This is a genomic window from Agrobacterium sp. ST15.13.015, from assembly GCF_027871645.1.
Classification (GTDB): domain Bacteria; phylum Pseudomonadota; class Alphaproteobacteria; order Rhizobiales; family Rhizobiaceae; genus Agrobacterium; species Agrobacterium leguminum.
Window position 1 is genome coordinate 107,878 of sequence record NZ_JAQAHF010000012.1, and the last position, 51,096, is coordinate 158,973.

General features: G+C 57.3%; 77 protein-coding genes and 2 tRNA genes (1 of these 79 only partly in view). 31 read left to right on the top strand and 48 right to left on the bottom strand.

Going from position 1 to position 51,096, the window contains the following annotated elements; all coding sequences use genetic code 11:
* On the bottom strand, window positions 1–54 hold the beginning of the coding sequence (locus tag PIB16_RS19050; RefSeq protein ID WP_271046182.1) for a hypothetical protein. It extends 933 nt beyond the left edge of the window; the window shows 54 of its 987 coding nt (coding positions 1–54); its start codon is at window positions 52–54; its stop codon lies off the left edge, out of view.
* Window positions 55–84: 30 nt separating this feature from the next.
* Here PIB16_RS19050 and PIB16_RS19055 point away from each other — a divergent pair, with 30 nt between their 5' ends.
* Entirely contained in the window at window positions 85–273 is a 189-nt protein-coding gene (locus PIB16_RS19055) for a hypothetical protein (protein ID WP_271046183.1), read from the top strand.
* Here the strand turns inward: PIB16_RS19055 and PIB16_RS19060 are convergent.
* The 30 genes from PIB16_RS19060 to PIB16_RS19205 all read right to left on the bottom strand — a co-directional run bounded on the left by PIB16_RS19060 (window position 270) and on the right by PIB16_RS19205 (window position 21,714).
* A complete protein-coding gene (locus tag PIB16_RS19060; RefSeq protein WP_271046184.1) occupies window positions 270–2,207 on the bottom strand; it encodes a hypothetical protein in 1,938 nt (645 codons plus the stop codon). The two genes, PIB16_RS19055 and PIB16_RS19060, sit on opposite strands and share 4 nt — an antisense overlap.
* Window positions 2,195–4,216, bottom strand: coding sequence for a hypothetical protein (locus tag PIB16_RS19065; RefSeq protein WP_271046185.1), 2,022 nt, complete (start codon window positions 4,214–4,216; stop codon window positions 2,195–2,197). The genes PIB16_RS19060 and PIB16_RS19065 overlap by 13 nt, the downstream gene beginning before the upstream one ends.
* Window position 4,217: 1 nt before the next feature.
* Window positions 4,218–5,234 (bottom strand): hypothetical protein, encoded by a 1,017-nt coding sequence (locus tag PIB16_RS19070; RefSeq protein WP_271046186.1) that lies wholly within the window; start codon window positions 5,232–5,234, stop codon window positions 4,218–4,220.
* A gap of 3 nt (window positions 5,235–5,237) precedes the next feature.
* Entirely contained in the window at window positions 5,238–5,702 is a 465-nt protein-coding gene (locus PIB16_RS19075; RefSeq protein ID WP_271046187.1) for a GNAT family protein, read from the bottom strand.
* A complete protein-coding gene (locus PIB16_RS19080) occupies window positions 5,699–7,186 on the bottom strand; it encodes a hypothetical protein (protein ID WP_271046188.1) in 1,488 nt (495 codons plus the stop codon). Before PIB16_RS19080 ends, PIB16_RS19075 begins: the two co-directional genes overlap by 4 nt.
* 122 nt (window positions 7,187–7,308) lie before the next feature.
* Window positions 7,309–7,920 (bottom strand): phage adaptor protein, encoded by a 612-nt coding sequence (locus PIB16_RS19085; protein ID WP_271046189.1) that lies wholly within the window; start codon window positions 7,918–7,920, stop codon window positions 7,309–7,311.
* Window positions 7,917–8,507 (bottom strand): phage adaptor protein, encoded by a 591-nt coding sequence (locus PIB16_RS19090; protein WP_271046190.1) that lies wholly within the window; start codon window positions 8,505–8,507, stop codon window positions 7,917–7,919. The genes PIB16_RS19085 and PIB16_RS19090 overlap by 4 nt, the downstream gene beginning before the upstream one ends.
* The gene (locus PIB16_RS19095; protein ID WP_271046191.1) at window positions 8,507–8,836 is read right to left on the bottom strand and encodes a hypothetical protein; all 330 of its coding nucleotides are present in this window, start codon (window positions 8,834–8,836) and stop codon (window positions 8,507–8,509) included. The genes PIB16_RS19090 and PIB16_RS19095 overlap by 1 nt, the downstream gene beginning before the upstream one ends.
* Window positions 8,833–9,276, bottom strand: a complete 444-nt coding sequence (locus tag PIB16_RS19100) for a hypothetical protein (protein WP_271046192.1) — start codon at window positions 9,274–9,276, stop codon at window positions 8,833–8,835. The genes PIB16_RS19095 and PIB16_RS19100 overlap by 4 nt, the downstream gene beginning before the upstream one ends.
* Window positions 9,277–9,355: 79 nt before the next feature.
* A complete protein-coding gene (locus tag PIB16_RS19105) occupies window positions 9,356–9,781 on the bottom strand; it encodes a hypothetical protein (RefSeq protein WP_271046193.1) in 426 nt (141 codons plus the stop codon).
* Between the two features lie 12 nt (window positions 9,782–9,793).
* Window positions 9,794–10,783, bottom strand: coding sequence for a DUF5309 domain-containing protein (locus tag PIB16_RS19110; RefSeq protein ID WP_271046194.1), 990 nt, complete (start codon window positions 10,781–10,783; stop codon window positions 9,794–9,796).
* Between the two features lie 24 nt (window positions 10,784–10,807).
* A complete protein-coding gene (locus PIB16_RS19115; RefSeq protein WP_271046195.1) occupies window positions 10,808–11,794 on the bottom strand; it encodes a hypothetical protein in 987 nt (328 codons plus the stop codon).
* A 99-nt stretch (window positions 11,795–11,893) separates the two neighbouring features.
* Window positions 11,894–12,124: a hypothetical protein gene (locus tag PIB16_RS19120; RefSeq protein ID WP_271046196.1), complete on the bottom strand. Its 231-nt coding sequence runs from the start codon at window positions 12,122–12,124 to the stop codon at window positions 11,894–11,896.
* The gene (locus PIB16_RS19125) at window positions 12,121–14,271 is read right to left on the bottom strand and encodes a portal protein (RefSeq protein ID WP_271046197.1); all 2,151 of its coding nucleotides are present in this window, start codon (window positions 14,269–14,271) and stop codon (window positions 12,121–12,123) included. Before PIB16_RS19125 ends, PIB16_RS19120 begins: the two co-directional genes overlap by 4 nt.
* A complete protein-coding gene (locus PIB16_RS19130; protein WP_442866790.1) occupies window positions 14,271–15,704 on the bottom strand; it encodes a terminase large subunit domain-containing protein in 1,434 nt (477 codons plus the stop codon). Before PIB16_RS19130 ends, PIB16_RS19125 begins: the two co-directional genes overlap by 1 nt.
* On the bottom strand, window positions 15,625–16,005 hold the full coding sequence (locus PIB16_RS19135; protein ID WP_271046199.1) for a DUF5681 domain-containing protein: 381 nt from the start codon (window positions 16,003–16,005) through the stop codon (window positions 15,625–15,627). The genes PIB16_RS19130 and PIB16_RS19135 overlap by 80 nt, the downstream gene beginning before the upstream one ends.
* Window positions 16,006–16,011: 6 nt before the next feature.
* Window positions 16,012–16,278: a spike base protein, RCAP_Rcc01079 family gene (locus PIB16_RS19140; protein WP_271046200.1), complete on the bottom strand. Its 267-nt coding sequence runs from the start codon at window positions 16,276–16,278 to the stop codon at window positions 16,012–16,014.
* Window positions 16,279–16,600: 322 nt separating this feature from the next.
* A complete protein-coding gene (locus tag PIB16_RS19145) occupies window positions 16,601–16,777 on the bottom strand; it encodes a hypothetical protein (protein ID WP_271046201.1) in 177 nt (58 codons plus the stop codon).
* A 30-nt stretch (window positions 16,778–16,807) separates the two neighbouring features.
* Window positions 16,808–16,984, bottom strand: coding sequence for a hypothetical protein (locus PIB16_RS19150; protein ID WP_271046202.1), 177 nt, complete (start codon window positions 16,982–16,984; stop codon window positions 16,808–16,810).
* Window positions 16,985–17,422: 438 nt separating this feature from the next.
* Window positions 17,423–17,500: transfer RNA gene (locus tag PIB16_RS19155), tRNA-Met, on the bottom strand.
* A gap of 121 nt (window positions 17,501–17,621) precedes the next feature.
* A complete protein-coding gene (locus tag PIB16_RS19160) occupies window positions 17,622–18,245 on the bottom strand; it encodes a transcription termination/antitermination NusG family protein (RefSeq protein WP_271046203.1) in 624 nt (207 codons plus the stop codon).
* Between the two features lie 17 nt (window positions 18,246–18,262).
* Window positions 18,263–18,421 carry a hypothetical protein gene (locus tag PIB16_RS19165; RefSeq protein ID WP_271046204.1) on the bottom strand — a complete coding sequence of 53 codons (159 nt, stop codon included), beginning with the start codon at window positions 18,419–18,421 and terminating at the stop codon, window positions 18,263–18,265.
* A complete protein-coding gene (locus PIB16_RS19170) occupies window positions 18,405–19,025 on the bottom strand; it encodes an HNH endonuclease (RefSeq protein WP_271046205.1) in 621 nt (206 codons plus the stop codon). The genes PIB16_RS19165 and PIB16_RS19170 overlap by 17 nt, the downstream gene beginning before the upstream one ends.
* Before the next feature lie 17 nt (window positions 19,026–19,042).
* Entirely contained in the window at window positions 19,043–19,666 is a 624-nt protein-coding gene (locus tag PIB16_RS19175; RefSeq protein ID WP_271046206.1) for a helix-turn-helix domain-containing protein, read from the bottom strand.
* Complete coding sequence (locus PIB16_RS19180; RefSeq protein WP_271046207.1) at window positions 19,663–20,025, bottom strand: hypothetical protein; 363 nt, start codon at window positions 20,023–20,025, stop codon at window positions 19,663–19,665. The genes PIB16_RS19175 and PIB16_RS19180 overlap by 4 nt, the downstream gene beginning before the upstream one ends.
* On the bottom strand, window positions 20,025–20,225 hold the full coding sequence (locus tag PIB16_RS19185) for a hypothetical protein (protein WP_271046208.1): 201 nt from the start codon (window positions 20,223–20,225) through the stop codon (window positions 20,025–20,027). Before PIB16_RS19185 ends, PIB16_RS19180 begins: the two co-directional genes overlap by 1 nt.
* Window positions 20,222–21,010: a DNA cytosine methyltransferase gene (locus PIB16_RS19190; RefSeq protein ID WP_271046209.1), complete on the bottom strand. Its 789-nt coding sequence runs from the start codon at window positions 21,008–21,010 to the stop codon at window positions 20,222–20,224. Before PIB16_RS19190 ends, PIB16_RS19185 begins: the two co-directional genes overlap by 4 nt.
* A complete protein-coding gene (locus tag PIB16_RS19195) occupies window positions 21,007–21,219 on the bottom strand; it encodes a hypothetical protein (RefSeq protein ID WP_271046210.1) in 213 nt (70 codons plus the stop codon). Before PIB16_RS19195 ends, PIB16_RS19190 begins: the two co-directional genes overlap by 4 nt.
* The gene (locus PIB16_RS19200; RefSeq protein WP_271046211.1) at window positions 21,216–21,479 is read right to left on the bottom strand and encodes a hypothetical protein; all 264 of its coding nucleotides are present in this window, start codon (window positions 21,477–21,479) and stop codon (window positions 21,216–21,218) included. The genes PIB16_RS19195 and PIB16_RS19200 overlap by 4 nt, the downstream gene beginning before the upstream one ends.
* A gap of 19 nt (window positions 21,480–21,498) precedes the next feature.
* Window positions 21,499–21,714: a hypothetical protein gene (locus PIB16_RS19205; protein WP_271046212.1), complete on the bottom strand. Its 216-nt coding sequence runs from the start codon at window positions 21,712–21,714 to the stop codon at window positions 21,499–21,501.
* 93 nt (window positions 21,715–21,807) lie between these two features.
* Between PIB16_RS19205 and PIB16_RS19210 the strand changes: the two genes are divergently transcribed.
* The gene (locus PIB16_RS19210; protein ID WP_271046213.1) at window positions 21,808–22,086 is read left to right on the top strand and encodes a hypothetical protein; all 279 of its coding nucleotides are present in this window, start codon (window positions 21,808–21,810) and stop codon (window positions 22,084–22,086) included.
* Between the two features lie 3 nt (window positions 22,087–22,089).
* Here the strand turns inward: PIB16_RS19210 and PIB16_RS19215 are convergent, their stop codons facing one another.
* From PIB16_RS19215 to PIB16_RS19240, 6 genes are all read right to left on the bottom strand, one after another.
* Entirely contained in the window at window positions 22,090–22,359 is a 270-nt protein-coding gene (locus tag PIB16_RS19215) for a hypothetical protein (protein WP_271046214.1), read from the bottom strand.
* Window positions 22,360–22,456: 97 nt separating this feature from the next.
* A complete protein-coding gene (locus PIB16_RS19220; protein ID WP_271046215.1) occupies window positions 22,457–22,792 on the bottom strand; it encodes a hypothetical protein in 336 nt (111 codons plus the stop codon).
* Complete coding sequence (locus PIB16_RS19225) at window positions 22,792–22,920, bottom strand: hypothetical protein (RefSeq protein WP_271046216.1); 129 nt, start codon at window positions 22,918–22,920, stop codon at window positions 22,792–22,794. The genes PIB16_RS19220 and PIB16_RS19225 overlap by 1 nt, the downstream gene beginning before the upstream one ends.
* Window positions 22,917–23,135: a hypothetical protein gene (locus PIB16_RS19230; RefSeq protein WP_271046217.1), complete on the bottom strand. Its 219-nt coding sequence runs from the start codon at window positions 23,133–23,135 to the stop codon at window positions 22,917–22,919. The genes PIB16_RS19225 and PIB16_RS19230 overlap by 4 nt, the downstream gene beginning before the upstream one ends.
* Window positions 23,136–23,138: 3 nt before the next feature.
* The gene (locus PIB16_RS19235) at window positions 23,139–23,459 is read right to left on the bottom strand and encodes a hypothetical protein (RefSeq protein ID WP_271046218.1); all 321 of its coding nucleotides are present in this window, start codon (window positions 23,457–23,459) and stop codon (window positions 23,139–23,141) included.
* The gene (locus PIB16_RS19240; RefSeq protein ID WP_107341756.1) at window positions 23,456–23,668 is read right to left on the bottom strand and encodes a helix-turn-helix transcriptional regulator; all 213 of its coding nucleotides are present in this window, start codon (window positions 23,666–23,668) and stop codon (window positions 23,456–23,458) included. Before PIB16_RS19240 ends, PIB16_RS19235 begins: the two co-directional genes overlap by 4 nt.
* A 104-nt stretch (window positions 23,669–23,772) precedes the next feature.
* Here PIB16_RS19240 and PIB16_RS19245 point away from each other — a divergent pair, with 104 nt between their 5' ends.
* Together PIB16_RS19245 and PIB16_RS19250 are read left to right on the top strand one after the other, a co-directional pair.
* Complete coding sequence (locus tag PIB16_RS19245; protein WP_107341755.1) at window positions 23,773–24,111, top strand: helix-turn-helix domain-containing protein; 339 nt, start codon at window positions 23,773–23,775, stop codon at window positions 24,109–24,111.
* Window positions 24,111–24,566: a hypothetical protein gene (locus PIB16_RS19250; RefSeq protein ID WP_271046219.1), complete on the top strand. Its 456-nt coding sequence runs from the start codon at window positions 24,111–24,113 to the stop codon at window positions 24,564–24,566. The genes PIB16_RS19245 and PIB16_RS19250 overlap by 1 nt, the downstream gene beginning before the upstream one ends.
* 513 nt (window positions 24,567–25,079) lie before the next feature.
* On the opposite strand, the gene PIB16_RS19255 is transcribed toward PIB16_RS19250, so the two are convergent.
* Complete coding sequence (locus PIB16_RS19255) at window positions 25,080–25,268, bottom strand: hypothetical protein (RefSeq protein ID WP_271046220.1); 189 nt, start codon at window positions 25,266–25,268, stop codon at window positions 25,080–25,082.
* Here PIB16_RS19255 and PIB16_RS19260 point away from each other — a divergent pair.
* The 14 genes from PIB16_RS19260 (at window position 25,261) to PIB16_RS19325 (ending at window position 31,074) form a co-directional block, all read left to right on the top strand.
* Complete coding sequence (locus PIB16_RS19260) at window positions 25,261–25,413, top strand: hypothetical protein (RefSeq protein ID WP_271046221.1); 153 nt, start codon at window positions 25,261–25,263, stop codon at window positions 25,411–25,413. The genes PIB16_RS19255 and PIB16_RS19260 overlap by 8 nt on opposite strands.
* A 35-nt stretch (window positions 25,414–25,448) precedes the next feature.
* The gene (locus PIB16_RS19265; RefSeq protein WP_271046222.1) at window positions 25,449–25,661 is read left to right on the top strand and encodes a hypothetical protein; all 213 of its coding nucleotides are present in this window, start codon (window positions 25,449–25,451) and stop codon (window positions 25,659–25,661) included.
* A 38-nt stretch (window positions 25,662–25,699) separates the two neighbouring features.
* Window positions 25,700–26,041, top strand: coding sequence for a hypothetical protein (locus tag PIB16_RS19270; RefSeq protein WP_271046223.1), 342 nt, complete (start codon window positions 25,700–25,702; stop codon window positions 26,039–26,041).
* A gap of 5 nt (window positions 26,042–26,046) precedes the next feature.
* Complete coding sequence (locus tag PIB16_RS19275) at window positions 26,047–26,316, top strand: hypothetical protein (RefSeq protein WP_271046224.1); 270 nt, start codon at window positions 26,047–26,049, stop codon at window positions 26,314–26,316.
* 38 nt (window positions 26,317–26,354) lie between these two features.
* The gene (locus tag PIB16_RS19280) at window positions 26,355–26,591 is read left to right on the top strand and encodes a hypothetical protein (RefSeq protein WP_271046225.1); all 237 of its coding nucleotides are present in this window, start codon (window positions 26,355–26,357) and stop codon (window positions 26,589–26,591) included.
* A 48-nt stretch (window positions 26,592–26,639) separates the two neighbouring features.
* Window positions 26,640–27,131, top strand: a complete 492-nt coding sequence (locus PIB16_RS19285) for a hypothetical protein (RefSeq protein ID WP_271046226.1) — start codon at window positions 26,640–26,642, stop codon at window positions 27,129–27,131.
* Complete coding sequence (locus tag PIB16_RS19290) at window positions 27,131–27,379, top strand: hypothetical protein (protein WP_271046227.1); 249 nt, start codon at window positions 27,131–27,133, stop codon at window positions 27,377–27,379. The genes PIB16_RS19285 and PIB16_RS19290 overlap by 1 nt, the downstream gene beginning before the upstream one ends.
* Window positions 27,363–27,869 (top strand): siphovirus Gp157 family protein, encoded by a 507-nt coding sequence (locus PIB16_RS19295; RefSeq protein WP_271046228.1) that lies wholly within the window; start codon window positions 27,363–27,365, stop codon window positions 27,867–27,869. The genes PIB16_RS19290 and PIB16_RS19295 overlap by 17 nt, the downstream gene beginning before the upstream one ends.
* 206 nt (window positions 27,870–28,075) lie before the next feature.
* The gene (locus tag PIB16_RS26785; protein WP_442866791.1) at window positions 28,076–28,366 is read left to right on the top strand and encodes an AP2 domain-containing protein; all 291 of its coding nucleotides are present in this window, start codon (window positions 28,076–28,078) and stop codon (window positions 28,364–28,366) included.
* A complete protein-coding gene (bet, locus tag PIB16_RS19305; protein WP_271046230.1) occupies window positions 28,354–29,274 on the top strand; it encodes a phage recombination protein Bet in 921 nt (306 codons plus the stop codon). Before PIB16_RS26785 ends, bet begins: the two co-directional genes overlap by 13 nt.
* Complete coding sequence (ssb, locus tag PIB16_RS19310; protein ID WP_271046231.1) at window positions 29,274–29,738, top strand: single-stranded DNA-binding protein; 465 nt, start codon at window positions 29,274–29,276, stop codon at window positions 29,736–29,738. Before bet ends, ssb begins: the two co-directional genes overlap by 1 nt.
* Before the next feature lie 8 nt (window positions 29,739–29,746).
* A complete protein-coding gene (locus PIB16_RS19315) occupies window positions 29,747–30,145 on the top strand; it encodes a recombination protein NinB (RefSeq protein ID WP_271046232.1) in 399 nt (132 codons plus the stop codon).
* Window positions 30,142–30,282, top strand: a complete 141-nt coding sequence (locus PIB16_RS19320; protein WP_174039446.1) for a hypothetical protein — start codon at window positions 30,142–30,144, stop codon at window positions 30,280–30,282. Before PIB16_RS19315 ends, PIB16_RS19320 begins: the two co-directional genes overlap by 4 nt.
* A gap of 159 nt (window positions 30,283–30,441) precedes the next feature.
* Window positions 30,442–31,074, top strand: coding sequence for an HNH endonuclease signature motif containing protein (locus PIB16_RS19325; RefSeq protein WP_271046233.1), 633 nt, complete (start codon window positions 30,442–30,444; stop codon window positions 31,072–31,074).
* A gap of 118 nt (window positions 31,075–31,192) precedes the next feature.
* On the opposite strand, the gene PIB16_RS19330 is transcribed toward PIB16_RS19325, so the two are convergent.
* Window positions 31,193–31,714, bottom strand: coding sequence for a DNA cytosine methyltransferase (locus PIB16_RS19330; protein ID WP_271046254.1), 522 nt, complete (start codon window positions 31,712–31,714; stop codon window positions 31,193–31,195).
* Window positions 31,715–32,027: 313 nt separating this feature from the next.
* Here PIB16_RS19330 and PIB16_RS19335 point away from each other — a divergent pair, with 313 nt between their 5' ends.
* From PIB16_RS19335 to PIB16_RS19380, 10 genes are all read left to right on the top strand, one after another.
* Window positions 32,028–32,201 (top strand): YlcI/YnfO family protein, encoded by a 174-nt coding sequence (locus tag PIB16_RS19335; protein WP_271046234.1) that lies wholly within the window; start codon window positions 32,028–32,030, stop codon window positions 32,199–32,201.
* Entirely contained in the window at window positions 32,170–33,507 is a 1,338-nt protein-coding gene (locus PIB16_RS19340; RefSeq protein WP_271046235.1) for an ISL3 family transposase, read from the top strand. The genes PIB16_RS19335 and PIB16_RS19340 overlap by 32 nt, the downstream gene beginning before the upstream one ends.
* 65 nt (window positions 33,508–33,572) lie before the next feature.
* Window positions 33,573–33,968, top strand: a complete 396-nt coding sequence (locus tag PIB16_RS19345; protein ID WP_271046236.1) for an HNH endonuclease — start codon at window positions 33,573–33,575, stop codon at window positions 33,966–33,968.
* The gene (locus tag PIB16_RS19350; RefSeq protein WP_271046237.1) at window positions 33,965–34,450 is read left to right on the top strand and encodes a hypothetical protein; all 486 of its coding nucleotides are present in this window, start codon (window positions 33,965–33,967) and stop codon (window positions 34,448–34,450) included. Before PIB16_RS19345 ends, PIB16_RS19350 begins: the two co-directional genes overlap by 4 nt.
* Complete coding sequence (locus PIB16_RS19355; protein ID WP_271046238.1) at window positions 34,447–34,662, top strand: hypothetical protein; 216 nt, start codon at window positions 34,447–34,449, stop codon at window positions 34,660–34,662. The genes PIB16_RS19350 and PIB16_RS19355 overlap by 4 nt, the downstream gene beginning before the upstream one ends.
* Window positions 34,652–35,176, top strand: coding sequence for a hypothetical protein (locus PIB16_RS19360; RefSeq protein WP_271046239.1), 525 nt, complete (start codon window positions 34,652–34,654; stop codon window positions 35,174–35,176). The genes PIB16_RS19355 and PIB16_RS19360 overlap by 11 nt, the downstream gene beginning before the upstream one ends.
* Window positions 35,177–35,179: 3 nt before the next feature.
* Window positions 35,180–35,380 (top strand): hypothetical protein, encoded by a 201-nt coding sequence (locus PIB16_RS19365; RefSeq protein ID WP_271046240.1) that lies wholly within the window; start codon window positions 35,180–35,182, stop codon window positions 35,378–35,380.
* Complete coding sequence (locus PIB16_RS19370) at window positions 35,373–35,789, top strand: hypothetical protein (protein WP_271046241.1); 417 nt, start codon at window positions 35,373–35,375, stop codon at window positions 35,787–35,789. The genes PIB16_RS19365 and PIB16_RS19370 overlap by 8 nt, the downstream gene beginning before the upstream one ends.
* A 217-nt stretch (window positions 35,790–36,006) precedes the next feature.
* Window positions 36,007–36,213, top strand: a complete 207-nt coding sequence (locus PIB16_RS19375) for a hypothetical protein (RefSeq protein WP_111808029.1) — start codon at window positions 36,007–36,009, stop codon at window positions 36,211–36,213.
* A complete protein-coding gene (locus PIB16_RS19380) occupies window positions 36,185–37,216 on the top strand; it encodes a tyrosine-type recombinase/integrase (protein WP_271046242.1) in 1,032 nt (343 codons plus the stop codon). The genes PIB16_RS19375 and PIB16_RS19380 overlap by 29 nt, the downstream gene beginning before the upstream one ends.
* A gap of 83 nt (window positions 37,217–37,299) precedes the next feature.
* On the opposite strand, the gene PIB16_RS19385 is transcribed toward PIB16_RS19380, so the two are convergent.
* Window positions 37,300–37,375 (bottom strand) — tRNA-Thr (locus tag PIB16_RS19385).
* A gap of 213 nt (window positions 37,376–37,588) precedes the next feature.
* Between PIB16_RS19385 and PIB16_RS19390 the strand changes: the two genes are divergently transcribed.
* Window positions 37,589–39,328 carry a GGDEF domain-containing protein gene (locus tag PIB16_RS19390; RefSeq protein ID WP_271046243.1) on the top strand — a complete coding sequence of 580 codons (1,740 nt, stop codon included), beginning with the start codon at window positions 37,589–37,591 and terminating at the stop codon, window positions 39,326–39,328.
* Window positions 39,329–39,358: 30 nt separating this feature from the next.
* Here PIB16_RS19390 and PIB16_RS19395 read toward each other — a convergent pair whose 3' ends face one another.
* From PIB16_RS19395 to PIB16_RS19415, 5 genes are all read right to left on the bottom strand, one after another.
* Window positions 39,359–40,468, bottom strand: coding sequence for an endonuclease/exonuclease/phosphatase family protein (locus tag PIB16_RS19395; protein ID WP_271046244.1), 1,110 nt, complete (start codon window positions 40,466–40,468; stop codon window positions 39,359–39,361).
* 215 nt (window positions 40,469–40,683) lie between these two features.
* Entirely contained in the window at window positions 40,684–41,712 is a 1,029-nt protein-coding gene (locus PIB16_RS19400) for an ABC transporter ATP-binding protein (RefSeq protein WP_271046245.1), read from the bottom strand.
* Window positions 41,700–43,394 (bottom strand): ABC transporter permease, encoded by a 1,695-nt coding sequence (locus tag PIB16_RS19405; protein WP_271046246.1) that lies wholly within the window; start codon window positions 43,392–43,394, stop codon window positions 41,700–41,702. The genes PIB16_RS19400 and PIB16_RS19405 overlap by 13 nt, the downstream gene beginning before the upstream one ends.
* A 9-nt stretch (window positions 43,395–43,403) precedes the next feature.
* Window positions 43,404–44,387, bottom strand: a complete 984-nt coding sequence (locus tag PIB16_RS19410) for an ABC transporter substrate-binding protein (RefSeq protein WP_271046247.1) — start codon at window positions 44,385–44,387, stop codon at window positions 43,404–43,406.
* Window positions 44,388–44,725: 338 nt separating this feature from the next.
* A complete protein-coding gene (locus tag PIB16_RS19415) occupies window positions 44,726–45,970 on the bottom strand; it encodes an aminotransferase-like domain-containing protein (protein ID WP_003522401.1) in 1,245 nt (414 codons plus the stop codon).
* 273 nt (window positions 45,971–46,243) lie between these two features.
* On the opposite strand from PIB16_RS19415, the gene PIB16_RS19420 reads away from it, so the two are divergent.
* Together PIB16_RS19420 and PIB16_RS19425 are read left to right on the top strand one after the other, a co-directional pair.
* Window positions 46,244–46,696 carry an RbsD/FucU family protein gene (locus tag PIB16_RS19420; protein WP_125145620.1) on the top strand — a complete coding sequence of 151 codons (453 nt, stop codon included), beginning with the start codon at window positions 46,244–46,246 and terminating at the stop codon, window positions 46,694–46,696.
* Between the two features lie 108 nt (window positions 46,697–46,804).
* On the top strand, window positions 46,805–47,836 hold the full coding sequence (locus tag PIB16_RS19425) for an endonuclease/exonuclease/phosphatase family protein (protein ID WP_271046248.1): 1,032 nt from the start codon (window positions 46,805–46,807) through the stop codon (window positions 47,834–47,836).
* Window positions 47,837–47,904: 68 nt separating this feature from the next.
* On the opposite strand, the gene ilvC is transcribed toward PIB16_RS19425, so the two are convergent.
* The 3 genes from ilvC to PIB16_RS19440 all read right to left on the bottom strand — a co-directional run bounded on the left by ilvC (window position 47,905) and on the right by PIB16_RS19440 (window position 50,938).
* Window positions 47,905–48,924, bottom strand: coding sequence for a ketol-acid reductoisomerase (gene ilvC / locus PIB16_RS19430; protein WP_046798127.1), 1,020 nt, complete (start codon window positions 48,922–48,924; stop codon window positions 47,905–47,907).
* 49 nt (window positions 48,925–48,973) lie between these two features.
* Window positions 48,974–49,627, bottom strand: a complete 654-nt coding sequence (locus tag PIB16_RS19435) for a TetR/AcrR family transcriptional regulator (protein WP_003507581.1) — start codon at window positions 49,625–49,627, stop codon at window positions 48,974–48,976.
* 402 nt (window positions 49,628–50,029) lie between these two features.
* On the bottom strand, window positions 50,030–50,938 hold the full coding sequence (locus tag PIB16_RS19440) for an AraC family transcriptional regulator (protein ID WP_065655857.1): 909 nt from the start codon (window positions 50,936–50,938) through the stop codon (window positions 50,030–50,032).
* Window positions 50,939–51,096 lie beyond the last annotated feature (158 nt).

Genomic DNA, 51,096 nt, shown 5'->3' on the forward strand with positions numbered 1-51,096 from the left:
AACGGCTGTTGTTCCGGGGGGCTTTGAGGCTACCCCTGATCCATTGCGTGGCATTTTTGCAACACCCCTATGCTGGAGATATGATTGAAAGAAATCGACCACGACAAACAGGAATTCACCCGCCCGCGCTGGGAGGCGTGGGAGAAGGAAAAGGCCAACTTTGAGAAAGATTATGGACGTGAATTAACCCCCGGCGATCTGATCCGGTGGCTTGCTCCATTTGTCGTGATTTCTGTTGTCTTGTTTCTCTATCGCGAGGGCTGGCCGTTCTAATTGGCCATAGCCGCAGATGCGTTTGTGGTGCCGATGAGTGCACGAACGACCGCATTACGCACTTCGGAACTGATCTGCCCTTGCTTAACGGCGCCATCCAGAACAGTTTTGGCGGACTGCGGTGAGGACGTCATAAGCGCCTTTGCAATGAGATCTCGCGTCTGACTGTTTCTACCCTGAACGCCTTGGATGGACCGAGTAAGCGCCTGCAACGCTGCACCCTTGAAATTGCCGGTAGCGAGAGCGCCGAGCATCGAAGGGTCGAAGCTCTGAACATCCATGATGTCCGCGAAATTATCAGCTGTTCTTGACCCTCCAAGAGCCTGAGCCGAAGTTTCGAACATCCGCTGTTCGCGTTTGATCCGGTCCATAAGCTGTGGCGCTTTCCCCGGCTGTGCGAAGGCAGGGAATTCGGCCATCGTGGCATCGGTGACCAGCGGGCGAGCACGGTTCGTCATCGGACCAGCGGCGTTCTGGATTTGCGCGATCTGAGGATCTACATAGCCGGCGCGGAATGATGCCTGCTGTTCCGGTCGCGTGAGCTTGGCGAAGGTATCGAGATTGTCCTCAACTCGACCAGCCTTTGCTGCCTGCCGACCGATATTTGCAGCTTCGATATCCTGACTCTGCTGACGGAACGTGTTGCGGGCCTGAGCATAAGGCTGGGAAGCAGTCTCCAGCGCTTTGTCAAGCTCATTCCGGATGGGTATCAACTGACGCTGGACGGTCGGGTTTGCCCGCTCGATCATGCTGTCAAGTTCAACCTTTGTTCGGAACGCAGTGTCGAAGTCGCTGACGATGTTCTGTCCGTCCGTAAGCATCCCGCGGGCGCGGCGTACCGTGCTTTCTACGCTGTCGTCAGGCAGCGGAGACGTGGGAATGCCCGCGCCGCCGGGAGAGAGAAAATCATCAGCCTTGGCAATCGCCGCAGTCGGGTCAACCGTTCCGGCCGCCTGACGTGCTGCGCCATAGTTCACATCAGCATCCGCCGATCGCAGCGCAGTCAAGGCCGCTTCCGTCTGTGCCTGCGTCTGTGGATTACCGAAACCTTCCTCAAGAGCCATTTGCAGCCTACGGCCCTGCCCAGCCTGACGACGCTGGAGAGCTTCGACAACTGCCGCCCGCTCATCACCCGGAGAACGCACGACGCCAGACAGCATCCGCTGGCCGGGATTACCAAGGCTGTCAGCGACGGTGTAAACGTCCTGCCCATCCGCGGCGGCGCGGGTTAGATCATCAACCACATCGTCAGCAGACTTTCCGGATCGGGCCAAGGCTTCAGCTACAGCAGTGCGCGCGCGCCCCTGATTGCCAAGTCCGACCATGCCGCCGATGCTGTTGAGGGCCGAACCGCCCAAAGCCATGACAGGACGGGCAATAGCGCCAGCCGCGCCACCAACCAATGTGCTTGTGCCAATATCCTCATCATGCCCGTAAGCCGTAGCGGCACCCTGTCCAGCCCCGAGAGCTGCGTCACCTGCCATCTTGCCGGCGAACGTTGAGCCAATGCGATTGACGAGGCTGGGTGCAATAGCCTCAGCGCCCTTGAGCGCAAGATTTCCGGTGGTTGCCCCGCCATAAACTGCGCCGCCGATTGTCGCAGCCGTATTCGCAACCGGGTTTTCCTCTGCGTACTTGTCCCGAGCAGCATCATAACCGCCACGGTTCATATCGTAGAGTTCGCCAACTGTCTTGCCTTCGAACGGGCTTTCACCCGGGAGCATGGCAATGCCGCGCTGTGCAAGAGCATTGAGGCCGGCGGCCGCTTTGCCGGGAAGCCCGAACCCCATCTCATCGGCAAAGACCGTAGAAGCATCTACAGGCTGCGGTCCCGGCTGAGGGGCTTCCTGAGCAGCAGGGGCGGATTCCTGACGACGACGGCGCGCCTTTGCCAGTGCAAGCGCCTTTTGCTGTTCAATGGTCAATTCTGCCATAGCTTGCGCTCTTCCGGGGTGAGAAGTTTCCAGTCTTCGGCGTCAACGCCTTCGGGCGGGGTGTCAGCACTCGTTTCAGCCTTGAAGCCCGCCAGCGGGTTAGGAAGCTCGCGAAGCATCTTTGTAGCGTCCTGACGGGTGATTTCGCCAGTCATGACGCGCTGCGCGATATCGCCCTGCGCCTGCTTGTACTGCGCAAGCCCACGCATGGTGTTCAGGATGCGCTCATTGCCTCCAGGCTGGTTCCACAGAGACGGAAGCGAACGAGTGAACAGTTCAACGTCACGGTCAGACATGGAACCGGAACCGGGCTGGCGCTGTGTCGGAACGAGCCGGTTGATGAGTGCCTGAGCGGCCTGAATATCACCCATTCCCTCACCACCGATGCCATACTTCGCAAGTGCGCCGGAAACGCCATCGAGCGTGCCACCACGGCCCGCCATAAGCGTTCCAAGTTCGTTGATGACGCCAAGATCCGCGCGGGCGTTCATACCTTCGGTAGCCATCACGTCGAGGCTTTCAGCCTGTTTCTCGGCAAGCTTCTTGTCGAACGCACCTTCTGCCTTCTGGTCGATGTTGACCGTTGTGCCACCGCCGTCAATTTGCTGTATCTTGTTGTCTGCACCGATCTGATAAGCCTTGCTGGGATCAAGCCCCAACTGTTGTTCTTCTGCGTCAGTGAGCGTGCGGAAAGTATCAGGCTTTCCACCATAGACCTGCTCGACCGTTCCCTTCTTTTTGTCGGCCCTGAAGATTGATCCGTCCTTACCGGAGATGATGTCATACTCAGGCTGAGGATTACGCATCTGCTCAAGTTCAAGCTGACCCTTCTGAAGTTGAAGCTGACGCAAGGGGTCCTGCTCTTGCATCCTTTGCTCAAGCATCGTCGTCGCAACGGCCCGCTGTTGTTCCGTTAGCCAAGGGTTGTTCACGGCCGCAATAAGCTGCTGCACTGATGGCCCAGATCGAGAAGGAGCCTGCGGAGCGGTTGGGAACCCTGCTTGCTGTGCGGCTTGTGGCTGTGTTGCTACCGCAGCAGATGGAGCGGCTGGGAAAGCGCCTGTGGCGCCCTCTTCCGGTCCGGCCTGACCCGTCAATGCACGAATGATTCCGCGCCTGGTGTCTGCCCGAGCGAGTTGCGGAGATCCGCTCACAAGATCGAATGGCAGTCCGTTGCCTGTCGGCCCTTGTAGGGCAGCCATTTCCTGCGGCCTGCTGTTCGGAGCCGAAACCATCGGGTCAACGTATCCAGACGGGGGTGCGGCCGTTTCTATTGCCTGAGGCGCTGACATACCTGCGGACGGATCGAGACTGGCTACCTGCGTAGGCCCAAGTGCGCTCATAAACCGCTGGCCATACTCTCCGACGCTTGTGCCGAGGGAGTCTTTTCTGCCAGTTTTACCAACTCCACCGGGACCACCAAACCATGCCTGTGCAGCACCTTCCGGGCCAAATTTGTCAACATATCCCTTGAACTGATGGTCGAAGATTGCATCTTGCAGTTCTGGATTCGCCATGAACTCTTCGGGCGTTACCTCCCGGCCAAGCGCAGCTTTCGACCAAGGTCCAATATTTGACTCCATCACCTGATAACGGCCAAGCGCTCTCCCCATCTTCGGATGAGTAGGCCCAACGGCGCTATAGTCGCCGCTACCCTTGCTCTCGATAGATGCTATCGCATCGCGATATTCGTTCGTCCCGCCAGGCGCAGGGGATGTAGTCGCCACCTCTTTTGCAAGACCGGAAGATGACGCGGATTCACCAAATCCAGATAGCAGGGGCGCGAATGCGGCATTGGCCGATTCCTGACCCGCCGCTTCGGCCTTGTCTGCTCGCCGCCCAAGCACGTTAGCGACAATCCCATCGCCAAGCGCGTTCAATCCTTCACCGATCGTTGTCGGCGCGCGCCCATTTGCCATTATCTGGGCAATAAGGGCGCGTTTCCTTGCCAGAGACTGCGGCGTTTCGTTCGTATCGCCGCCGATGAGAAAGCCAGCTTTCAGAGCCATGTTATTTGTACCCCATCAGACCGAGTGCGGTTCCGTAATCGACGCGGCGCTTTCCGTCCTTGCCGCGCACGACAGCCTGAGGCTTCTCTTTTTCGACTTCCGACGCCATGAGGCCAAGTTGCTTAGGCGTTCCCTTCGGGTCGTCCTTATAGCGGAACTCCCAAAGGCCCATTTCGCCCTCGATATCGCCAAGGCGTTTCTTATCTTCCTTGGCTTCATCTTCCGACAAGCCAATAAGCTTTCCGCCGAGTCCCATCACTCCACCCAGGATACCGCCCATTGTCGCCTGCTGCTGCTTCCATGCGTCAAGGCGCTGCTGGTCGTAGTTTGAGATAATGCCGGCGTTATCGGTTGTGGGGATCGTTGGCATATTTGTGCCCATGAAATTGGGCTGCGAAACCTGCCCACCGTTCAGAAGCGCCGAGATTTGGTTGATGCGCTGGTTATCTTCGGTGAGAATTTCCTGATTGGCCTGATTGCGCCCCTGAAGCATAAGCTGCGTATAGGCGTCATTGGCCTTCTGCCCCTGCGTTGCCATCTCGCGGTCATAGGCCAGAGAACCCGCTTTGATACCCTGATTGGCAAGGCGGGTGCGCAGGGCCTCGTCCTGCTGGGCCAGGGCCGGATCAAGCCTTGCTCGACCAAGCTCCATAAGCCGGGCTTCGGTTGCTTCATTGCCAAGCTTGAAATTGTCTGTGAGCTGGTTTCCGAGCTTGCCTGACAGCGTGTTGCCGAGGCTCGCCAAGTTCAGACTTGCCGCGTCGTTCTGCTGTTTGATTGCCTGCTGACCGGCCGAAAGCGTCGTGTTGCGCGTAAACGTCGGGATGTCGTACGTCTTTCCGGTGTACGGATCGTAGATACTCCGCATTCCAGACTGCGTGACGGTCGTGGAACCGTCTGGCGTGTTTTCATTCACATTGCCGAGATAAGCATTGGCAATTGCGGTTGCCACAGACGTACCAGTCTGGGCCGCGCTTGTCTCTTTCGGATCGGTCGGAGCCGGTGCCTTCTTGCCCATGGATTACCCCTTATGGAAACCGTTAGCTCGCCAATCGTCGTCGGTGAGCGTGTAGATGATCTCGTCCTCATCCCGGCCTCTGAGGCGTGGGATTCGATAGTCTTTGAAGCCATAAGCCTTGAGGAAACGATGGATGCCTCGACCGTTCCACATTCCGTTTCGTTCAGAGACGCGCATGACGACAAGCTGGCAGCCAAGCTGCTCAAACGGGAATGAAAACATAGCCTTGAGCGTTATACGGTTAAGCCATCTCTTGTCTGTGGCCGCGCCGTGGATCTCGATTACACCCTCTTGAGGATGGTAGTTGTTGAACAGCATGACGGCGATCAGTCCATCGCCATCAAGCACGCCCATAGTGCTGTATGGACCGGTTAACTGTCCCGGTTGCCCGAAGATTTGCGCCGAGCACCAATCCCCCAGAGGTTCATTGACCTCCGGGCTTGATGAACCTCCCCAAAGGATGTTCAAACTAGGACTCCACCCATTTCATAGGTAAGGTCGTACGCGACCAGTTCGGTGCGCGGGAAAGGCGTTACGCCGCAGGTAATCTGTATTTGCGGGGAAAGACTAAATCCTGTCTTGTCAATCGCCACCCATCGGCTACTGACGCTCGTCGTTGTGCCTGCGTCCCACTGTGCAACGTCCCACAATCCGCTGTCCCACTCGTCCGTGGTGAAGTCTGCGACGGATGAAGGCGCAGTTGGAAGGCTTATCGAATAATCGACAGACGCAGAAATCTTCGGGTTGAAAGGCACGGACGAAAGAAATATCGCGCGGGCCATCTTAACCGTCTTGGTCGCTCCTGGCGCTCCGAGATGCTCCGGGAGGCCTACGTAAGTGCAGGTGTATGGCGCCCCATCATCGGTTCCGCCACGCTCCATCTCGTATATCTTGCCGTCATTCGTGCCAAAATACCCCCGATCGGAGTATACTGCGAGGCTGCGCGTGTTCCACTCGGTAAAGCGGCACCATGCGCCGGTTTCAAGATTGGCGACGAAGCAATAAGGGTCTATCCCATCGTCAGGGACTGGAAGGCTGACAACCATCATATTGTTTGCCGACCATTTGATAATTTCCCATGGCAGCGTGCGGCGGGCCGTTACTTCCCTCTTCCATTCCGGCTCGATATTGCGCGTCACAGCGGACAGAGACAGTGCTGCCACATCCTTCTTGACGGCCTCTGATAACGGGACAATCCCGTCTTCAGTCGCGATTGCCAGATCGCCGCCGGCCTGCATGGTGCCATTAAAACCGAGCGGCGGCGTGATCTTGTAAACGCCAACCTTGCGCCAGTCAGTGCCGCTGGTCGGGTCTGTACCCTCGTAAACAGCCACCTCACCCCGGTTGGAAACAAAGACACACTTGTCATCGAGGCCGTCGCCGCTATCAAGCGACCACTTGCCGCCAAAAAGAAGAGCACCACCTTCCTGAAAAATGCCTGCAAGACTGAACGACTGAGCAGCGCCCCCGATGCTATCGACGGGAAGAAACCACGCGTTCATTGTGTCCTTCTCCACAAAGAAGGCTCTGGATGCAAAAGACCACCCAAATGATAGCGCAGCCGTTGCAACGCCAGTGATGGCGGGGGTCGACAGCGTGTTGATCGCCGTCCACGTCGAACCATCGTAAAGCTGTGCGTCATCCGTACCGTTCAGGGCGTAGAGGTAGTTCCCGCCTGCCGTCCCGATCTGGAATGTGGAATAATATCCGCTCGTCTGCCCTGTAACATCGGCAGTTGGTGCAACGTCAGGGTCGGCAATCGTCGTGATCGGAAAGATATTCTCTTCGTCGGAGGCGAAAAACTGTTCCGTGTCGCCGTCTTTGAAGGTCCACATGCGCAAGACAGGGCCGCTGCTGACCGTGGCGTATTTGGTCGATCCACCACGCACGCGGGCGCTTGTTGAGGTAGGAAACCAGTTGTCAAGAACCTGAGCACCTGCCGGCTGCGCCATAGCGAGGTTCTCATTCGCAATCCAGCCTCGTGTCGGAGCCGGGAGCGTCTGCGCGCGCATAGGCTGAGCATCCGGATTCGGCTGTGCCGTCTGCCGTGCCGCTACTCGTCCAGATCTCAGCATCAGGGGGTACGCTCCCGCATGTCGAAGTTTGATCTGTCAACGAGGGCAGCTTCAAACTCAGCAAGATAATCGCTGAAGTCCTGCCCCATCTTGCGTTTCCAGCGCCAGATTGTGCCCTTTACGACCAGATCAGCCGGAACCATCGGCTCGTCACTATCAGATGACCATGCTTCTGTGCCGTTGCTGCACCAGTTCTTTGATTGATAGGATACCGAGACAGTCGCGGCGGCGGCCGGGTACGGATAGAAGTTGATGCTATCGCGCCCGTTGATGCGGAAATATCTCGGGGTTCCCTGTACGCCGGCCAATGCGTTCCACTCATCGGAGGTCAGCCCACCGCGCACGAAATCGCCGCTTGCAGTGACGGCTCCGCCCATTGTCAGCCGGTCGAAGGCTGCGGGGAGTGCAAAATCATCGTCTGAGCCTGTGCCGGTGATCGTGGCAGCAGTACGCAGCGCTGCCCAATCGGCACGGCGCGCAATCTCTTCGGCTGCCTCTGCCGCAAACTGCACAAGGTTCACATATTCCTTGCCCGTGTTTGATGCAGCCGTGTCCGGAACGTCAACGCCGACATTTTTTGCCACTGCCTGGATGATTTCGAGGAGGTTCATGGCGTGATCCCCACGACGCGGACAGTAGCATTCGACCAGCGGGCTTTTTCATCGTCTGCCATGACGGAATTCAGAGATTGTGCAAGGAGAGGCTGCGTTGCATTGACGAGGTCGGCGTCACGCAGGAATTTTGCGGCCTCAAGGCCGGCGGCGTAAAGATAGACGTCGGGATACTGCTGGAGCAGCCAGTTTGAACCGGATACGGAGCTGGTGATCGTCGGAAGGGCTGCGAAATATTCGATGTCACGGTCTCCGGAAAGCGCCTCGATGAGAACCTGAGAACCGTTGATAGCATATCGCCAATAATTCGCCCCGTATGCCTTGTTGCCCGACAGCGTGCCGGCGCGCATGGGCTGGCCATTACCGTCATAGACGTTGATCATCTCCAGAAAGTCGGTCGGCAGGGTTGCCGCGCCATCCGTGAATGTGAGCGTGTCGGTCGTGATCTGCTTGCGGGTGCGAAGTTGCCGGTTCAGGCTGCTTTCGGCCTGCTGCACGAGGCGCTTCATCACGTCGGAGATGTTGCGATTGCCCACATGTTCCGAGACGGCAACGCGAAGGTCGAGATAGTCGGCGAATACGGCCATCAGACTGTCCCTTCCTTAGTACGCCACGCGCGGTTATCGGCATCGTTGAGCCAGCGCGAGACATACTTGTCGTCACCCTCGCTGTGGGCCTTCATCAGGCCCGCATTCTCGTCATGCAGGATGTTCAGCGGGATTGAGGCAATCAGGTGATAGTCACCCTTCCATGCCTTCTGAGCCACGTTTCGGATCGCCGTGTTCTCAGAAATGGTGGCTTCGACGGGATAATCGGTCCTGATTGTCGTCTTTTCCCCGTCGAAGTAAGACCAGACAGAACGCCCGGTCGCATAATCGTAGCTGATCAGCGTCCAGTCGCCGTCTTTGATGGTCATTTGTCGGCCTTCACTCGCGAAATGGCACCGCTTTCAATCCCGGCGAGGGCATCTTCGGCCGTCATTTCAACGATACTTCCGGCGCGGTGACGATCGCCGTTCTCGTCCCAGAAATCGCGTTCTATTTTGAACGACATAGTCTTTGGCTTGCGAGAGGTGGCAGCGACAGGAGCGGGATCCTGGGGCTGAGGATTGCCAGCCAAGGCCGCGTCGATCCGCTTCTGAAGTTCTTCAGCGTCCCATCCGTTGAAAGCATTTTTGCCGACGAGTTCCTTGTAGTCGGCGCGAAGCTTGGCCACGCTTGCGGCTGCGGCTGCGTCTTCTGCAAGAGCTGCGTCGATTGCTTCCTTAACCGCTTCGGCTGTGGCAGTGTCCGTCACTTCAATGTTGAGTTCTTCCGCCTGCTTGAGCAGATCGGGGTCGATGTCACTCTTGGCCATGGTTTGGTCCTTTGAGGAGAGGGAATATAAAAGGGGCCAGCGCGGGCCAGCCCCTCAGTTTCAGTTTTGGCTATCCCGGTTACGAGACGGTGGCGGAGAAAGGTGTTGCTTCCGTACCGGTCGAAACCAGAGCGCCAGAAACCTCCCATACACCGCTTGCAACGTCCTTCAGGACAACATAGCTGCCCTTGACGCCGCCCGTGGTCGAACCGCTCATGGTGATCGTGTCCGATGTCGCGGTCGTCGGGCAGGTGACACCTGCGATGTCGGTTGCCACGCTCAGAACGCCCTGCATGATGTCGGTAGCGTTCGCCACCTTGATGATCAGGTTGTTAGAGGTGATCGTGGTGCCGACAAACACGGTGTATTCGTCGCCCTTCCCGGTGGACGCCGGGAGGGTAATCGTTGCGCCGGCCGCAGCGTTGACGACGACGGTGGCGCCGGCGTGAACGCTGCGGGAGAGCGTGGTGGAAGCCGTTACGGCGATGGGTGCAAGTGTGGTCATTGCCGTTTCTCCTTACGAGCTTGCAGTGAGGCCGAAGAGGTCAGCGGCAACGCCAAGGCCCTTTTCGTTCTTCACCTTCAGGGTGCCTTCACCGATGATCACGCCCTTGTCGGCGTCACCGGTCTTAGCGACATCCTTGTCCTCCTGAATCTTGCGGAGCCAGAGGAATTCAAGGAATTCGGTGTCGAGGAAGAAGGCGTTGCGCGACGTGCCGGCCGTGGACATGACCCGGTTCGGGTGAACCATGATCTTGCCATAAGGGCCTTCGTACACGTCGGCATTCGCGACGATCGTATTGTTCTGGCCATCCGAGACCGCATAGCGGAACGGTGCGACGTTGCTGTCCGACATGAACGTGACAAACACGCTCTTGACGTAAGGCGATACGACGCAGTGGCGCAGATTGGCGCCTTCTTCGTAACCCTGCTTCATCACGTCGTCCATGATGGACTTCGTGAAGGCGCGCTGGGTTCCGTCCGTTGCTGCGACGGTCAGACCAGTGCCGGAGTTGAAGCCACCATTGGAGCCGCCAGAGCCGCGGCTGACGTTCGATGTCAGCCAGGTCGGAAGGCCGCCGATTTCGCGGGTTGCTCCGCCGACAGAGGCATTGTTGGTGACGAGCGCAAGCTCGACATCCTTCTTGATCTCGACGCCCTTCTTGAGCTTCTGGTACTTGCGCTTCTGAACGCGGCCAGCTTCGTCAACCACTTCCTGCGTGCCGGAAATGATCCAGGTCTTGCGCATGATCTGGGTGTAAGAACCCAGACGAGACGGCGGGGTGATGGCGTCGAAGTTGTATTCGTTGCCTTCCGGCTGGATGTTTTCAGCCGGCGCGGCGAGTTCGTCCGTTTCCCATTCCGGGTGTACGCTGACGCACTTTCCCTTCGGGATCATGGAATAGATGGGGGTGTCTTCGGGCGTGATACGCGATACCACGTCCGAAAGCTCTTCGCGGTTGCCGACCGCAGAGGTCGTCACGAAGGTATTTGCAAGAACAGCCATTTGAGGCTCCTATGGTGAAGATGGTCAATCAAAATCGATCGACATTGCGTCGTGGATCGATCCGGTTCTTGACAGCTTCTTCATCGCATCCTGATTGGCGCGGGCCTTGGCTGCTGGCGTGCCAGCTTGGCGTTTGCCCGTTGCTACCGGGGGCACATTTTCGACCTTCTTGTTGGCGGTGGCTCTCGCCTTTTCCGCCTTCAGACCAAGCGCGGCATAGTGCGCAAGCCTGAACATGCGATGGTCGACGGACTGCTGGATCTCCTCATCGGAATAGCCAAGCTCCTTCGCTGCCGATGCGGCGTTGTCGAAGAATGCTTTGCGGCCTTCCGGCTTGGCAACCTGTGGGAAGAACTGCGCGAGCTGACGGAACTCGGTTTCAACCGCTTCCCGCTTCTGCTCTTCGCTGAGCTTCGTCACAACGTCCTTGGGTGCGTTGGCCTGCTCGATGATGGCGTTGACCTGGGCCATTGCCGCCTCGTGCATTGCCCGCTGCCTGACGTATTCGCCGGGATTTGTCATCGCCAGCGACGGATCAGGTGCGTCCGGTATCTGTTTCGCCAGGAAATCAGCGATGGCGTCCACCGATTTGGTGACGCGGGCTGTCATCTCGTCAAGCTCTCGGCGCTTGGTTCCAAGCTCTCCGGTCTTGTGGCGGTAATCGCGCTCCATCATGTAACCGGCCTTAAGGTCCTTGAGGGACACCTTTTCGCCAGTCTGGAGCGTGACGATAACGGCTTCCGGGTCTGCGTCTCCGTCCTCAGGGGTGCCCCCATCGGTTTCGTCCGCTTCGCCTTCTGCGTTCTCGTCTACGGTTTCGGCCTCTTGATCGCCATCTTCGGGCGTCTCATCCGTCTCATCCGCTGATACCTGTTCAGCAGCAACGGGCGGGTTGGCTTCAGGCTCTTCGCCCGGCTCCAGCCAGTTGTAGTTTGCAGGGTCATCGAGACTGGTTGAGGGTGCGGCACTTTCGCTCCCGGTCGGGTTGGCGGTTGCCTGGGTATCTGCCATTTGTCTGTCCTTTGGCTCAAGGTTCATCGTCCTGCGACATGCAGGCGATCTACGCAGCGGGTTGGCCGTGGCTCCCGCGTTTGCGAAGCAGTGAAGGGGTTAGGCTACCGGCTTGACCGGCGGCTTCGGCAGATCCTCTTTCGATATCCGCTCAAGATCGTCGCGCAACTCACGAATGGCGCGCACCTGTGTGGCGGCCGCCAGTCTGGCACCGTCGTCGGTGGCGGCTGCATAAACGCAGGCGTCGGTGTAGGTCTTTTCCATCTCGGCCAACAGTTCGGCAAAGAGTGGAATGGCGAGAATGTCACGGGCGGCGGCGGCGCGGGTCAATTCATGCCCTCAATCGTACGGACGAATTCACTAGCCTGCGCTCTTTTGATGTCGCTTTCCCGCTGATCTCGCGCTCTTGCGTCCTCCCGATCCATCCGTTCCCGCTCAATGGCTTCGGTGCGGGCCTGCTTTTCGCGCTCCCACTCGATCTCCATCGCCTTGATCGTTATTTCGTTTTCGAGTTCTTTTTCCTTGACGATAAGATCGGCGTCTCGCTGCTCACGCTCCTTGGAAGCGTCCGCAACAAGTTTAGCCTCAGTCTCCGCGAGCCGCTGCTGGCCTTTCTTCTCTTCAAGCGCAATATCGGTCTGGGCCTTGATTTGCTCTGGAGAAGGTTGGTTCTGCGAGGCGGCAATCTTCTGCTTGACTTCTTCAGCGTCCGGCTTGGTGAAATACAGATCCGGAGATTTCAGCCCCGCTGCTTCAGCCTGCTTGGCAATGCCGTTGTAGAGATTATCAGGCGACACATACGGATTGTCAGGCCCAAACGCATCTAGAAGTTTTTCCTGAAGGCTGATGATCAGGCCCATCATCATCATGTCACGCTCGCGGGTGCCGGCACCAAGTCCGGTATTGACCGTGGCGTCCATGTCGGCGTTCCACGTCTTCGGATCGACCGTTACCCACTCATTGCGAAGGCGAATCGTGCGCGGCTTGTCCTGATGCTGTATTGTGAGCTTGAGAAGGCCCTTGAATACTCGCTTCAGCCCCTCAGCAATCGTGCGCACCATCATTTCGGTTTGACCGATGCCAGCCTGTTCAATCATTGCCGACGCCTTGGCCGTCATGTTTTGCAACGCATCTGGCGCCATACCGCTCGATGCATCAGAAATGCCGGTGCGGTCAGTCACTTCGCCGTCGAGATATTCCAGCATGGCGAATGACTTGTCAGCCACCATAGGCACAACGTTGTAGTTGACGGCGGTGCGAACATCGGTCCCGGTCTTGACGCGGATTGGAAGACCGAACTGTGGAGCCGTCACGCTCTCGGGGTTGGTTATCGCACCTTCCTGCACGACTGGCTGAAGGTTGTTCTGCCAATACAGGTTGTCGATTGTCTGACGAAGCAAGACCGTCTTGATCTTCTGGATCTCGGCCACGTCATCCGTGACGCTCGTGCCTTCCCACTGATGCGGCCGGCGCTCTGCCACGATGTCGGCATAGTTCGGCTCGTCCCACGGCTCGTTTTCAAGCAGGCTCTTCGATGTCAGACCACCAGCGAACACGATGCGGCGAAGCTCGGCAATTCCGTCATTGTCGTAATCCACGCGAACGAGAAGATCATAATATTCGATCTCCTGCATGGCCGTGGCCTGGATCTCGTCGCGCTGAAAGACATCGCGGCGGCGCGTATCCTCTTCTTCGTCCTGCTCCAGATCGCCGTTGCCAACCAGCGGCAGCGCATCAACAATCTCGCGGTCGTACCCCATGGCCACTAAGTCAGATCGGCGCAGGCGCGTATTCTCCCCGCAGAGAGGCGCATCCTCAATGCCTATCGCGTCGGGATGGATTAGCCAGTTCTCAAGCGGGATTGCCCCAAGCTTGTTGCGGCGCTCCTCAGACATGCGCTTGATGCGGCAGTCGTGAACAGTGATCGGGACCTGCCCTTCCGGCGTGTCAACTATCTCCTCACGAGCGGTGTGCTCAAGAACCTCAACTTCATCGCTCTCGACAAGCTGGGCGAACGACATGTCGTCAAGGCCGCTGTGCGTCGAGTAGCAGACATGAATGCGCTTGTCGCACCACCATTTGATAATGCCGTTGCGAAGCTTGAGGGCATCACTGATGGCGTCCTCTACGGCAGCGCGGCCGCCGCTCTCGGGGAACACCACGTAATTGACGAAATCCGTTGCCTGGTTGGCCCCAGCCTCATCGCCTTCCTTCATCGGCTCGTATTCGACAATCTTGTCATTGCCAAGAATGGTGCGAACAACCGAAGGGACAACCTTCTTGATCGCAGCGCGCACATCACGGCTGACAACCTTCGACCGGCCATCTTCTGCCGGCACGTCTTTCATGATTCCGTCGAAATACTCCATCGCACGGATACGCTCCTTGGAGCGCTCGTCGCGGTAGGCTTCGGCGTCTTTCACGAGATTGTAGACGATCCCGCAAAGCTGGTCGTCAGTCATGGATTTTTCGACCATTAAACTACTTTCCGAGCTTTGAATTTCCAGTCAGTGTCGTTTGGCTTGATACAGGCAAATCTCTTCATCATGATCGCGTATCGGGACGCACTGATTACGTCGTCTCGCTCTTTGACGACCTTGCCATCCTTACGGTGATAGATGCGCCGCTCTTCCAGCCATGCGCCGCATGTTTTGAACACCTTCAGGCGTCCGGTTAGCAGCCGATCGAGCATTTCCATCAGACCAGCCTCAACGCTGTTTGAGCCATCCTCGAACGTTGCCCGCTCCGGAAGCATAGCAAGCCCCTGGTCGCCATACTGCTTCGATAGGTTCTCACCTGCTGCAGTGTCGTTATTGCCGTCATGCGGCCAAGCCCATGGCAGCCACCCGCCCCACGGCTTGATGGCCGCCGCATGAATGACCGGCGTAGCCTGACGCTGGCGATAATCCTTCGTGATGTAGATCACATCAGCGTCGCGATCCCACGCAATGCACGCTGCAGCCGTTGGGTGATCCCATCCAAAGTCAAGGCCGCCGATTTGCACCCAATGCTTGGGAATATCGAACGGCTCTACAACGATGTCCTCTTCAATCACCGGGAAGATGAGGCCAGAACCCATGGACGGTATGCCCTTGGTTCTCGCTTCCCTTTCGTGCGCCGGGTACGACGCGATGATCTTTGCCCTCTCTTCAGGCGAATAGTGGTCGGCGTCCTCGATCGTCATCGTTATGACTTCACGATCCATGGCGCCCTCGTCTTGCTCCATCAGGAAGCGGGCCACGACCGAAGACATGCCCTTGAGAGGTGTGAACGTGACCGCGATCAATCCCATCGTCGCGTTCGTTCTGGTGATGGCCTCGAAATAAACGTCTTCCGGCGGCTCTTCATCGGGCCAGACGTAATCGACCGTGTTGGCCTGCCATTTCCCCCGCCCCTGCTCATATGCCTTGAAGAACAGGGTTGAGATGCCACCGCTCACATGCTTGACCGTGATCGAGTCCAGCGCGCCAGAGACGCCAGAGCGCCGCGTCGTGTCGACAATCGCGTCTTTGGGAATATACCCGGTTCCCCAGTCCTCTTCATTCATCGGCGGCCCGACGAGAAGGCGCTGCACACCGTCACGCGTCAGTTCATACGATTCCGAACCGGCAAGCATTGTGATCGGCTTGCTGAACCTATGCCCCGGCCAAGCCTCGCCATTTGGCCCCTTGTAGAGATCATACCGTCCAGTCAGATGCAGAGCGGCTTCAGCAGCGCCGGCAAGCGTCTTGCCCAACTGGTTACCCGCCATGAACAACCGCTCACGCTTCGAAGCACCAGATGCATGAAACTGATGCTGCTTGCTGTACGGCTTGTAGAACTTCAGGCGGTTAGTGCGCTGTCTCCTTTGGAGTTCCGCCAGAAGCGCTGCCTGCTCCCTGAGCATCGAGGAAAGGGCGGATTGCGGCATCAAGGGATCTGACGCGCTCGATAAGCTGGTCATCAGTGATGTCGTCCATTGGGTTGATGTTCACATTCAGGTCGCGGGGCAGAAGCGATGCAACGACCTTCAAATACTGCTCCGGCTTTTCAGCAATGACCTTTTCTATGACGTCTTTGCCCTTCTCAGCCCATGAGGAGTAAAGGTCCTCGATGAAAGCCTCACCGAGCTTGCTTCTTGCGCCTTTTGGACGCCCAGCCGGGTTCCCTGATTGGCCTGGTACCCAAGCGGCGGATAGGCCCTGTTTCTTCGGTGTATATTCACCGCTCACGGCTGCTCACCACATCGCCACGATGTTGGTCGCCGTCGTGTTGGTCGCGTTAACCCGAGACACGCGGATCGGCAGCACCGTACCAGCAACAACACCGACGAACGAAACAGCCGTGCCATTCGCATCGACTGCGACGACAGTGCCATCGCCACCTACATAAAGCGCGCGGGTCAGATATGTCAGGTCAACGCTGTCACTCGGCGTCACTGCGGCGAACCTGCCGGCAGGAGCGGTAATGCTGTTGCTTGCGTTTGCGAGATCGGTTGCTGCCATTGTTCTCTTCCCTATCTGGGGTTATTCCGGTCGGGGCGCAAAACTATTCCAGAAATGCTTTATCCAGCCGGTGGGCAGGTGGCATTTCGTTGGCATTTCGCGATAATGGTTTTCTACGCAGGCAGGTAATACTGCCACCAGAAGTCAGACCCGCCGTGCAGATACTGATGCTTCTGGATGCACCGACGCCGTACCCAGCGAAGCCAGACAAGGCGCTGATCGTATGTGCGGACCGGGAACCATGCAAAATGGTCGTGCCAGCCGCTTACAGGATCGCCAAACATCATCTGCGGGTTTGGCTCCCGCTCTTGCTCGGTGGTGGTCATGGGGTGGGGACTTTGAGCAAGGCAACAGCCTGCGCTATGCCAACTGCCGTTTGAGCCAGATGAGAAGCCTTTTCAGCATGGCCGTTATCGGCGGCGCGCTTTGCCCAATGCAATATGAGAAACGCGTCATGCTCAGCAGCGTCAATTTTCTTGGCGCGCTCTTCCGGCGTCATCGCTCTCTCCATGTGGGCGGGGGAATGGGGTTACTCAGCCAGCTTTTCGATAACCTTGCCGGCTCCTTTGCCGATGCGCTTGGCTTTGGATACGGTGTAAGGCTCGTCGCGATCGACAAGCGCGCCACCGAGAGTGACGGCATCCACGGCGACAGACACAGGGAGCGTGGCAACGTCAACCACGGTGCTGATAAGCTTTCCGAACATATTCATCTCCTGAAACGAATGCAGCCCCACCTTGTTACGGGCGGGGCTGGTGGAATGGGTTCGGAACCGCACCTTGCTGGCGACTTGTTCGGATCGCTTGGGTGCGCGGTCGCGGCGCTCTATGGTCCCTGTCGCCGTCCTTTACCCGTAGGCAGGAAGGAACGACCCCGAGTAAATCGCGACCTTCACGAGCTATGCCCGCCTTCCTGATTTGCTGCGAGGGCCACACGCTACCGTGGCTCCGGTTTGTAAGCTGCTGCTTTTCGCCATAGACCGGACTCGCCGCCGTAGCGGTTTCCCACCTCTAAGTGCGCTTCTGCGTTTCAGCGCCGCCTCGCATTCCGTTGCCCTGTTGGGCGATTTGGTCCCTCATGCTCCCTAGCCGAACCGTGGCCCGGCTACTGGTAGAACCCAGAGCTTCGGGATGCATGAGGTGTTTGGTTGCGGTGGTGAGATTTGAACTCACGTCCTTTAGGTTATGAGCCTGACGAGCTACCGGGCTGCTCTACACCGACATAAACTGAATTTTGGGTGCGCTTTTCTAACCCTCGGTCGCGCGAAGGTTAAGCTAGGCCGTCGAGTATTCCCTTTGGTAATAACGAAAGGTCCGACCGAACACCCAAATCACGCCGAAACATTAGCTTGCCATCGCGAGATTTGCAAGAGGGCCATCGCCTTCAAGCCCCTCCAATTCCTTGAGAATCAACAGAACTCTTTCGCGGGTGGCTGGCGACAGTTCATTCATGGCCTGCTCTGCTGCATATCGCATGGAGACCTTCTTGCGTCGGCCTTTTGGTAATATCAATCCAAGCTGGCGGTTGAGAGCATTGCGCCGCTGTTGATCGGCAAGCCTCTGCCGTTCCTCGCGCTCTCTGGTGTAGACAGCCTTGCGCTCCATGTCGGCCAGCATCAAGAGGCCGATGTCTTCAGCATCACGGAATACGGCCGGCGCTCCGTCGCGTGATGCCTTGAGGAAACACATCACGCCGTCTGTCTTCCGAACCTTTTCGTAATCGCCATCGGTGATGTTGACGAAGACATAACCGACGAGAAGCGGAAATCGCTTGGCGATCACCTTGTTCGTGCGCTGGTGTCGAACGTCTTGCCAGAATGACGGCATATAGACGTCGATGCCCTCATTACGCAGATTGCGCTCTATGATGCTTTCGCCTTCTCGGCCTGCCGGTAGATTTGCAGCCAGAGACGCCATTCGCTGTGTGCCCGGCATTGGCCGTATTGCGCACCATTTCGTTTTCTTCATGCCCGCCGCCCCTTCTGTTACTTTCTGCCGAGAATGCGCTTGATTTCATCCATGCAGGCCGATGCGCCGCGCCCTTGCTGGTATTGATCTATGATGCGGTGAATGGCTGTCTCTCGCTTTTTGCGATCTGAGCCGGCCGCCTTTGCGGTGAGGATTGGCTTAGAAATGGTGTTCATTCATCCTCCCCTCTTTGGCTGCCTTGCGCCGATGGGCAAAATCGCTCGGGGCCTCGTCTGTTCTGGTGAAGCCTAAAACACGTTCAGCCGCTTTTCTGGCTATATTTGCTTCATGCAGCGTCCGGAACGATCCAAGGTAAACGTGCCGTGGGCCGTTCCATATTCTTGCAACCCACCGCCCATCTCCGGGGGTGTTGTTGTATTTTGGCTTCCAGTTGACGCCATGAACGCCAGAGGTGTTGTTTATCCTCTGGCGAGCATTCCTTTGGTTCTCGCTTTTGGTGACCTTGCGAAGGTTCTCCCAGCGGTTATCGTCTGGATTGCCGTTGATGTGGTCTATTTCGAAGTCAGGGTATTGAACATGTTCGCCGGTCATTATGAGCCAAGCGATACGATGGGCAGGATGGTATTTGCCATCAACGCAGACTTTTCTATACCCCTCCAGCTTCATAATGCCGCCTGCACGCCTCCCCACCTTCTTCAGATGCTTTGCGTACGTTGCGGGGGTAAATTCGTGTTTCGGTCGCTCCCTAAAAAAAAGAGCGCCTGTCAATGGGTCATAGTTGAAATATTCCTTTGCTCGTGCTTGTGTAAGCGCAGCCATTTATAGCTCCTACCGGACTACTCTTGGTTAGAACCAAGATCGGGTTGCAGCCCTTTCTTGGTTCGATTTTTATACCACATCGAGACCATATTTTCACTACTAAGGCCCTGATTTTTATTAACTTCCTCCTGAATTTTTGAAACAGCCCACAGGCAACTGGTATGATCACGTGAGCCAAACTGCCGCCCAAGTTCGGGATAGCTGATCTCTGGCTTCACAAAGTTTTTGATCTCCCACATGATGATGTGGCGCGCCCGAGCAACAGGCCTTGTTTTGATCGGCCCAATCATCGTCTCATAATCATACCCGAGTTCGACGCTGCGTTTCCGGATGAAGTCCTTGCAGCTTACAAACACCTGCTGACCGGTTTCTATCCTCCACTGCCGAATATGGGCGTCAAAACAGACTGCTTTTCGTTTCCATTCAGGCGTTGCCTGTTCGGACAAATGTTTCGCCAATGGCGCCATCAGCATCTTGCTATGCTCTTTAATTGGAATAGGGTTGATGTACACCAGTTGAGGTTTGGGGTTCCTGTCGCTTTCGCGTTTTAAAGCCGCCGCCGCAAAGCGCCTCTGCCGCTCCTTATGCGCAAGGTGCTGGCGCTGTAGCTCCGTCATTGGCTGGGGCTGGTGCACGTTCATCTGAAACTCCTCGCTTCACGCTCTTTCTCGCGGCGAATGTATTCTTCCCGGCTTTCCGCAGTGCGGGCGACGGGTGAAACGCTGTATGTGCCGAATGGCGGCGGTCGATCTGTCCCGGCGTGCGGAAGCTTGGCGCGGGCGTTGGTGAACCAGTCGGAGCGGAAACCTTGCCAGCCGTGCAGTATCTGCATCTCGGCCGCTTCCTGTGGGTGCCCGGTCTTCTCGTATTCCTTGACGAGAAGCTTTGCTGCATAGGCGGTCAGAGGCTTCTTTACCGTCTTCTTGCGATGTTCGATGAGGGCGTCTGCAAGGTCTTCACCAACGCAGGCGGCCAGAATTGTCTTGATGTCTTCGGTCATCAGTATTCCCTCCCTGCATACGGGATCTTGCCGCGAGATTCTTCTTTCGTGCAGAAGGTGAAGGCCTTGTATCTGGCCTTGCGCTCTACCTCGCGAAGCCTGGTTATCTCGTTGTAGGCCTTGGCTTCGGTGGTCTTGAGGATTTCGGCTATCTCGGCTGTGTCGTAGCCGGCGCGCAGGAGAGTAAGTGCGTTCGTCATGCCGCGATCCTTTCCAAAATTCTCCTGCCGATGAATTCTGGTATTTGAGGCACTACGGCGTTCCCGCAGGCTCCAAGTTTAGCCACCAGGTCGGGAACCCCATCATTTGTAGGGAAACACAATGGTTCGCTGTCCAAGACCCTTCTAGCCCTTGCGTCAAGATCGCTCGATGCAGCCAGTGCAATTGACGCTTGACCTTGCCCGAACTCCTCAGCTTCGCGCTTTGATAGGAAATTCGGTAGAACCCCCTCCCATCGTTCTTGCTCGGGGTAGGCCACAATCCAGACGCGCTCGCGTTCATGAGGGCGTCCCATGACCCATGCTGGAATATTTCTCCATTCCGCATTGTACCGGCGCTCGGCCAGATCCCCGAGAACTCTGCCAAACCATCCGCCTGGCTTTGTGCTTGGGCCAGCAAGCAGGTTTGCAACGTTCTCCACGATGAGGAATTTCGGTCGTAGCTCGCCAACCAGTCTATCGATCTCAGACCAGAGCCCTGAACGCTCTCCGGCCAAGCCAAGCTTTTTCCCAGCGACGCTGAGGTCTTGGCACGGGAAGCCGCCGCAGATGACGTCAACGGCAATCCCATCGTTTCGAAGGACATCTGCTGTGAGGGTTCTGACATCATGGTAGCAAGGCACCTTCGGCCAGTGTTTTGCCAGTACGCGGCGTGGGAACTCTTCGATTTCGCAGAAGGCGACCGTCTCAAAGCCACCAGTCCGCTCAAGACCGAGGCTGAAACCACCAATTCCGCTGAACAGATCGAGGACGCGCAGTTTGCTCATGCCGCACCCCGCTTCTGCGCAGCGCGCCGGCAAAGCTCTCCAATCTTCTGGACCCATGCCAGACGACGCCGTTTGCTCGCAATGTTGATGTCAGGCCACTTCTTCGGGCCGCTGCTGAACTTGGATAGCCAGTCCTGAAGCTCGACCTCATACTTGTCGGCTTCGTCTGCCATCTCTTCGTAGGAGTTGAAGGTGGGTTCGGAGGTCATTTACCGCTCCTCGGCTTGAAGGCTAGCGGATAATGATCTTCCCAGCCGGGCCACTTCTCGGCTTTCGACCGGCGCAAAGTGCTAACAGCGTCCTGATGCCATTTAGCCAGCAGAGATTGTTCTGATTGCCCTTTGTATTGAGCCATGGCTTCAACAAGAATTTTTTCAAGAAGCATCACTTGTTGTGGAGACTTAGCCCAGCAGTTTCCTGCTATGACGGCTCCTTGCTTATGAACTGAAGGCTCTCCGTAGACAGTCATTAAAATTCGCCTCCATCTCTTAGTTCTGGACAGATCCAATCCGCAAGATCAGCCTTGTGATGCGCCTGACGACGCCACCGGTCTGCCAGCTTGAGCCGCAACGTACAGTGAAATCTTTAGTGGTGCGACGGTTGACGTATTTGTGGGCTTCGAAAAGCATGGCCTTGACCGAGCCAAACCGACTTTTCGGGAAAGCCTCAGAAAACATGTTTTGCGCGTACGCTACATCACTCATTGCCTTGTCCTTGATAGACGTATGCTTGTCACGGTTCGACAACACCTTGTCCGACTCCTGTGGTTATCTGCTCCTCGTACTAAGGAGACGCAGATGGGCCACAGGCATGAAAATGATGGGATAGCAGGCAAAGCTTGCAACGATGTCCGCGATCCCGGCCCGCCGCATCAGACGAACCTAATTCCGTTTCCAAAGAGCAATCTGCCGCCGCCCCGCTCTTTGGATGCTGATGGCGAGCCGCACTTGCCATCAGCTTTCATTCAAGTCGGAGAAGCGATCGCGCCAGTTTTGCTTAGGCTGCGTGGTGGCTTCCCGAGGATAAAGATGCGGGCTGATACCCGGGAGGAGAGGGAAGATATCAGCCCGCGCTGAGCGTCAGGGGGACGTGCCGCTCAGATTATCGCGGAGTTCTGCTCCTGCTTTTGTCAGTCCGTATCCAGCCCCGTTCGGTGTTCCGTCATCCGTCCAAGACATTCTGTAAAACTGGAGAAGACCCTTGCGAGCAAGACCACGAACCGCGCGCCTCACTTTTGCAAGGTCAAGGCTAGTACGCTGGCTGACAGCCTGAAAACCGATGACGCTAAAATCCTCAGAGCATTCTTCCCAAGCCTTGAAAGCTTGAGCTTCGTAGCCTTGGAGTTTCATCGCGCTGCCTTCTCTCGGTTAATGCGGTCTACCTCTGCCATTAGCTCGGCTTGGAGGGACTGCATGTTGATGGGTTTGGGCTTGGGAGGGCGAGTGGTCATGCTGGCACCTGCTCTTTCGACGGGTTCAGCATCGCCTTGAAGATGGAGATATCGGTTTTGCGCTCGGTAACTGGTTGGAACCGGTAATGAGCAAATCCACCCTCTCTGTCGCCTTCCGCATAAGGAAGCGGCGGGTTCTTTATTTCCTCAAAAAGTAGGCATGGAGTTTTCTTCCCCATAACCACGCCGAAATAGATCGACCTGATAGTAAGAATGTCTCCAATCGAGGGTCCACGCTGCCCCCAAAGGTTCATCAAATTCTGGATATCCTTTGGTTGGGGCGACTTCGCAACGCACACGACCTTCTGCCCAACCGTGAAATTGCACTCCATCAATCCCACTCCTCGCTATCCGGGTCTTCTCTGTTGATTACGCAGGCGACGTAAAAGAGGAACGCACCAGCGGTGGCGATAAGACCAGCGGCGCACAGGAGGCCGGTTTTGACGATCTCGAAGATCACGATGCGCTCTCCTCTTGCTTTGCGAGTTCGAACGGATGAATGGGGGCGGCGTATGGTTGCCAAGCGATGGGCTTTTCCAGTGGATCGACACCAGCGAAATACCCGCCGTAGCTCTTGATTTTTATCCACCAAGACTTGACGACCTTCCCACACGGCAGAGCCAACCACACGTAATCGCCTGTCTGGGCTTCGGTGATGTTGGTGGACCATGTCATGCGCTATTTCCTCTTACGTGCCGAGGAGAGGCTGACGACTTTCGTTTCAGACCCATCATCTGTGGCGACAACGCCTTGGCATCCGAGTGCGTTACGTTCGTACATTTCTACGGTGCTGTCGAAGATCGACTGGAGGGCATCGCTCTGCTTTTCAGACAAGGCGCCACGTTTCAGGTAGAAATCGAAGACGCTTGCCACGAATGGAAGCCTCTTGCCCTTTCTGTCCAAGACCCTGAGGAGCCAAATACAGACATCGTAGATTTCAATCTGCCGCCCTGTCGGTGGATCAATGTTGATTGTGTTGACAATCTCTTTGTCGGTCATTCCGCAGGCTCCCGTTTTGCAAAATCAATCGGCTTCACAGCATCCTTGGAAATCTCTTGAATCTTGATGGCCAGATCGAAAGAAGGGGTCCTTTCCCCAACCTCAAGCCTATTCACCATCCATCGTGACACGCCGAGTTTCCCGGCGAGGTCGTCTTGTGTGAGGTTTTGGCTTTTGCGCCAAACGGTGAGTGCGTGCTCGTTTGCCATTCCATATAGTTGTCATATAGCCAACCTGTTGGCAAGGGGCTTACGAAAAAAATGTTGGCAACGCGGCTGTCTACAGTTGCCCTTTCAGCAACTACGATTCTGACATGGTTACAAGAATCGGTCCCTCAAAGCCTCTTAGGCATTTTTTAAAAGAATGGCGGGTCAAGAAAGGCCTGACGCAGCAACAATTAGCTGATCGGTTACCTATTGGTGAAGACGGCAAGGCTACAGGGAAAGACCAGATTAGCCGCTGGGAAAGAAGCGAGCGCGGGATGACAATGGATGTTCAAGCTGCATTAGCTGAAGCACTGGATATCGAACCTGGTGCTCTATTCCATGACCCTGACAGGCCAAGCATTGATGATCTGCTAAGGAATGCGCCGCCCGAGATTAGGGCGGAGATAATTGAGTTCGCTACCTTCAAACTCCGCAAGGCGATATGATGAACAAACTGTGGCCGATAGCCGTATTTTCAATGTTCGATTTGGCTATCGCCTCCATCCTCACATACTTAGACCAGCGCCCAGATAAGTTTTTCATGTTCTTCATGGCTCTGGCCGTTCTTTGGGTTCTGCCGGCGCTTGTGGGTATATGGTCACTGATAAAGTTCTGGATATGTTATCCGCTTTTCATCAAGAGGAAGCTGGTCAGAATTTATAAAGCTCAGCTTCATCAGTTCAACTTCCCAAGCACTCGCAGTCATTTCGATCACATAGATTACCTATCAAGCGTGATTGAAAATGGTGACGGCGAAAAGGACGCAAGGAATAAAGCGGCCTTTATTTTAGGGGAAATGGCTTGCTACAAGTCTGAGAGGCCATTCACAATGGGATTAGCGGTTCAACACGCTTTTGAACAGGCGATGGAAGAGTATCGTGCTAGAGTAGGCGTAACCTAGTCATTTAGATGGTCTCTAACACAACCATCCAGTCCTGCGCCGATCCTGCCGACACTAGCATCCGTGGAACCAACCTCTCCTGAAGCTCGGTTTGATTTCCCTGCCGCTACAGGGTCCAACACCGGGGGAAGTCTTTTTCTCCAGCTGGTCAGGCTGATTTATCCCCGATACGAGCAAGCGCCCTTTTTTCGGCGCTCGGTATAAGCTGCTTCAGTTTCCCGGCGCGCTGCAAACGCGTTACCCCGGCGGGCCATCAACCCCGTTCGATTCCGCTCGATGAGACTGGCATCGATACCGCGTCCATTTCATATGCCGGGTTGATCGGTGACGCGGGTGAAACTTCAAAAGACCGCTGCCCTTGCGCCTCCGAACACTCAATCTTGGCGGGAACCTCCGAGCAGACCCAAGATTTTGTGATTTTCAGCACCTCGAAGCAGCTTTTGCCTATTCCATCAATTGTTGTGATGTGTTAGGCAATGTTCATCAATGTTCTGCATTCGAGCGCCGGTAGGATCAACCCCTCCGGCGCTTTTCTTTTGGCATGAAACCAACCAGGTTGTCTAGACGCCAACTTTTTTTATCCGCACCTATTGCATCGGAGTTGGCTTTGTGCCAACTTAAATCATCAGCAGCGACGAAGAAGCACCAACACCCGCCGATCTCGCTGCCACCACAAGAACCGGAGATGACGACGATGTTCAAGGTTGAGTACTTCACTGGCAAGGAATGGGCTCTTCTTCAGCACGTCGGTTCGATCGTTGATCTGAACACTCTCATAAACCGCATGCGCAATCAGGGCGTAAAAATTCGCTGCATCAACGCCGCTGGCGAAGACCTTTGCGCCTGATCTCCAATTCGATCTCAACCACTGAGGATGAGCAAATGACCGCATTTCTCCACATGCACCACGCAATGGCCAACAAGGCCCTGATGCAGGCGAAATACACCGAAGGTCTCGCTGACGAGCCAGTGAGGCTCATGGCCCGCATTCGCGAAATCGTTCTGAGTGGTGCTGCCGATTACAAAGACCGCTGGCAGCCAACTCCTGTCACCGACGCAGATCGCGCCACCGTCTTGCAGTACTTGGGGGCGTGATCATGGAAAAGCCAGCTTACACAATCGGAAAAGATGAAATGCTTCTCATCACCGTTCGCTGGAATGACGGCGACACGGTTCTGCTGGAGACACCGGTCAAGTTCTACACGGCCGATGAAATCCAGTCGCTGATCGACGAGACGGTTTCCGAGCGCTGTGATGTGGTCGGTGTCGACCGCTACGAAATGGTGCGCCGTGTCGGTGAGAGCATTGCCGATGAGTTCGATATTCGGACTTGGGCCGAGCGCGTCACTGACGACCGCCGCGAACTTGCAGCCGACGACAACCTGTCCGTCCAAGTCGCCTACAACGCGATGCGCAACAGCTTCAACCCCATCGCCCACGGCGCCGTCATCGGTCGTCTGGAAGCGGCGGAGTGATGGCTATGACAGAACGCGCGAAGACAACCGGCGGCCCAGCTTATCCGATCGAAGCTTACCTGGCCGGCGGATACATGCAGGCGGAAGGAATGAGCATCCGATTTCGCACGGCCATCGCAGCAATGCAGGGGATTCTTGCCGCTGACGCCGACAGTGATTTCAAGCCTGAACATATAGCCGAGAGAGCTTTTGCGATCTCAGACGCAATGCTCCAGCGGGCTGCGGACACTGATCCGAAAATTGAACGAGACACCAACGACGATCTGCCGTTTTGAGCCGACCCGCATAGGGCTTCAGACAAGGGATAGGGAAGATGAGCGACTGGGCAGCATGGGGCGATGACGAACTCGACTGGGATAGAAACGACGTCAACACATACCAAGCGATTTGCGACGGATGCCAGAAGGTTTCGAGACGTCGCCTTAGCTATCGGGACGACCTTGGCGAAAGGGTAATGCTCTGCGCCGTCTGCGTCGATGCCCACGACAATAACCGTCAGGTCATTTCAGAGCGAGAGCAGATGGATGCCGCTGACCGAGACGACTTCTAACCAACCCACCGGCTTTGTCAGAGTAACAGAGATATGAAGGGGCAGGAAATGAGCATCAAGCTTATCAATGAATTGCATGCAGCCATAAGCCGCCGTGATTGGTCCGCGACCGAAGCTGCCGCCAATAGCCTTCGTGACGATATCGACGTTACCGTAAAGGTTCTGGCAGGGCCAAGTATTGGTAGCCTGCCGAACGATTATCCAATCAGCCGTCTCGCGTCTGACGTTGAAATGGATCGCCGTGAGCGCGTCCGTCAATGCGATCTGATGGCTAAAGATTGGGCCGATTTCTGCGAGACCATGGGCGCAAAATGGGACACTCAGGACGCGGTTGCTCAGGAACTAATCGCCAAGTTTAATTTTCTGAACGCCCTCATCGAGCCGATGGAAGGTATTGAGCACTTTCAAGACGCTCTCGATTTTCGAAATGACAATCTTTCTAAGGCTTTGAGACAGTGGATTGAAGCGGGCATTGGCGCTCTCCAGAAGCTTAAGGAATCCCGGTATTCCGACCATGCCCGCGCCGAGGGGAGATCGTGATGCCCTCCGCTTTCTCCACCACCAACACACAAGAAGCGGATGATCCGACCGAGATCATCATCCGGCTCCGAAATTGCGAAAAGCAGATCGACCAGTCTACCAGAGAGTTTCGCAGAGACGTGAACCGCCTCATCACCGGGCTTCTAACCATCGCAATCATTTCAGCGTCGTTCCTGTTCGTCGGCATGCCGAAGGCCGAGCGTATGGCGCTTATTGATCAGGAGAACTTTCATGTTGCCCGCCGATAGGAACCTGATGCGCCAAACGGAAGCCGCAAAGAAGCTTATAGCCGATTTGCCGGCTGACGACGAGCAGCTTGTGGCCGACAGCATCGAAGGCGAAACCAGCCTTCTTGAAGCTATCGCCGCCGCCCTCGCTGAAATTGACGAGTGCGAAATCCTCATCGTCGGCATCGATGAAAAGCTCAAAGTCCTTGAGGCGCGAAAGAAGCAGCAGAAAGACCGCGCCGACCGCATCCGCGCCCTGATTGAGCGCGCCATGCTGGAAACAGAGCAATTTTCGCTTCGCCTGCCAACAGGAACGATCACGCTGCGCAAATCCGGGCCTTCGCTCGTCATCACCAATGAGGCCGACATTCCGGCGTCGTTCTGGGTTGAGCAAGAGCGCCCCGCGCCAAAGCTCGACAAGAAGGCATTGGCCGAAGCCGTCAAATCAAAATCCATCCCCGGCGCGTCTCTGGATAACGGGACGTTCAGCCTGACCGTGAGGCGAAAATGACGAAGCTAACGGTTTCAAGACTCAAGGAGCTCTTTTGGTATGATCCGATCGTCGGCGTCTTCATTCGCAAGCTGACTGGTAAGGGGCCGCGAAATGCTGTCGGCAGCATACCTTCGAAAGCAAATTCCTCAGGGTACATCCGTATAATGATCGATGGGGTTCGATATCAGGCTCACCGGTTGGCTGTATTCCATGAAACGGGAGTCATGCCAGACGTTGAGGTGGACCATCGTAACCTCATCAAGCGCGATAACGCCTTTTTGAACCTCCGAGAGGCCAGCCATGCCCAAAACATGGCCAACCAGACCGTTCGTTCTTCGAACAAGAGCGGGGTTCGCGGCGTCTATTGGGAAAAGACGTCTGGCAAATGGCGCGCGTCCATCAATGCGGGCGGGCGAAGGATTGACCTTGGAAAATTCAAAACGAAAGAACAGGCTGCTGCCGCTCGTGCCGCTGCCGTCACCATCCATCATGGAGAGTTCGCATGTCTCAAGTAGCCACACGCTTCCAGATGACCCCGCGGCAAATCGCGTTGGTTAAAAGCACCGTTGCCAAGGACTGCAACGATGACGAGTTCTCACTGTTTATGGAGGTCGCCAGCGCGAAGGGGCTTGATCCGTTCCTCGGGCAGATAATTCCTATGGTATTCAACAAGGGGAGCGCCGAGAAGCGGAAAATGACAATCATTGTTAGCCGCGACGGGCAACGTGTTATTGCGCAGCGATGCGGCGATTACCGGCCTGCTTCTAAGCCCCCAATTTACGACATTGACAAGGATCTCATTTCTCCGCTCAATCCTCAGGGCGTCGTGGCAGTGACAACATACCTCTGGAAGCAGGATCCCCGGTCGGGGGAATGGTACGAGGTCGCTGGACAGGCATTCTGGGACGAGATGGCGCCCGTTACCGATGAGTGGGTCTACGATCAGGATGCAGGAAAGCGGAAGCCGACCGGCAAGAGGGTTCTAGACAATTCCGGCAACTGGTGCCGGATGCCACGACTCATGATTGCCAAGTGCGCTGAAATGCAGGCGTTGCGCGCTGGCTGGCCGGAACAGTTCACCGGCCTTTACGACGAGGCCGAAATGGACCGCGCCAAGGTGATCGACATCACCGCTTCCGAAATCGTGCAGCACGAGAAGGAAGAAAGCCGGATGCGCGCCATTGGCGGCAAGGATTCAATCACCCTCACCTGGGGCGACAATTACGCGCTTGAAAACGTGCCAGTTGGCCAGCTTGCCGACCGCGCACTTCAGTTCATCAATGATGAAAGCGCCGAGACAGTGCGGAAGTGGGCAGACGCCAACCGCGAGCCACTGCGCCTTTTCTGGGCCAAGCACCCCGGCGATGCCCTCGCAATCAAGAAGGCCATTGAGGCCAAATCCAGCAAGAAGGAAGCGGCCTAATGTCTGATCTCAACCAAATCACAATCACCGGCCGTCTCGGCGCTGATGCGGAAATTCGCCGCACTCAGGACGGCAGGCCTATTGCCAACCTGCGCGTTGCAGTTTCCGAGACATGGCGCGATAGCAATTCTGGTGAGCGCAAGGAAAAGACGGAGTGGGTTTCCGTCGTCTGTTTTGTCGAGGGTCTTTGCAAGGTCATCGAGCAGTACACCAAGAAGGGCAGCCGAGTTCTCATCCAAGGCAAAATCCAGACGCGCAAATGGCAGGACCAATCCGGCAACGATCGATATTCGACGGAGTTGGTCATGCAGGGTTTCGACGCAAAGATGATCCTGCTGGATGCACCGAAGCAGGAAGAACGGCAGGATCAGCAGCGGCAGGGAAACCGCGAACCTTCGCGCCAGCAGACCAACCATCATCAAGGAAGCTTTGACCGCGACCTTGACGACGATATTCCATTTTGAGGTGCGCCATGGCTCAAACTGTCATCCTCCATGGCAAATCGCAACGTGAGTTTGCGAAGCGCCTCATCGACCTTGCTCCGGCTGACGCAGTTGTAAGGGTCACCGAGGCAAAGCGTACGCTGGACCAAAATTCCAAGCTCTGGGCGATGCTTTCCGATGTCAGCCGCGCCAAGCCGAACGGCCGATGCCAGACACCAGAGGTATGGAAAGCGCTGTTCATGCACGCTTGCGGCCACTCGGTTCAATTCGAGATGGGGCTTAACGGCCAGCCGTTCCCGGTCGGGTTCAGTTCTTCAAAGCTTACAAAGCGCCAGATGGCCGATCTTATCGAGACAATTTACCAGTACGGCGCTGAAAACGGCGTCGTCTGGACTGAACCGGATTCCGAAGCGAGGGCAGCAGCATGACCCGCATTGTCTCAGCATCACCAGAGAAAATCGTCATCGAGTTTGAGAAGCGGCTGGAGCTTCACGACGGTCACAAACTGGTTCGCGTGTCCCTCCCAAACCCGCTCATCTATCAAAGAGCATTGGAGGGGAAATGACCACGATCCACGATCATTTGAAGCGTTATCCCCATGCTCGACCGTCTACGCTGGCATACATCGCCAAGCGAGACGAGACAACGAAGCGTCTCCAGAGAGAGATCAATGCCCGTCTGCCATTCTGGAGGCGGCTGGCCAAATTCATTGCGAGGAAGTCAAATGCCCCGTTCTGAATTTACCCGCAAGACTAAGCTAGAAGCGTTGCAGCGGTCCCGCGACGTCATTTGCCACAACTGCCATATTCCGTTTGACCGGGGTTACGCGATATGTGCGTCGAGAAGCGCCAAGCCGCAGTTTTGCTCCACAGCTTGCAAAGGGGCTGATCGCAAGAAAAAAGCTTTGGCAAATCTCTCGACGCGGTTCTGGGATCGAGTCTGCAAAAAAGGGATCGATGATTGCTGGGAGTGGCAAGGACGAAAGAACGAGCGCGGCTACGGAATGTTCGACAACGGCAATAAGCCTCGCTTGGCATCTCGTTTTTCGTACACCCTCACGAACGGTCATATCGATGGCAATCTGTTTGTTTGCCACAGCTGCGACAACCCCGGTTGCGTGAACCCGAACCATCTCTGGCTAGGGACACACCAGCAGAACATGGACGACGCAGCAGCAAAGAAAAGAATGCGCGGCGGGCACGTCCGAGGCTCAGCGGTCAACACATCACGCCTCAACGCTGACCAGGTATTAGAAATTCGGAATAGCACCGATACCGGTGCGTCATTGGCTGAGAAGTTTTCCGTAAGCACAACAGCAATTTATAAAATACGGCCTTCCCTCATATTGAGTTGCTAAGTCCTCTGTTGGGTTCATGTTCGATGCCCTCACTTTAGGGTGCTAAGCGTCTTGTTCAGGTGGTAGTTCGCCCGGTCCGAGTAGTGGATCAAAGCTCGGAGCGGACCGGGCGAACGGGCTATGGAGTCACGTCGATGAATGCGGCAATCAGTTCCGCGGCGACTTGCGGGACGATGGCGTTCCCGAGGGGGCCAAGTTCGTCCAGAGTTCCGGAAACCCCATCAGCCACGCGACCCACGGCGGGTTCGGAATGCCACCAAGAATTGTGCTCAGCGACGTTCCGCCCTGTGCGAACTTCGCTTTCCGGTAACCTCTTTCGCTGGCCAGCGGCGTGGGAAACAAACCAGAGTCTCCGTCTCTCTTGTGGCGACCCAACAGACAAAGCTCGGATATTTGCCGCCCTGCAGGCGTAACCTGACGTTTCCAGATCGTTGGCCACTTCGTCCCACCAGCCACGTCCAGCCGCTGTCGCAACCTGCTCTCCCATGATGACAGCAGGTCGTCTTTGCTGGATGAGGGAGAACCAGCTTGGCCAAAGGTGCTTGTCGCTATCGAAGCCCTCCGAGCGGCCAACCCTGGACCACGGCTGGCAGGGGCAAGAACCTGTCCAAAGAGGTCTTTCATCGGGCCATCCTGCCATTCTTGCAGCGAGGCTCCATCCGCCGATCCCGGCGAAGAAATGGCACTGCTCATAACCTTTGAGGTCGTCTGCGTCGACATCCACTATGCTCCTTTCGTCCACGTCTCCTGGCACAATGTGGCCAGCCGCTATGATGTTGCGGAGCCACTGCGCCGCATATGGGTCTATCTCGTTATAGTAGGCCCTGGCCAAGAATCGCGCCTCCAATTAGATATCTGATTGGCACTTTAGTAGATATCTGATAAAAGTCCATATCTGATATCTAAAAAGGTGGCCTTTGACTCTAAATCTGATATCTCCTATGAAGACGTCTGTGGGACGCAAGAAAACAAACTTCGAGCAGATGCCCGCTCGTTTCCCTGATGGGACGTTCGAGCGCATCGATGCTGTCTTAGAACCGGACGAAAACCGGACTGACTTCCTGCGCCACGCCGTGGAGCGGGAGATAAAGCGACGTGAGAAGACCAAGAAGACGCAAGGCGAATGAGCGCGAATTCCAACCCAACTGGTTGAGGCTCGACGGCCTCCGGGCGTTTGGCGACGGAACCGTCGAGATGCACCGCGGCCATAGGGAATTTCAAATCCCTGTGGCAACGTATCCGGAGACAGAAATCCCTGAGGCCGTCTGCTGTCTGGCTGGGGTCTACAAACGCAACGGCAGTCCTGCGGTCCGCTATCGCGATAGGCGCATCGAGCCAATGCCGACTATCCTCATGGTGCACAAGCAGAAGTTCAAGTGCCTGAGCTGCGGCAGCATCATGTTCGAGCCGCTGCCCGATCTCGATGAGAATTGGTACATCACCCATCGCTTCAAGCACGAACTGGCAATGGCCTCGATCAAACGTACCTTCAAGGATGCTGCCACAAGGAACGGCGTGGATGATACCTACGTCGAGCGCATCTTTGACGAATACGCTGCGGAAAAACTGAAGGACTACCAGGTCGATCTCCCGCGCATTCTCGGCATGGACGAAAACCACATTCTGGGCGGGATGCGGTTCATCTGCGCCAATATCGAGACGGGCCAAATTCTGGAAATCCTGCCGAGCCGAAAGGAGAGCGAGGTCAGAGACTTCATGCTCGAACAGCACTACAAGTTCTCCGTTGAAATCGTCGTTCATGACATGTGGCGGAGCTACCGAAACATCTCTCGTGAGTTGTTCCCAAAAGCCCTGAACATCATCGATAAGTTCCACGTCGTGAGGATGGCCAACGACGGCATGAACGAGGCCAGGAAGTGGTATCAGTCCAAGTTGGAGAATGAGGAACGCAAGGCGCTGAAGAACAGGCACCTGATGTTCCTCGCCCGATGGGATAAGGCCAAGCCAGAGACACAGGACGTTCTGGACGAGATCATGAAGGAGCACCCGTTCCTGTACGACGCGTACTTGTGGAAGGAGCGTTTCTACATGATCTACGAAGAGCCGACCCGCCGCGGGGCTGAGAAGGCGTACGACTATTGGGCCCGGACCATGCCCGATCACATCCGCCCGTTCTTCAAGAAACAAACGACGGCGGTGGGGAACTGGGGCAAGGAGATTTTCAACTATTTCGAGCATCGCGTCACGAACAACATGGTCGAGAACCTGAACGGTCGTATCAACGCCATCAATCAACTGGCGAAGGGGATGAAGTTCCATCGGTTCCGGGCAAAGGCCCTGTTGAGGTACGGGAACATCGTCCCGCTGGCCGATATCGCTGAGTTCTCCGGGGAGCCGGACAACGACACGATGATCAGCTACGGATTTGACTTAGCAACCTTGGAGCAGGATTTGCGCAGGGGTAAGTTCTGACCCTTTAGCAACCTCATTTGAGGGATCGCCTAAAATACGCAGAGGTGAAAACTGGGGGTGGCTCAATGGCACGAACTGAATTCACCAGAGCCACGAAGAGGTTGGCGCTTGAGCGATCAGGCCAACGATGTGAAGCGTCCGGACCTCGGTATGGTTTCGAGGAAGGGCAGCGCTGCAACAGCGATTTGTCTCTTGGCGTCATCTTTGATCATGATGTTCCAGACCAGTTGGGAGGCGATAACTCCCTAGACAATTGTCGACCGATTTGCGTGACTTGCAACAAATTCAAGACACGCAATGACATCCGCCAAATCAGGAAATCCGACCGGCAGCGTGACAAAGCGTCTGGCGTCATCCGGCCGGCTGGCAAGATTAAATCCCCCGGCTTTCCAAAGATCGAAAAGCCCAAAAAGGCCGTCGTCTACCGGCCCGTAACGTTCTATCGCGAGGATATGCCATGACCGCATTGGAAGAGATCAAGAAGGCGTTGGAAGGCGTCGGTTCGCTGAAAGTGGAATTCACGCCTGATTGCGATGAGTCCAATTCGATTATCGCGCCAATCAACGACGATTACGACGGCACGTTCTTCACCGTCATCGGCTGTGGCGACAAGCAGGATAAACTTGGCGGGTTCATGGCTGTGGCCGTCAACGCCCTGCCGGAACTCGTCTCCACCCTCGAAAGCTTGCAGCGCGAGAACAAGCGCATAACAGCGCTGGTGTCCAGTTCCGAAGCTGAACGGGTTCGCTCATGCTCCGAACTCTTGTTGCGCGCCGAGGCAGCAGAGGCCGAGGTGAAGCGGCTGCGTTCGGTGCTTCAGCCAATGGCCGAGGTAGCTGGTGACGTATCGGAATCGTGGCCCGATGACGCCCAAGTCGTAACAGAAATCGGGCACTTCCGCCGCGCCCGCACAGCCCTCGCCAGCACAGGAGGGAAGTCATGATCAGGCTCATTGTCCGCATAGATGACGCCGCTATGGCTGCACACGTCGGCGGTTCTCCGCAGACCACGTATCGCACGTTCGATATTGAGCATCCCGAAATCGAAGCGCTTCTAACCGGCGGCGGCAGTAACTCTCAAAACGAGTTCAGCTATCGGACCCTTGCTGGAGCGGAAGTCATAGCCAGCACAGGAGGAGAACACCATGGTAACTGATGAGATGCTGAAGCGGGCCATCGAGGCTTATGCGAAGGAAACGGGCGCAGAAGACTGGCAGCTTGACGGCTGGATCAATTCGGCAATCCGTGCCGCCCTCGAAGCCGCCCTGTCCGCTGCGGAGCCGGTTGCAAGGCAGTATCGCGCGGGAAGCCCGGAAGGGGAAACCAGTTGGCGCATGGTTGACGATGAGCACTATGCGGGATGGGAGGCGATGAAGAAGCGTTTCCCTGACAGCGTCACGTTACAATATCGTGACCTCTACGCCGCCGCCACTCCCGCCCTCTCCGCACAGGTGCAGGACGTGGCGGAAGGTTGGCACGTGGCGTCAAATAGCAGTTCTGTTCTCATCTACAGCTTAAAGCAGGACGGATGGCGTAAAGGCGAGCCGGTGATGGTGAACGACATCATGATCCGCGTTGAAAACGCTAATAGGTCTTCTAACGAATTGCAGCCAATTGTTGACGCGATTATGCGTGCTCTCCCCGCAGCACCCGCAAAGCAGGAGGGCTGAGGCATGAGCGATTTACAAACGAGAGAGCAGATGTTGATTGACGCCGCCAAGAAGCGCGTTGAGGCAATGACGCCGGTTGAACGTGAGGAAATGTGGCGCAAACAGCGCGAGAGCTTTGTGCGCTCGATGACGACGCCTTGCGAACACGGTGAACTTGACTTCGAGCAGTGCGCAAAATGCAGGCAGGAGGCCGGCCATGACTGATATCGAGCAAAAGTGCCAAGTCGCCTTGCAGGCCTTAAGCGATTGGGCTGTCACCTATGCCCCGGATATGTGTGATCCTGACACGGTGGCTGAGGCTAAGGAGCGTATCCTCGAACATGGCACGCTAGCATATATCGCCAACGCCACAGATCAGCTTCACGCTGCCATCCTCGCCGTCTCCGAAGCAGATCAGCGCGAGAGGGAGGTAAGGGCGAAGCTGCAAGCAATGCATCGCCGTGCGCAGATCGCAGAAGGCGCGTTCCGTGGCGTGATGAACGTTATCGACCTGTGGGAGCCGACCCTTAGATTTCACAAGCTCTCCACGCACGACATCGTCATGCGATCGATCAAACGAGATTTCGAGCGCGCCGTCAAAAAGGCTAGCGCCCTGCAATCGGAGGAGCGGTGATGGCCCAGCACCTGCCATACATTTTCCGATGGGATCGACAAGGCCGCAAAGGCCAGCCCTGCGATGTCCTGATCCGCACCAAGGTCATGAATAGCTGCCTCGTCCGGTTCGGCGACGGCTACACTATGGTCACAAGCCGCAATGCGCTCATGAAGAACCGAGCGACGCTTGAAAGGAGCGAGGGACCGCCCTGTGGAAACAATGTGGACAAAGGCCCATGAGCAGAGCCCGCACTTACACAAAGTCCGAAATTGCGGATGCTGCATCGGCCGCAGCCATGCACAACGTCCGGGTAATCATGCACCCATCGGGTGAGATCGAGTTCGCCCCAAAAAGCTTTGCGGCAAAAAAGCGTGAAGACAACACCGCCGAAGCGGCTTTGAGGGAATGGCAAAATGAAAGGGAAGCTGGTGGGCGTGCATGAGGTCAAATCGAAACTGGCCGACGGCAGCACGGTGACCTACTATTATGCGTGGCGCGGGAAAGGTGCGCCGCGCATCATGTCAAAGCCTGGCACGAAGGCCTTTACCCACGAATACATCCGGTTGACCAAAGATAGACCGGTGTTTGCGGTGCAGGGGACGATCAGTTCTCTGATTGAAGATTTCCGCGGAACCGCAAAATACAAGGCCCTCGCGCCGTCTACCCGCAAAGACTACGAACGCATGTTCGGCGTCATCAAGGTGAAATTCGACACATTTCCTATTTCGGCCATAGAGGCCCGTGGAAGCCGAAAGGTGTTTCTGGAGTGGCGAGACACCATGAATGATGCCCCACGTTCTGCTGACATGCATCTGGGGCTTTTGGCGCGTGTATTCGCTTGGGCGAAAGACAACGAGACGATCCTGCGCAATCCATTGGAGCGCGTCGAGCATCTCCACGAAGGCACGCGAAGGGATTCCGTGTGGACAATGGATCAGATCAATACCGTTCTGACCAAAGCCTCACCCCACATCAGGAATGTGGCATCCATCGCGCTTTGGACCATGCAGCGGCAGGCGGATATTCTTTCCATGCCGATGGTCGCTTTCGACGGCGAGCGTGTTTCAATCAAGCAGGGGAAGACAGGCGCGCGCGTGCGCATCACAGCCGCCCCTGCAATCCTGCCGATATTGCAGGACGCCAAAGACAGCGGCCGACAGCGCGTGCTGGTGAACTCTTTCGGCCAGAACTGGACGGCCAGCGGCTTCAAGTCATCCTGGCGCAAAGAGATGGCGCGACTGAAGATCAAGGGCGTGACGTTCCACGACTTGCGCGGCACAGCCATAACATATGCCTATGCTCACCTTGACCGATCACATGAGGAGAAAATCCAGCTGATCGCGGAGATTTCCGGACATTCCAGAGAAGATGCAGAGGGGATTATTCGGCGTCATTATCTGGCAGGACAGGAGGTCATTGACGCCATCAAGAAGGGAACGCGCTAGCAACAAAATGTAAAACGCGCGGTATGCTGTAAAATGGATGTTTTTGAAATTTCGCGTAAATAATTGTTTTTAAAGCGAAATACTGGTGCCCCCGGCAGGGTTCGAACCCGCGACCCCCTGATTACAAATCAGGTGCTCTACCAACTGAGCTACAAGGGCAAGCCAGTGCCTTGCCAACTATCAGATTCTGACTTGGTGTAAAGTAAAAACTAACGCCGTGGCATCGACAGACCGCTTTTCCACACCGTCGCCGGCCCGACTGTCCTCATGATCGCAATTGTAGCAGAAGGCCCGGAAAATAAGCGAAGTATTTACGCAGCACCACTAGAATGGCGATGAAACATAACCATTCCAGTGAGAACAACGCATCATATGCGCGCGAGCATACAGAAAATCCAGCTGACGGGCACGATCATCATCGCCGTAAGCTCCATCCTGCTGGCAACCCTTGCCGCGCTGCCCAGCGTCTATAATTATCTGCGCTATCGCACCAATGCCGCGCAGCTCAGCCGCTTTGAAACCGCTCTCCAGTCCGCATGGCTGGTGTCGGCCGAGCGAGGCCCCGCCAATAATTTGATGGGTGCATCCGTGCCGGATGCAAGGCTGACAGAAGGGCTTGCCGCCGCGCGCAAGGCAACGGACGACAAGCTGTCGGAGCTGGAGAAATCCTTCGCCAACGATATCAGAACACAGCCTGAACTGGCGAAGTCGCTTGCTGATACCCGCCAGAAGCTCGAGCAATCGCGAGAGCTGGTGGATCAGGTTGCCGCGCTCCCCCCTGACGCGCGTCACCACGGCGCGATGTCCAATGCGATTGCATCGATGTTCAAGGCGGCGGACAGCGTCAATCTGCTGCGCGGCAGGGCCGCACGCGCCATCATCAAGGTGACGCCCGACGTGGCGATCGACATCGCCATGACGGGTACGGCGGGCGTGATGCGCGACCGCATCGGCCGCCTCGGTTCCTATGTCATCATGAGTCTCAAGGCGAACAGGCAGGAAAAGCTCGGTTATCGCGCCAAGTTCGATACCGAGATGCAGAGCCTGCTGTCGCTGAAAGCATCGCTGACCAATTATACCGCCGCCTATCTCTCGACGCCGCGACTGGACGGCGCATTGCGCGATCTTGAAACCCAATATTTCGGTCAGGCTTTACGTTACGCGCAGAACACGATCGTGATGGCGGTGCCATCCGCCCAGCCAAGCGCGCTTGAATTCTCCAGAAACTATATTGCAGGCATGCGGTCGTCCGACACCCTGCGCGACCTTATTCTGTCCGAAACGCGCGCGCGGATCGAAAAGAAAAAGCAGGAGGCCCTGATCTATGGCGGCACCTCGCTCTTTCTCGCCGGCATCGCTGTGCTGGTGCTGTTGCGGCTGACATCGGTTTACAAAACCGCGCTGTTCCGTCCCATGCAATCCGTCCAGACGCAGATCGCCGCCATCGCCGGCGGTGATCTTTCCGAGGGCCGTCATGAGGACAGGGTTGCGCCGGAAGTGAAGAAGATGTTCGAGGAACTGGATTTCCTGCGCGAACAGCTTCGCCAGAAGGGCGAAATGGAAAACCAGCAGCGTGCGCTGGCCGAGCAGCTGCGCACCCTTTCCGAAACCGACGCACTGACGGGCGTCTTCAACCGCCGCGCACTCGAAAAGGCGGTTCGCTCCATATTGACGGGCGAGGAGCAATGTCAGTCGCTCGGCGTGATGATTGTCGATATCGACCATTTCAAATCGATCAACGACCGTTACGGCCATGCCATGGGTGACATCGCGCTTCAGAAGACCGCTGGCCTGTTGCGCAGCGCATTGCGCAAGAACGACATTCTTGCCCGATACGGCGGTGAGGAATTCGTCGTCGTGCTGCAGGATGTCAGCCACGCCACGGCGACGGCCACGGCCGACCGCCTTCGCCGCCTGATCGAAGCCCAGACCATCGATGAGCAAAGCGGCCTGTCGCTGACGGCAAGTTTCGGCGTGGTCTGGCAGGAAGCGCGTGCGATCAACAGCTGGGACGAGTTGATCGCCATCGCCGACGACCGGCTTTACGAAGCCAAGCGTGCGGGCCGCAACCGGGTCTGGGCAACCTATTTCCCAAAGGTCGCGAACGGCTAAGAACATCACCGGCGGCGGACTTCGCTTCGACTAGATCAAATCCAGTGTCACGACCACGGGGCAATGATCGGAAGCCTTCGGACGATCCCAGCCGGTGCGGGGATAACGTTCGACCTCCTGCCCCGGCGGGAATATCGTCCGGAAAGGTTGCCCATTGCGAATGATTTCGGGAACATGCGTGGCGTTCGTCTCCGCCAGACGCGGGGACAGCCAGATATAGTCGAGCTGGCACAGATGCTGCTCCTGCGGCCCGCGTGAATGGTAAAGCGTCCAGCGATCCATGACGTCACGGCGCATCATCGGATTGACCACGAAACCATCGGCCGAGAGGATATCGAGCGCGCTGCGCTCCTCCTCGACGGGCGCGAAGCTGTAACCGCTGCGCCTGTCGCCGGAAATCGCGACACGCTCCTGATAATCATTCAGATCGCCGCAGATGGCGAAATTCTTGTTGCGGGTATTGCCCACACCCCAGCGGTTTTCAATGATACGGCGCACGGCCATGGCCTCCGCCTCGCGGATCGGCATGGTGGCGATGCGGGCGTCAACCGCGTCGCGGGCATTGGTCATGGATTTGAAATGCGTGACGTAAAGCGTCAGCGGCTTGCCGCCGATCCTCAGATCGATTTCCAGGCAATCCCGTTTGAAAATCTTGTCGTCGATCTGGTTTGTGGCGGCAAGCGCGGGATTGAAGAGATCGAGATTGCGATAGGTCAGCGCCGCATGGCTCTTGATGTCGACCACCTCGATCCTGTCGCCGTCCCGCGTCTCCTCGCGCATGACGACGGCGACATCGATGCCGCGGCTGTCATTGCCCTCGACCAGATATTTCTGCAGGTAGCCATTGCCGACCATGCGATAGAGATAGCCATATTCGAAGGCCTGCAGCGCGGCCATGTTGTCCACTTCCTGCAGGCAGAGAATATCGGCATCCGCATCGGCGATGGCGAGTGCCGAAAGCTGGCGCGTGTCGTCGGTGGAAGAGACCATCCGCGCGCTTTCCAGCGCCTGATAGGTCGCCTCGTCGCGAATATCGAAAAGCTGGATCGCCCTGTCGCGCCGCGTCTGGTTGCGAAAGCCGGTGAAATCGAAACGGGTGAGGAGATTTTCGATATTGAAGGTGGCAAGCCGAAGCGACATGAATCAATCCTATTGCTACAGGGAAAGCTTAGCCGGTGTCGCTCCGCCTCGCCAGTAGCCAGGGCAACGTCCTTCACCCGCCCTTGTTCCTGTGCATGGCACAGGAAGCCAGTCACCCCATGTCCTTGGGCTGAAAGGACTCTTTTCGCCGCGCAGACGCGCGTCGGCTGGATCCCTGTGACAAGCACAGGGATGAGGGAAGTAGAATTATCGCACTAAAGCCGCCACGCCGCGCGAATGACCACCGGCAGACGGTCTCCGACTGCAACCGCTTCGCGCGAATAGGCTCTGAGCGCCTGCCCATCCGGCAGGTCGAGACGCAGGGCATAACGCTCGCCCTCGTAGAGAACCGAGGTGACGGTGCAGGCGATGCCCTCTGCATCCCGCACCACATCCTGTGGCCGCACAAGAATATCCGCGTGCGGGGATTGCCCGCCGCTCTCCATCGCTGCCCTAAGCACCGACCAGTCGAGATCGCGCGAAGTCCCTTCGGGCGCCGGCAAGGTCACGATCGCCCCCTGCCCCACCAGCGAGCCGACCAGCCTGCCTTCGGGCCGCGCATAAAGCTCCGCCGGTGGCGCGACCTGCAACAGCCTGCCCTGCGACATCACGGCGACATCGGTTGCCAGCGCCATGGCTTCCGCCTGATCGTGGGTGACATAGATCATCGTCGCACCGGAGCGGATGTGGAACTCGCGGAATGTCTCCTCCATCTCCTGCCTGAGATGCCGGTCGAGATTGGCGAGCGGCTCATCGAGCAGCACCACGTCAGGCTCGGTAACGAGGCAGCGCGCGAGCGCCACGCGCTGCCGCTGGCCACCGGACAATTCGGCGGGACGGCGATCGGCGAAGCTCTCGAGGCGGACGGCGGCCAGCGCCTGGCGCACCTTCTCACGATATTTCTCGCCGGAAATACCGCGCACCTTCAAGGGATAACCGGCATTGTCGGCAACCGACATATGCGGCCACAGCGCATAGGACTGGAACACCATCGCCATGTTGCGCCGCTCCGGCGGCACCATGCTGCCGGCATCGGCCAGCACCCGCTCGCCGAGCAGGATGGAACCGTCGGTCGGCTGTTCGAAACCGGCGATCATGCGAAGCACCGTCGTCTTGCCGCAGCCGGAAGGCCCGAGAAGAGCGAGAAAACCGCCGTCACGCACCGTCAGCGACACATCGTCCACGGCTGGTTTCGAACCGGCACCGAAACTTTTCGACAGGCGGTTGAGGATCAGTTTCGCCAAGGGACCACTCCTTTCGGCAGATAGCGCCCCAGAATTTCCAGCAGAGCCATGAGGAAAATCACCATGATGACGACCAGCACCGAAAGTGCCGAGGCAAGATCGAAGCTGCCGCTGTCATCGAGATTGTAGATGAGCACGCCCAGCGTCTGGGTGCCGGCCGACCACAACAGCGCCGAGACCGTCAACTCGTTGCAGGCGATGAGGAAAACGAGGATAACCGATGCCCCCGCCGCAGGCCCGACCAGCGGCAGGATGATATCCTTTAGCCGCCGCCAGAAACCGGCGCCGGAGAGCCTTGCTGCCTCTTCCAGCGACGGATCGAATTGCAGGAAGGCGCTGACCATGGGTTTCAGGCTGACGGCGAAGAAGGAGGAGAAATAGGCGAGCAGAATGATCCAGATCGTGCCGTAAAGCGTGATGCCGACAAGCGGGATGGGGGCCGCGAAAAGCAGCACGAAGGAGACGGAAATCACCACCCCCGGCAACGCATAGGGAATATCCACCAGCGCCGACAGGAGGAACATGAAACGGCTCTTGCCGCGCACCAGAAAATAGGCCGTCAGCACCGTCACCGCCAGCAAGCAAAGCGAGGTGGCGGTCGCCAGAAACAACGAGTTGCGGAAGGCGGTACGCGTCACGCTCTGGCGGTAAAGCAATTCCTCATAGGCATGCAGCGTCGCTGTCTTGAGGCTGAGCGGCACGCCATAGGCAGGCGCAAGCGAGCTTGCCACCAGTGCCGTCAGCGGCGCCACCAGCATGAAGAACAGCACGAGCCACAGGGCAAGCTCCGCCGGCACCCGCCACAGCCCAAGCCGGAATGTCGCCGCCTTGCCGGAAAGACCGATGATGCGATAGTCCCTGCCCTTCATCGCCCGTTCCTGAAGCGCAAGCCCGGCGACGGAGATGATTGCGATCATGGTGGAGAGGATGGCAATATCGCCGAATGTGCTGGTGCCGAAACTGGCAAAACGGCTGTAGATCAGCGTCGGCAGGGTAAAGATCGAGGCGGGGATGCCGAGGATCGCCGGAATGCCGAAATTGCCCACACTGGAGACGAAGGAAATTGCCGCCCCGGCGATCAATCCCGGCGTCGACAGCGGCAGGATGATATCGAACAGCACCCGGCGCGGCGAAGCACCGGACAGCTTCGCAGCCTCGATGCCGTCCTGCGGCAAAGCGAGCAGACCGGCCCGCAGCGACAGATAGACGAGCGGCGCGTGCTGCACACCGAGCAGCAGCGCGATACCCGCTATCGAATAAAGCGGCTGCGGCGATCCCATCGGCGGCGCAAGGCCAATAGCCTTCAACAGCGTGCTCGAAGGACCAGTCATGCCGATCCACGACAGCGCCGTCACCTGCGGCGGTATCATCATCGGCAGCATGAACAGGAAGCTTAGGATCGACTTGCCGCGAATATCGCAAAGCGTCAGCGAAAGCGCGAAGGCACCGCCGATGCCGAGCGAAATCAGCATGCCGAAAAACGAGGTGGAGAGCGTGTTCAGCGCCGCATCCCAAAGGGCCGGATCGGCGAGAAGTCGCCATATGTCACCGTTAAGTGACGAGATGACGCCGGTATAGGCGAGCCGCCCGAGCGGCAGGGCGCTGAGCGCAAAAACAACGCTGACCACAAAAGGAAACAGCCAGCGCGGCTGGCTGCTTCCATAGGCATTGGAACGGGTCATTCCGCTATATCAGCCCTTGGAGCCGAAAATATCGGAGAAAGTCTTCAGGTCCTGCTCGGAATTCTTCAGCGCATCGGCAGCGTTGAGCGGCAGAACCTTGATCTTGTCGCGAGCCGGGAAACCTTCCGGCATGCCGGCATCAGCACGAACCGGGATGTAACCGAGCTTGACGAAGCCCTGCTGGCCCTTTTCGGACAGCACGTAATCGACGAACTTCTTGGCGGCTTCCTCGTGCTTGGTGCCCTTGATGATCGCGACCGGCTCGGTGACGGCCGAAACACCCTCTTCCGGGAAAACGAACTCGACCGGCGCGCCCTTGGCCTTTTCGCGGATCGGCATGTAATCGACGACCACGCCATAGGCCTTTTCGCCCGACGCGACAGACTTCAGAACCGCACCGTTGCCGCCGCCGGCAATGGCTTCATTGGCCTTCAGCTGCTTGTAATAATCCCAGCCGAGGCCGTTTGCGGCGGCAAGCGTCTGAGCATGGATCAGCGCCGCACCCGAGGTCAGTGGGCTTGGCATGGTGACCAGACCCTTGGCTTCCGCCTTGGCCAGATCCTTCCAGCTCGTCGGCTTCATTGCGGCGGCAGTGTTATACATGATGCCGGTGGTGATGAGCTTGGTGGAGTAATAGAAGCCGTCCGCATCGTAGAGCGAGGCATCGATGTTCTTGGCTTCCGCGGACTTGTGGGCGAGAAGCTGGCCAGCCTGCTTCATGCGCTCCAGCGTCACGGTGTCGGCGATCAGCAGCACGTCGGCAACCGGATTGCCGGCGCTGATCTCGGCCATCAGCTTGGCCATGATCTTCGGCGTTCCGTCACGCACCCATTCCACCTCGAGACCGGGATTGGCGGCCTTGAAACCATCAACGGTCGCCTGCGCGTCCTCGTTGGGCTGGCTGGTGTAAAGCACCAGATCGGCAGCATTGGCGGCGGTGGCGATGAAGCCGAGCGATACGATGGCGGTGAAAGCGGAGAGCAGCGTTTTCATGGGTCCAGTCCCTGTTGTTTGGTGGGACCGCTAAAACATGATTGCATAACATGTATGTGACAGGCAGGATTTTTGGGGTGTGATCGCTCCAACGTTGAGAGCAACGGGGCGGAAGAACGCAAGTTCTCTTAGAGGCTGGGGCTACCCCCCTCTGCCCTGCCGGGCATCTCCCCCTCAAGGGGGGAGATCGGCAAGAGGCGCTGACAGCACTTCATTTTCAACTTTTGCGACAGGCGATACCTTAGCCGCGAGTCGATCTCCCCCCTTGAGGGGGAGATGTCCGGCAGGACAGAGGGGGGTGAAGCCACAGCCTCCACCGCTGCCGAGAACCGCCGCCCTCAAATCGCCGGCAGCGCCTCACCCGTTTCCGCCTGCGCCGTCGCGATCAACCGGCCAAGCCGCTTCATGCCTTCCTCGATCATCGCCTCATTGGCGCAGGAGAAGCTGATGCGCAGCGTATTCGTGCCGGAGCCATCCGCGAAGAAGGCGCGGCCGGGAACGAAAGCGACCTTTTCCGTGGCGATGGATTTCGCCAGCAGCGCCGCGCCATCCATACCTTCCGGCAGAGTCACCCAGATAAACATCCCGCCTTCCGGCTTCGTCCAGCGCGTGCCCTTCGGCATATATTTGTCGAGCGCGGCCAGCATCGCGTCACGGCGGGCGCTATAGGCGGCTTTAATCTTGGCAACCTGTTTGTCGAAACCGCGCGAGGCGACACGTTCGATGGCGATCTGGTTGATGGTGGAGGAATGAAGGTCGGCGGCCTGCTTCATCAGCACCAGCTTGCGAATAACCGGTGCGGAAGCGACGATGTAACCGACGCGAAGGCCCGGTGCGAGCGTCTTCGAAAAGCTGCCGCAATAGATGGTGCGGGTGTTCTCAATGCCGCCCGAGCGGGCGATGTCGAGCGCCATGATCGGCGGAACAGCCTCGCCATCGTAACGCAGCGACTGATAGGCGGCGTCTTCGATCACGGCGATATCCAGCTCATCGGCCAGCGCCAGAACCTTTTCGCGGCCGGCCAGATCGACGGTTTCGCCGGTCGGGTTGGAGAAGTCGGCCGAGAGATAAGCGAACTTCACCGCGCCACCGAGCTTGGCGGCGGTTTCGCGGTAAGCCTCGGGCGTACGGTTGCCGCCGGGGTTCAGCTGGTCGTAATTCGGCTCATAGGCGTTGAAGGCGGAAAGCGCGCCGAGATAGGTCGGCCAGGTGACCAGCGCCGTATCCTTAGGCGACAGGAACAGCTTGCCGAGATAATCGAGACCCTGCTGCGAACCGGAAACGATGAAGACGTTGTCGGCAGTGCAGTCGATGCCGATCTCGGCCATTTCGCCCGCCAGCCATTCGCGCAGCGGCTTGTAACCTTCGCTCACCGAATATTGCAGCGCCGAGTTTACCTGCGAACCCGAAAAAATTTCCGCATAAGCCTGCTGGAACTCCTCTGCGGGGAAAAGAGCCGGGTCCGGAATACCGCCGGCAAAGGAGATGATATCGGGCTGCTCGAGCAGCTTCAGCAACTCACGGATTTCAGACGCTTTCATGCGCGAAGAGCGCGTGGCGAAAATTTGTTCCCAATTGAGCATGGGTACGTTTCCTCTTGTGTCGTTTTTATGCGTGCATCTTTACAGAAATGTCGATACGTCAGCAATACTGACTTATCAGTTTTTCGAATTATTTCTGCCTCCCCGCACCTTGCCCGCAACCGACCTGCCTTAAGACCCGATTTTGCGGACAAAGCCAAATACACCCTTGCGCAAAGCTTCACAATCACACCTTTGCGATTGACGCGGCATGGTTTTCCGGCTGGATTGCGCGCGCGCCGCAACACGGCGAAAGCATCATGGGAGTTTGACGACATGCTGAAAAATATCGACCCGGCGCTGAATGCCGATGTCCTGCACGCGCTGCGCGCCATGGGGCATGGCGATACGCTGGTGATCTCCGACACCAACTTCCCCTCCGATTCGGTTGCCCGCCACACGACTGTCGGCAAGGTGCTGCATATCGACAACGTCTCCGCAGCCCGCGCCATGAAGGCGATCCTGTCCGTCCTGCCGCTCGACACGCCGCTGCAGCCTTCCGTCGGCCGCATGGAAGTGATGGGCGCGCCGGATCAGCTGGAGCCCGTACAGGTGGAAGTGCAGAAGGAAATCGACGCGGCGGAGGAAAAATCCGCGCCCATGTATGGCATCGAGCGCTTCGCCTTCTACGAACAGGCAAAAAAAGCCTATTGCGTCATCACCACGGGCGAAACCCGGTTTTATGGCTGCTTCCTTCTGACGAAGGGTGTCATCCCGCCGGCGAAGTAAGGCCAAAAACGGGAAAATTGCGCCGGCCGCCCACCTTCATGACAATTTCAAGTTGTTATGGCAAAAACTTCCACTAGGCTTGAAAAACCAACCGGAGGTGTGCGGATCATGACCCAATATGTCCTGGCGTTCTGGAATGTCGAAAACCTGTTTGCGCCGGAGGGTTATCCGGCGCGCGAGCCGTGGATTGCCGAGCGGCTGAAGAACGATCTGAAAGGCTGGACCGAGGACCTGTTCAAAACCAAGGTCAAACAGCTCGGTCTGATCATAAGCCAGATCGGCGGCGCGGGACCGGATCTGCTCGGTGTCTGCGAAGTCGAGAACCGTTTCGTTCTGGAGACGCTGGCGGAACATCTGAACGACCTCATGCCCGCGCGCTCCTACCGGGTCGTGCATGCCGATTCCAGCAAGGACCAGCGCGGCATCGATACCGCCTTCATCTATGACAGCAAAAAGCTGCTGATCAACGAGAACGAGATTTTCAGCCATTTCGTGATGCGCCGCACCGGCACACGCGACATTACCCAATGCACCTTCATCACCAAGGGCGGCCGCCAGCTTATCGCGCTCTCCAATCACTGGCCGTCGCGCTCTGGCGGCGCGGTGGAAAGCGCCGGTTTTCGCATGACCGCCGGTGAGACGCTAGGCTATTGGCATCAGCGCATCAGGGAAGAAAAAGGAAACGACATCGCTGTCATCGCCTTCGGCGACTTCAATGACGATCCTTCCGATGCCTCGCTGCGCTACCACGCCAATTCCACCCGCGAGCGGGACGATGTCGAAAACTCGCAATCGGCCATGTTCTACAATCTCACCTGGAATTACCTGCGCCAGCCGGCGGTCGATTCCGTCGGCACGGCAAGAACCATCTATGGCACGCTCTATTTCAACGGCGATGCCAATATCTTCGATCAGATCCTCGTTTCCAGATCGCTTCTGACCGGTAGCAGCGGCTTCAAGGCGCGCGAAGAGACGGCAAAAATCGAAGCCATTGCCGCCATGGTCAGCCACAGCAAGAATGAGGGGCCCATCCGCTTCGGCCTGTCGAAGGGCGATGCGGTCAAAAACGTCAATCTCGGTGGGTTCTCCGATCACTTCCCTGTTTCGGTGGTTATCGAGGAAGACGATACCATCGTGTGAGCACGGACCACGCAAAAAAGGCCGGAGCTTTCGCCCCGGCCTTCATATCTTCCACCAAACAATAAAGCTTAGTTGACGGCCTTGTCGACCAGCTTGTTCTTGCCGATCCAGGGCATCATGCCGCGCAGCTTGGCGCCGACTTCTTCGATCTGGTGGGCGTCGTTGTTGCGACGAATGCCCTTGAAGCGTGCGCCGCCGGCCTTCCATTCCTGCATCCACTCGGAGGTGAACTTGCCAGTCTGGATGTCGTGCAGAACGCGCTTCATTTCAGCCTTGGTGTCGGCGGTGATGATGCGCGGGCCGGTGACGTATTCGCCCCACTCGGCCGTGTTGGAGATCGAGTAGTTCATGTTGGCGATGCCGCCTTCATAGATCAGGTCGACGATCAGCTTCACTTCGTGCAGGCACTCGAAATAGGCCATTTCCGGTGCGTAACCGGCTTCGACCAGCGTTTCGAAACCGGCGCGGATCAGTTCAACGAGACCGCCGCACAGAACGACCTGTTCGCCGAAGAGGTCGGTTTCGCACTCTTCCTTGAAGTTGGTTTCGATGATGCCCGAACGGCCGCCGCCAACGCCGCAGGCGTAGGAAAGAGCGAGTTCAAGCGCATTGCCCGAAGCGTTCTGGTGAACGGCAACGAGGCAGGGAACGCCGCCGCCCTTCTGGTATTCGCCGCGAACCGTGTGGCCGGGGCCCTTCGGCGCGATCATGACGACGTCGAGCGATGCCTTCGGCTCGATGAGGCCGAAGTGAACGTTGAGGCCGTGTGCGAAAGCGATTGCTGCGCCATCACGAATGTTGCCGGCGATGTCGGCCTTGTAGATGTCGGCCTGGAGCTCGTCCGGCGTCGCCATCATCAGCAGGTCGCCCCACTTGGCGGCTTCGGCAACGGTCATGACCTTGAAGCCGTCGGCTTCGGCCTTCTTGACGGTCGGCGAACCGGCCTTCAGGGCGATGACGACGTTCTTGGCGCCGGAATCCTTGAGGTTCAGCGCATGGGCGCGGCCCTGGGAGCCGTAACCGACGATGACGACATTCTTGGACTTGATGAGATTGAGATCGGCATCACGATCATAATAAACGCGCATTTTATGGTCCTTCCCTAATGCTTGTCTCTCAGTTGTCTGAACCGGAATCTCAGGCGGGTTTGCCGCTGAGTTCCGAATGTACCTTTTCCGTGCCGTAGAGGGTCAGAAAGGCGACCACCGCCTTCTTCGCCCGGGCGGAAAAATCCTTGTCCGGCGCCTCGCCCAGCAGCATGCGCACATGCAGATCCGAAACGATGAGGCCGTAAAAACTGCGATATGCCTCCTCGGCATCATCGAAACGCAGATAGCCGGAACGGCGACCTGCCTCGATCAGCCCACGGGCGCGGCGGTCGATCTGGCGACGGCCGCGTTCCAGCAGCAGATCGCCGAGCTTCGAGCCGTCGCGGCTCGCCTGCCCTATCGCCAGACGGTTGAGCGCCAGCGACACATCGCCCGCCAGCACATCCAGCAGATCATGCGCGAAAACCTCGAGGTGATCGGCAAGCTGCGGTGCGGAGACGCGGTCACCTGCCTTTTCGAAGGTGCGGACCTTGCTCTGCTGAAAGGTGATCATCGCCGCCAGCAGGCCGTCCCGGTCGCCGAACCACTTGTACAGGCTTTCCTTGGAACAGTTGGCGGCACGCGCCAGCCCCGATGTGGTGAGCGCTTTCTCGCCGCCCTCGACCAATAGACGCAATGCCTGGTCCAGAACGGCGTTCTGGCGCGGCGAAAACTCCTGCGCTGTGATCGGGTCGGAAGCCAAGTCTTTTCCACTCCAGGGGCTCGATTAATGTACCGTACGGTACGGTTCGAGCGCCATTTAAGCGGAGGCTGCGTTGGGGTCAAGCGGATTCTTCAGGGGAGGATGAGAATTGACGCGGTGCGGCGGAGTATCACGGCAAGCTTGAGGTGAACCTCTAGGAGGTTTTGCGTTGGTAGCGGACCGAAGGTGCGTGGAGCCTTACCCCCCTCTGTCCTGCCGGACATCTCCCCCTCAAGGGGGGGAGATCGGCAAGGGTCCCTTTTGTCGCTTCATTCCAAGCTTCGAGATGGGCGAGACCTTGCCGCAGATCGATCTCCCCCCTTGAGGGGGAGATGCCCGGCAGGGCAGAGGGGGGTAACGCCGCGCTCCTCAGGCAATGGAAAACCTTCCCAAAGAACCAATCTACCCAGCCGCGCTGATCTCCCGCGAGGCGTCGATATCCCGTGACGGCGACAATCCGTAGAAACGGCTATATTCACGACTGAACTGCGACGGGCTCTGATAACCGACACGGTGGCCGGCGGTGCCTGCATCCAGCCGCTCCAGCAGCATCAGCCGCCGCGCCTCATGCAACCGCAGCTGCTTCTGGTACTGAACCGGCGTCATGGCCGTGATCGTCTTGAAATGATGGTGGAAGGACGAGACGCTCATGCCGATATGATCGGCCAGATCCTCGATACGCAGCTGGCGTGCGAAATTCTCGCGCAGCCAGGCGATGGCGCGGGCGATGCGGTTGCCATGGCTGCCGGCCGCGATGATGTTCATAAGCTGCCCGCCCGCCGGTCCGGTCAGAATGCGATAGAGGATTTCCTGCTCGATCAGCGGCGCCATGGCGGCAATGTCTGCCGGACGGTCGAGCAGGCGCAACAGGCGGATAGCCGCATCAAGAAGTTCCGGCGTGGCCGTATTGACGACGATGCCGCGCTGCGCATTCGCCGGCTCCGCAGGCGGATCGATAGGTACACGCCGCATGAGATCGAGCAGCTTTTCGCTGTCGATAGCAAGCGAAATGCAGAAATGCGGCACCTCCCTGCTCGCCTCCACCACCCGCCATGCAACCGGCAGATCAAGCGAGGTCAGGAGATAATCCCCCGCCCCATAATTGATGGTGTCCGTCCCCAGTTGCACGCATTTCGCGCCCTGGATAACCATCGCGAGACAAGGACGATAGCTGCCGTGGCATGGGGCGCTCGGCGTCGTGCGCCTGCTGATGCCGAGGGAGTCGATTGCCGTCTGCACCTCGCCGTCCTGGGTAGCATGCCGCGCGGCAATGGAGGCGATCTCCTGATAGACATTGAACGGCAAGGACATAGGGGAAATCCCGTAACTGAAGGAAGAGATGCGTCGGATGTCTTTTATCTAGAAAGCCGCGCGGCCCGCGCAAAGAGTGCGCCACCATATTTTTGCAGGATCGTGCAAAAAGCTCGGAGGATCGCTCTAACGCCGCCCCGCGCTTCCATCGCATATTC

Coding starts and splice junctions, on each gene's coding strand:
- PIB16_RS19365 (WP_271046240.1), top strand. CDS start 35,180: ATGAGCGATTTACAAACGAGAGAGCAGATGTTGATTGACGCCGCCAAG.
- PIB16_RS19205 (WP_271046212.1), bottom strand. CDS start 21,714: ATGAGTGATGTAGCGTACGCGCAAAACATGTTTTCTGAGGCTTTCCCG.
- PIB16_RS19425 (WP_271046248.1), top strand. CDS start 46,805: ATGACCCAATATGTCCTGGCGTTCTGGAATGTCGAAAACCTGTTTGCG.
- PIB16_RS19240 (WP_107341756.1), bottom strand. CDS start 23,668: ATGGCAAACGAGCACGCACTCACCGTTTGGCGCAAAAGCCAAAACCTC.
- PIB16_RS19150 (WP_271046202.1), bottom strand. CDS start 16,984: ATGTTCGGAAAGCTTATCAGCACCGTGGTTGACGTTGCCACGCTCCCT.
- PIB16_RS19270 (WP_271046223.1), top strand. CDS start 25,700: ATGCTTCTCATCACCGTTCGCTGGAATGACGGCGACACGGTTCTGCTG.
- bet (WP_271046230.1), top strand. CDS start 28,354: ATGTCTCAAGTAGCCACACGCTTCCAGATGACCCCGCGGCAAATCGCG.
- PIB16_RS19170 (WP_271046205.1), bottom strand. CDS start 19,025: ATGGCTGCGCTTACACAAGCACGAGCAAAGGAATATTTCAACTATGAC.
- PIB16_RS19380 (WP_271046242.1), top strand. CDS start 36,185: ATGAAAGGGAAGCTGGTGGGCGTGCATGAGGTCAAATCGAAACTGGCC.
- PIB16_RS19415 (WP_003522401.1), bottom strand. CDS start 45,970: ATGCTCAATTGGGAACAAATTTTCGCCACGCGCTCTTCGCGCATGAAA.
- PIB16_RS19320 (WP_174039446.1), top strand. CDS start 30,142: ATGACCCGCATTGTCTCAGCATCACCAGAGAAAATCGTCATCGAGTTT.
- PIB16_RS19230 (WP_271046217.1), bottom strand. CDS start 23,135: ATGACATGGTCCACCAACATCACCGAAGCCCAGACAGGCGATTACGTG.
- PIB16_RS19285 (WP_271046226.1), top strand. CDS start 26,640: ATGAGCATCAAGCTTATCAATGAATTGCATGCAGCCATAAGCCGCCGT.
- PIB16_RS19160 (WP_271046203.1), bottom strand. CDS start 18,245: ATGAAGAAAACGAAATGGTGCGCAATACGGCCAATGCCGGGCACACAG.
- PIB16_RS19405 (WP_271046246.1), bottom strand. CDS start 43,394: ATGACCCGTTCCAATGCCTATGGAAGCAGCCAGCCGCGCTGGCTGTTT.
- PIB16_RS19165 (WP_271046204.1), bottom strand. CDS start 18,421: ATGAACACCATTTCTAAGCCAATCCTCACCGCAAAGGCGGCCGGCTCA.
- PIB16_RS19195 (WP_271046210.1), bottom strand. CDS start 21,219: ATGACCTCCGAACCCACCTTCAACTCCTACGAAGAGATGGCAGACGAA.
- PIB16_RS19180 (WP_271046207.1), bottom strand. CDS start 20,025: ATGACCGAAGACATCAAGACAATTCTGGCCGCCTGCGTTGGTGAAGAC.
- PIB16_RS19275 (WP_271046224.1), top strand. CDS start 26,047: ATGACAGAACGCGCGAAGACAACCGGCGGCCCAGCTTATCCGATCGAA.
- PIB16_RS19350 (WP_271046237.1), top strand. CDS start 33,965: ATGACCGCATTGGAAGAGATCAAGAAGGCGTTGGAAGGCGTCGGTTCG.
- PIB16_RS19085 (WP_271046189.1), bottom strand. CDS start 7,920: ATGAACCTCCTCGAAATCATCCAGGCAGTGGCAAAAAATGTCGGCGTT.
- PIB16_RS19420 (WP_125145620.1), top strand. CDS start 46,244: ATGCTGAAAAATATCGACCCGGCGCTGAATGCCGATGTCCTGCACGCG.
- PIB16_RS19260 (WP_271046221.1), top strand. CDS start 25,261: ATGTTCAAGGTTGAGTACTTCACTGGCAAGGAATGGGCTCTTCTTCAG.
- PIB16_RS19190 (WP_271046209.1), bottom strand. CDS start 21,010: ATGAGCAAACTGCGCGTCCTCGATCTGTTCAGCGGAATTGGTGGTTTC.
- PIB16_RS19325 (WP_271046233.1), top strand. CDS start 30,442: ATGCCCCGTTCTGAATTTACCCGCAAGACTAAGCTAGAAGCGTTGCAG.
- PIB16_RS19065 (WP_271046185.1), bottom strand. CDS start 4,216: ATGGCTCTGAAAGCTGGCTTTCTCATCGGCGGCGATACGAACGAAACG.
- PIB16_RS19140 (WP_271046200.1), bottom strand. CDS start 16,278: ATGGCAGCAACCGATCTCGCAAACGCAAGCAACAGCATTACCGCTCCT.
- PIB16_RS19215 (WP_271046214.1), bottom strand. CDS start 22,359: ATGAAACTCCAAGGCTACGAAGCTCAAGCTTTCAAGGCTTGGGAAGAA.
- PIB16_RS19410 (WP_271046247.1), bottom strand. CDS start 44,387: ATGAAAACGCTGCTCTCCGCTTTCACCGCCATCGTATCGCTCGGCTTC.
- ssb (WP_271046231.1), top strand. CDS start 29,274: ATGTCTGATCTCAACCAAATCACAATCACCGGCCGTCTCGGCGCTGAT.
- PIB16_RS19220 (WP_271046215.1), bottom strand. CDS start 22,792: ATGGAGTGCAATTTCACGGTTGGGCAGAAGGTCGTGTGCGTTGCGAAG.
- PIB16_RS19355 (WP_271046238.1), top strand. CDS start 34,447: ATGATCAGGCTCATTGTCCGCATAGATGACGCCGCTATGGCTGCACAC.
- ilvC (WP_046798127.1), bottom strand. CDS start 48,924: ATGCGCGTTTATTATGATCGTGATGCCGATCTCAATCTCATCAAGTCC.
- PIB16_RS19105 (WP_271046193.1), bottom strand. CDS start 9,781: ATGACCACACTTGCACCCATCGCCGTAACGGCTTCCACCACGCTCTCC.
- PIB16_RS19235 (WP_271046218.1), bottom strand. CDS start 23,459: ATGACCGACAAAGAGATTGTCAACACAATCAACATTGATCCACCGACA.
- PIB16_RS19290 (WP_271046227.1), top strand. CDS start 27,131: ATGCCCTCCGCTTTCTCCACCACCAACACACAAGAAGCGGATGATCCG.
- PIB16_RS19080 (WP_271046188.1), bottom strand. CDS start 7,186: ATGGCGCAGCCGGCAGGTGCTCAGGTTCTTGACAACTGGTTTCCTACC.
- PIB16_RS19250 (WP_271046219.1), top strand. CDS start 24,111: ATGAACAAACTGTGGCCGATAGCCGTATTTTCAATGTTCGATTTGGCT.
- PIB16_RS19095 (WP_271046191.1), bottom strand. CDS start 8,836: ATGACCATCAAAGACGGCGACTGGACGCTGATCAGCTACGATTATGCG.
- PIB16_RS19370 (WP_271046241.1), top strand. CDS start 35,373: ATGACTGATATCGAGCAAAAGTGCCAAGTCGCCTTGCAGGCCTTAAGC.
- PIB16_RS19265 (WP_271046222.1), top strand. CDS start 25,449: ATGACCGCATTTCTCCACATGCACCACGCAATGGCCAACAAGGCCCTG.
- PIB16_RS19125 (WP_271046197.1), bottom strand. CDS start 14,271: ATGGTCGAAAAATCCATGACTGACGACCAGCTTTGCGGGATCGTCTAC.
- PIB16_RS19110 (WP_271046194.1), bottom strand. CDS start 10,783: ATGGCTGTTCTTGCAAATACCTTCGTGACGACCTCTGCGGTCGGCAAC.
- PIB16_RS19295 (WP_271046228.1), top strand. CDS start 27,363: ATGTTGCCCGCCGATAGGAACCTGATGCGCCAAACGGAAGCCGCAAAG.
- PIB16_RS19070 (WP_271046186.1), bottom strand. CDS start 5,234: ATGGGCAAGAAGGCACCGGCTCCGACCGATCCGAAAGAGACAAGCGCG.
- PIB16_RS19175 (WP_271046206.1), bottom strand. CDS start 19,666: ATGAACGTGCACCAGCCCCAGCCAATGACGGAGCTACAGCGCCAGCAC.
- PIB16_RS19200 (WP_271046211.1), bottom strand. CDS start 21,479: ATGACTGTCTACGGAGAGCCTTCAGTTCATAAGCAAGGAGCCGTCATA.
- PIB16_RS19360 (WP_271046239.1), top strand. CDS start 34,652: ATGGTAACTGATGAGATGCTGAAGCGGGCCATCGAGGCTTATGCGAAG.
- PIB16_RS19115 (WP_271046195.1), bottom strand. CDS start 11,794: ATGGCAGATACCCAGGCAACCGCCAACCCGACCGGGAGCGAAAGTGCC.
- PIB16_RS19185 (WP_271046208.1), bottom strand. CDS start 20,225: ATGACGAACGCACTTACTCTCCTGCGCGCCGGCTACGACACAGCCGAG.
- PIB16_RS19245 (WP_107341755.1), top strand. CDS start 23,773: ATGGTTACAAGAATCGGTCCCTCAAAGCCTCTTAGGCATTTTTTAAAA.
- PIB16_RS19375 (WP_111808029.1), top strand. CDS start 36,007: ATGAGCAGAGCCCGCACTTACACAAAGTCCGAAATTGCGGATGCTGCA.
- PIB16_RS19060 (WP_271046184.1), bottom strand. CDS start 2,207: ATGGCAGAATTGACCATTGAACAGCAAAAGGCGCTTGCACTGGCAAAG.
- PIB16_RS19280 (WP_271046225.1), top strand. CDS start 26,355: ATGAGCGACTGGGCAGCATGGGGCGATGACGAACTCGACTGGGATAGA.
- PIB16_RS19130 (WP_442866790.1), bottom strand. CDS start 15,704: ATGCCGCAATCCGCCCTTTCCTCGATGCTCAGGGAGCAGGCAGCGCTT.
- PIB16_RS19390 (WP_271046243.1), top strand. CDS start 37,589: ATGCGCGCGAGCATACAGAAAATCCAGCTGACGGGCACGATCATCATC.
- PIB16_RS19440 (WP_065655857.1), bottom strand. CDS start 50,938: ATGTCCTTGCCGTTCAATGTCTATCAGGAGATCGCCTCCATTGCCGCG.
- PIB16_RS19145 (WP_271046201.1), bottom strand. CDS start 16,777: ATGACGCCGGAAGAGCGCGCCAAGAAAATTGACGCTGCTGAGCATGAC.
- PIB16_RS19210 (WP_271046213.1), top strand. CDS start 21,808: ATGGGCCACAGGCATGAAAATGATGGGATAGCAGGCAAAGCTTGCAAC.
- PIB16_RS19395 (WP_271046244.1), bottom strand. CDS start 40,468: ATGTCGCTTCGGCTTGCCACCTTCAATATCGAAAATCTCCTCACCCGT.
- PIB16_RS19090 (WP_271046190.1), bottom strand. CDS start 8,507: ATGGCCGTATTCGCCGACTATCTCGACCTTCGCGTTGCCGTCTCGGAA.
- PIB16_RS19100 (WP_271046192.1), bottom strand. CDS start 9,276: ATGGCCAAGAGTGACATCGACCCCGATCTGCTCAAGCAGGCGGAAGAA.
- PIB16_RS26785 (WP_442866791.1), top strand. CDS start 28,076: ATGCCAGACGTTGAGGTGGACCATCGTAACCTCATCAAGCGCGATAAC.
- PIB16_RS19345 (WP_271046236.1), top strand. CDS start 33,573: ATGGCACGAACTGAATTCACCAGAGCCACGAAGAGGTTGGCGCTTGAG.
- PIB16_RS19315 (WP_271046232.1), top strand. CDS start 29,747: ATGGCTCAAACTGTCATCCTCCATGGCAAATCGCAACGTGAGTTTGCG.
- PIB16_RS19330 (WP_271046254.1), bottom strand. CDS start 31,714: ATGGCAGGATGGCCCGATGAAAGACCTCTTTGGACAGGTTCTTGCCCC.